This window comes from Neptunicella marina, from assembly GCF_014270035.1.
In the GTDB taxonomy this organism is placed as follows: Bacteria; Pseudomonadota; Gammaproteobacteria; order Enterobacterales; family Alteromonadaceae; genus Neptunicella; species Neptunicella marina.
This window is the reverse complement of record NZ_JACNEP010000021.1, coordinates 1-57,542: the sequence shown is the minus strand read 5'-3', so window position 1 is coordinate 57,542 and position 57,542 is coordinate 1. Positions and strand designations below refer to the sequence as shown.

At 43.9% G+C, this 57,542-nt stretch carries 59 protein-coding genes; 46 read left to right on the top strand and 13 right to left on the bottom strand.

Going from position 1 to position 57,542, the window contains the following annotated elements; genetic code table 11:
• Positions 1–101: 101 nt before the first annotated feature.
• On the bottom strand, positions 102–1,481 hold the full coding sequence (locus H8B19_RS17265; protein WP_186508267.1) for an ATP-binding protein: 1,380 nt from the start codon (positions 1,479–1,481) through the stop codon (positions 102–104).
• Positions 1,478–2,173, bottom strand: a complete 696-nt coding sequence (locus H8B19_RS17260) for a response regulator transcription factor (RefSeq protein WP_186508266.1) — start codon at positions 2,171–2,173, stop codon at positions 1,478–1,480. Before H8B19_RS17260 ends, H8B19_RS17265 begins: the two co-directional genes overlap by 4 nt.
• 158 nt (positions 2,174–2,331) lie before the next feature.
• Here H8B19_RS17260 and H8B19_RS17255 point away from each other — a divergent pair, with 158 nt between their 5' ends.
• The gene (locus H8B19_RS17255; protein WP_186508265.1) at positions 2,332–3,129 is read left to right on the top strand and encodes a Spy/CpxP family protein refolding chaperone; all 798 of its coding nucleotides are present in this window, start codon (positions 2,332–2,334) and stop codon (positions 3,127–3,129) included.
• Positions 3,130–3,186: 57 nt separating this feature from the next.
• Here H8B19_RS17255 and trmL read toward each other — a convergent pair whose 3' ends face one another.
• Both trmL and H8B19_RS17245 read right to left on the bottom strand, forming a co-directional pair.
• Entirely contained in the window at positions 3,187–3,651 is a 465-nt protein-coding gene (gene trmL / locus H8B19_RS17250; protein WP_186508264.1) for a tRNA (uridine(34)/cytosine(34)/5-carboxymethylaminomethyluridine(34)-2'-O)-methyltransferase TrmL, read from the bottom strand.
• A gap of 93 nt (positions 3,652–3,744) precedes the next feature.
• Positions 3,745–3,999: a DUF3081 family protein gene (locus tag H8B19_RS17245; protein ID WP_186508263.1), complete on the bottom strand. Its 255-nt coding sequence runs from the start codon at positions 3,997–3,999 to the stop codon at positions 3,745–3,747.
• Between the two features lie 101 nt (positions 4,000–4,100).
• Between H8B19_RS17245 and H8B19_RS17240 the strand changes: the two genes are divergently transcribed.
• A complete protein-coding gene (locus H8B19_RS17240) occupies positions 4,101–4,994 on the top strand; it encodes a cation diffusion facilitator family transporter (protein ID WP_186508271.1) in 894 nt (297 codons plus the stop codon).
• A 296-nt stretch (positions 4,995–5,290) separates the two neighbouring features.
• Here H8B19_RS17240 and H8B19_RS17235 read toward each other — a convergent pair whose 3' ends face one another.
• On the bottom strand, positions 5,291–6,340 hold the full coding sequence (locus H8B19_RS17235; RefSeq protein ID WP_241737657.1) for an alpha/beta fold hydrolase: 1,050 nt from the start codon (positions 6,338–6,340) through the stop codon (positions 5,291–5,293).
• 135 nt (positions 6,341–6,475) lie between these two features.
• Positions 6,476–7,609, bottom strand: coding sequence for an acetylornithine deacetylase (gene argE, locus H8B19_RS17230; RefSeq protein ID WP_186508262.1), 1,134 nt, complete (start codon positions 7,607–7,609; stop codon positions 6,476–6,478).
• A 237-nt stretch (positions 7,610–7,846) separates the two neighbouring features.
• On the opposite strand from argE, the gene argC reads away from it, so the two are divergent.
• From argC to argA, 6 genes are read left to right on the top strand one after another with little or no spacing between them, the layout of a single operon-like run.
• A complete protein-coding gene (argC, locus tag H8B19_RS17225; RefSeq protein WP_186508261.1) occupies positions 7,847–8,860 on the top strand; it encodes an N-acetyl-gamma-glutamyl-phosphate reductase in 1,014 nt (337 codons plus the stop codon).
• Entirely contained in the window at positions 8,857–9,639 is a 783-nt protein-coding gene (argB, locus tag H8B19_RS17220) for an acetylglutamate kinase (RefSeq protein WP_186508260.1), read from the top strand. The genes argC and argB overlap by 4 nt, the downstream gene beginning before the upstream one ends.
• Before the next feature lie 35 nt (positions 9,640–9,674).
• Positions 9,675–10,583 carry an ornithine carbamoyltransferase gene (locus tag H8B19_RS17215; RefSeq protein WP_186508259.1) on the top strand — a complete coding sequence of 303 codons (909 nt, stop codon included), beginning with the start codon at positions 9,675–9,677 and terminating at the stop codon, positions 10,581–10,583.
• 12 nt (positions 10,584–10,595) lie between these two features.
• Positions 10,596–11,816, top strand: a complete 1,221-nt coding sequence (locus H8B19_RS17210) for an argininosuccinate synthase (RefSeq protein WP_186508258.1) — start codon at positions 10,596–10,598, stop codon at positions 11,814–11,816.
• Positions 11,816–13,207 carry an argininosuccinate lyase gene (argH, locus tag H8B19_RS17205; RefSeq protein WP_186508257.1) on the top strand — a complete coding sequence of 464 codons (1,392 nt, stop codon included), beginning with the start codon at positions 11,816–11,818 and terminating at the stop codon, positions 13,205–13,207. The genes H8B19_RS17210 and argH overlap by 1 nt, the downstream gene beginning before the upstream one ends.
• 2 nt (positions 13,208–13,209) lie before the next feature.
• Positions 13,210–14,523 carry an amino-acid N-acetyltransferase gene (argA, locus tag H8B19_RS17200; protein WP_186508256.1) on the top strand — a complete coding sequence of 438 codons (1,314 nt, stop codon included), beginning with the start codon at positions 13,210–13,212 and terminating at the stop codon, positions 14,521–14,523.
• Positions 14,524–14,561: 38 nt separating this feature from the next.
• On the opposite strand, the gene H8B19_RS17195 is transcribed toward argA, so the two are convergent.
• Positions 14,562–17,201: a PBP1A family penicillin-binding protein gene (locus tag H8B19_RS17195; protein ID WP_186508255.1), complete on the bottom strand. Its 2,640-nt coding sequence runs from the start codon at positions 17,199–17,201 to the stop codon at positions 14,562–14,564.
• Between the two features lie 135 nt (positions 17,202–17,336).
• Here H8B19_RS17195 and pilM point away from each other — a divergent pair, with 135 nt between their 5' ends.
• From pilM to H8B19_RS17150, 9 genes are all read left to right on the top strand, one after another.
• On the top strand, positions 17,337–18,419 hold the full coding sequence (pilM, locus tag H8B19_RS17190; RefSeq protein ID WP_338401543.1) for a type IV pilus assembly protein PilM: 1,083 nt from the start codon (positions 17,337–17,339) through the stop codon (positions 18,417–18,419).
• Positions 18,407–18,988 carry a PilN domain-containing protein gene (locus H8B19_RS17185; protein ID WP_186508254.1) on the top strand — a complete coding sequence of 194 codons (582 nt, stop codon included), beginning with the start codon at positions 18,407–18,409 and terminating at the stop codon, positions 18,986–18,988. The genes pilM and H8B19_RS17185 overlap by 13 nt, the downstream gene beginning before the upstream one ends.
• Complete coding sequence (locus H8B19_RS17180; protein WP_186508253.1) at positions 18,985–19,599, top strand: type IV pilus inner membrane component PilO; 615 nt, start codon at positions 18,985–18,987, stop codon at positions 19,597–19,599. The genes H8B19_RS17185 and H8B19_RS17180 overlap by 4 nt, the downstream gene beginning before the upstream one ends.
• Positions 19,596–20,132: a pilus assembly protein PilP gene (locus tag H8B19_RS17175; protein ID WP_186508252.1), complete on the top strand. Its 537-nt coding sequence runs from the start codon at positions 19,596–19,598 to the stop codon at positions 20,130–20,132. The genes H8B19_RS17180 and H8B19_RS17175 overlap by 4 nt, the downstream gene beginning before the upstream one ends.
• On the top strand, positions 20,125–21,885 hold the full coding sequence (locus tag H8B19_RS17170) for a type IV pilus secretin PilQ (protein ID WP_186508251.1): 1,761 nt from the start codon (positions 20,125–20,127) through the stop codon (positions 21,883–21,885). Before H8B19_RS17175 ends, H8B19_RS17170 begins: the two co-directional genes overlap by 8 nt.
• Positions 21,886–22,068: 183 nt before the next feature.
• Complete coding sequence (gene aroK, locus H8B19_RS17165) at positions 22,069–22,584, top strand: shikimate kinase AroK (protein ID WP_186508249.1); 516 nt, start codon at positions 22,069–22,071, stop codon at positions 22,582–22,584.
• A gap of 28 nt (positions 22,585–22,612) precedes the next feature.
• Positions 22,613–23,677, top strand: coding sequence for a 3-dehydroquinate synthase (aroB, locus tag H8B19_RS17160; protein ID WP_186508247.1), 1,065 nt, complete (start codon positions 22,613–22,615; stop codon positions 23,675–23,677).
• Positions 23,678–23,707: 30 nt separating this feature from the next.
• Positions 23,708–25,264: an SPOR domain-containing protein gene (locus tag H8B19_RS17155; protein WP_186508245.1), complete on the top strand. Its 1,557-nt coding sequence runs from the start codon at positions 23,708–23,710 to the stop codon at positions 25,262–25,264.
• Between the two features lie 64 nt (positions 25,265–25,328).
• Positions 25,329–26,159, top strand: a complete 831-nt coding sequence (locus tag H8B19_RS17150) for a Dam family site-specific DNA-(adenine-N6)-methyltransferase (RefSeq protein WP_186508243.1) — start codon at positions 25,329–25,331, stop codon at positions 26,157–26,159.
• Here H8B19_RS17150 and H8B19_RS17145 read toward each other — a convergent pair.
• From H8B19_RS17145 to H8B19_RS17135, 3 genes are all read right to left on the bottom strand, one after another.
• Positions 26,156–26,338, bottom strand: a complete 183-nt coding sequence (locus H8B19_RS17145; RefSeq protein ID WP_186508241.1) for a DUF2970 domain-containing protein — start codon at positions 26,336–26,338, stop codon at positions 26,156–26,158. The two genes, H8B19_RS17150 and H8B19_RS17145, sit on opposite strands and share 4 nt — an antisense overlap.
• Positions 26,335–26,643 carry a hypothetical protein gene (locus H8B19_RS17140; protein ID WP_186508239.1) on the bottom strand — a complete coding sequence of 103 codons (309 nt, stop codon included), beginning with the start codon at positions 26,641–26,643 and terminating at the stop codon, positions 26,335–26,337. The genes H8B19_RS17145 and H8B19_RS17140 overlap by 4 nt, the downstream gene beginning before the upstream one ends.
• A gap of 263 nt (positions 26,644–26,906) precedes the next feature.
• Positions 26,907–27,572: a TorF family putative porin gene (locus H8B19_RS17135; protein WP_186508237.1), complete on the bottom strand. Its 666-nt coding sequence runs from the start codon at positions 27,570–27,572 to the stop codon at positions 26,907–26,909.
• A 285-nt stretch (positions 27,573–27,857) separates the two neighbouring features.
• On the opposite strand from H8B19_RS17135, the gene rpe reads away from it, so the two are divergent.
• The 8 genes from rpe to H8B19_RS17095 all read left to right on the top strand — a co-directional run bounded on the left by rpe (position 27,858) and on the right by H8B19_RS17095 (position 36,268).
• Positions 27,858–28,544 (top strand): ribulose-phosphate 3-epimerase, encoded by a 687-nt coding sequence (gene rpe, locus H8B19_RS17130; protein WP_186508235.1) that lies wholly within the window; start codon positions 27,858–27,860, stop codon positions 28,542–28,544.
• 29 nt (positions 28,545–28,573) lie between these two features.
• Positions 28,574–29,578: a tryptophan--tRNA ligase gene (gene trpS, locus H8B19_RS17125; protein WP_186508233.1), complete on the top strand. Its 1,005-nt coding sequence runs from the start codon at positions 28,574–28,576 to the stop codon at positions 29,576–29,578.
• Position 29,579: 1 nt separating this feature from the next.
• Positions 29,580–30,182 carry an anthranilate synthase component II gene (locus H8B19_RS17120; RefSeq protein WP_186508231.1) on the top strand — a complete coding sequence of 201 codons (603 nt, stop codon included), beginning with the start codon at positions 29,580–29,582 and terminating at the stop codon, positions 30,180–30,182.
• Between the two features lie 85 nt (positions 30,183–30,267).
• Entirely contained in the window at positions 30,268–31,425 is a 1,158-nt protein-coding gene (locus H8B19_RS17115) for an HDOD domain-containing protein (protein ID WP_186508229.1), read from the top strand.
• Between the two features lie 228 nt (positions 31,426–31,653).
• A complete protein-coding gene (locus H8B19_RS17110; protein WP_186508227.1) occupies positions 31,654–32,862 on the top strand; it encodes an aspartate aminotransferase family protein in 1,209 nt (402 codons plus the stop codon).
• A gap of 25 nt (positions 32,863–32,887) precedes the next feature.
• The gene (gene astA / locus H8B19_RS17105; protein ID WP_186508225.1) at positions 32,888–33,904 is read left to right on the top strand and encodes an arginine N-succinyltransferase; all 1,017 of its coding nucleotides are present in this window, start codon (positions 32,888–32,890) and stop codon (positions 33,902–33,904) included.
• Positions 33,905–33,913: 9 nt separating this feature from the next.
• Positions 33,914–35,380 (top strand): succinylglutamate-semialdehyde dehydrogenase, encoded by a 1,467-nt coding sequence (astD, locus tag H8B19_RS17100; protein ID WP_194362758.1) that lies wholly within the window; start codon positions 33,914–33,916, stop codon positions 35,378–35,380.
• A gap of 90 nt (positions 35,381–35,470) precedes the next feature.
• A complete protein-coding gene (locus H8B19_RS17095; protein ID WP_186508223.1) occupies positions 35,471–36,268 on the top strand; it encodes a DUF1338 domain-containing protein in 798 nt (265 codons plus the stop codon).
• A 63-nt stretch (positions 36,269–36,331) separates the two neighbouring features.
• Here H8B19_RS17095 and H8B19_RS17090 read toward each other — a convergent pair whose 3' ends face one another.
• Entirely contained in the window at positions 36,332–37,939 is a 1,608-nt protein-coding gene (locus H8B19_RS17090) for a glycoside hydrolase family 28 protein (protein WP_186508221.1), read from the bottom strand.
• A 183-nt stretch (positions 37,940–38,122) separates the two neighbouring features.
• Between H8B19_RS17090 and H8B19_RS17085 the strand changes: the two genes are divergently transcribed.
• The 3 genes from H8B19_RS17085 (at position 38,123) to rlmB (ending at position 42,060) form a co-directional block, all read left to right on the top strand.
• Positions 38,123–38,752, top strand: coding sequence for a tetratricopeptide repeat protein (locus H8B19_RS17085; RefSeq protein WP_186508219.1), 630 nt, complete (start codon positions 38,123–38,125; stop codon positions 38,750–38,752).
• Positions 38,753–38,964: 212 nt separating this feature from the next.
• The gene (rnr, locus tag H8B19_RS17080; protein WP_186508217.1) at positions 38,965–41,319 is read left to right on the top strand and encodes a ribonuclease R; all 2,355 of its coding nucleotides are present in this window, start codon (positions 38,965–38,967) and stop codon (positions 41,317–41,319) included.
• Positions 41,320–42,060, top strand: a complete 741-nt coding sequence (gene rlmB, locus H8B19_RS17075; RefSeq protein ID WP_186508215.1) for a 23S rRNA (guanosine(2251)-2'-O)-methyltransferase RlmB — start codon at positions 41,320–41,322, stop codon at positions 42,058–42,060. It begins immediately after the preceding gene.
• A gap of 1 nt (position 42,061) precedes the next feature.
• Here the strand turns inward: rlmB and H8B19_RS17070 are convergent, their stop codons facing one another.
• A complete protein-coding gene (locus tag H8B19_RS17070; RefSeq protein ID WP_186508213.1) occupies positions 42,062–46,192 on the bottom strand; it encodes a hypothetical protein in 4,131 nt (1,376 codons plus the stop codon).
• A 202-nt stretch (positions 46,193–46,394) separates the two neighbouring features.
• Between H8B19_RS17070 and H8B19_RS17065 the strand changes: the two genes are divergently transcribed.
• From H8B19_RS17065 to rplQ, 18 genes are all read left to right on the top strand, one after another.
• Positions 46,395–47,750 (top strand): DUF4397 domain-containing protein, encoded by a 1,356-nt coding sequence (locus tag H8B19_RS17065; protein ID WP_186508212.1) that lies wholly within the window; start codon positions 46,395–46,397, stop codon positions 47,748–47,750.
• A 266-nt stretch (positions 47,751–48,016) separates the two neighbouring features.
• On the top strand, positions 48,017–48,385 hold the full coding sequence (gene rplN, locus H8B19_RS17060) for a 50S ribosomal protein L14 (RefSeq protein ID WP_186508210.1): 369 nt from the start codon (positions 48,017–48,019) through the stop codon (positions 48,383–48,385).
• Between the two features lie 12 nt (positions 48,386–48,397).
• A complete protein-coding gene (gene rplX / locus H8B19_RS17055) occupies positions 48,398–48,709 on the top strand; it encodes a 50S ribosomal protein L24 (protein ID WP_186508208.1) in 312 nt (103 codons plus the stop codon).
• Positions 48,710–48,726: 17 nt separating this feature from the next.
• Positions 48,727–49,266 (top strand): 50S ribosomal protein L5, encoded by a 540-nt coding sequence (gene rplE, locus H8B19_RS17050; RefSeq protein WP_186508206.1) that lies wholly within the window; start codon positions 48,727–48,729, stop codon positions 49,264–49,266.
• Positions 49,267–49,277: 11 nt separating this feature from the next.
• Complete coding sequence (gene rpsN, locus H8B19_RS17045) at positions 49,278–49,583, top strand: 30S ribosomal protein S14 (RefSeq protein WP_186508204.1); 306 nt, start codon at positions 49,278–49,280, stop codon at positions 49,581–49,583.
• Between the two features lie 13 nt (positions 49,584–49,596).
• Positions 49,597–49,989, top strand: coding sequence for a 30S ribosomal protein S8 (gene rpsH, locus H8B19_RS17040; protein ID WP_186508202.1), 393 nt, complete (start codon positions 49,597–49,599; stop codon positions 49,987–49,989).
• A gap of 14 nt (positions 49,990–50,003) precedes the next feature.
• Entirely contained in the window at positions 50,004–50,537 is a 534-nt protein-coding gene (gene rplF, locus H8B19_RS17035; RefSeq protein ID WP_186508200.1) for a 50S ribosomal protein L6, read from the top strand.
• A 9-nt stretch (positions 50,538–50,546) separates the two neighbouring features.
• A complete protein-coding gene (gene rplR / locus H8B19_RS17030) occupies positions 50,547–50,900 on the top strand; it encodes a 50S ribosomal protein L18 (RefSeq protein WP_186508198.1) in 354 nt (117 codons plus the stop codon).
• A gap of 8 nt (positions 50,901–50,908) precedes the next feature.
• Positions 50,909–51,412: a 30S ribosomal protein S5 gene (gene rpsE / locus H8B19_RS17025; protein WP_186508196.1), complete on the top strand. Its 504-nt coding sequence runs from the start codon at positions 50,909–50,911 to the stop codon at positions 51,410–51,412.
• A 6-nt stretch (positions 51,413–51,418) separates the two neighbouring features.
• Positions 51,419–51,601 (top strand): 50S ribosomal protein L30, encoded by a 183-nt coding sequence (gene rpmD, locus H8B19_RS17020; RefSeq protein WP_186508195.1) that lies wholly within the window; start codon positions 51,419–51,421, stop codon positions 51,599–51,601.
• A gap of 3 nt (positions 51,602–51,604) precedes the next feature.
• Positions 51,605–52,039 carry a 50S ribosomal protein L15 gene (rplO, locus tag H8B19_RS17015; RefSeq protein ID WP_186508193.1) on the top strand — a complete coding sequence of 145 codons (435 nt, stop codon included), beginning with the start codon at positions 51,605–51,607 and terminating at the stop codon, positions 52,037–52,039.
• A gap of 5 nt (positions 52,040–52,044) precedes the next feature.
• Positions 52,045–53,367, top strand: a complete 1,323-nt coding sequence (secY, locus tag H8B19_RS17010) for a preprotein translocase subunit SecY (RefSeq protein WP_186508191.1) — start codon at positions 52,045–52,047, stop codon at positions 53,365–53,367.
• Positions 53,368–53,392: 25 nt separating this feature from the next.
• Complete coding sequence (gene rpmJ / locus H8B19_RS17005; protein WP_075607266.1) at positions 53,393–53,506, top strand: 50S ribosomal protein L36; 114 nt, start codon at positions 53,393–53,395, stop codon at positions 53,504–53,506.
• A gap of 102 nt (positions 53,507–53,608) precedes the next feature.
• Entirely contained in the window at positions 53,609–53,965 is a 357-nt protein-coding gene (rpsM, locus tag H8B19_RS17000; RefSeq protein ID WP_186508189.1) for a 30S ribosomal protein S13, read from the top strand.
• A gap of 12 nt (positions 53,966–53,977) precedes the next feature.
• On the top strand, positions 53,978–54,364 hold the full coding sequence (gene rpsK / locus H8B19_RS16995) for a 30S ribosomal protein S11 (protein WP_186508187.1): 387 nt from the start codon (positions 53,978–53,980) through the stop codon (positions 54,362–54,364).
• A gap of 24 nt (positions 54,365–54,388) precedes the next feature.
• Positions 54,389–55,009, top strand: coding sequence for a 30S ribosomal protein S4 (rpsD, locus tag H8B19_RS16990; protein WP_186508185.1), 621 nt, complete (start codon positions 54,389–54,391; stop codon positions 55,007–55,009).
• Between the two features lie 26 nt (positions 55,010–55,035).
• On the top strand, positions 55,036–56,025 hold the full coding sequence (locus tag H8B19_RS16985; protein ID WP_186508183.1) for a DNA-directed RNA polymerase subunit alpha: 990 nt from the start codon (positions 55,036–55,038) through the stop codon (positions 56,023–56,025).
• Between the two features lie 39 nt (positions 56,026–56,064).
• Positions 56,065–56,466 (top strand): 50S ribosomal protein L17, encoded by a 402-nt coding sequence (rplQ, locus tag H8B19_RS16980; protein ID WP_186508181.1) that lies wholly within the window; start codon positions 56,065–56,067, stop codon positions 56,464–56,466.
• Between the two features lie 60 nt (positions 56,467–56,526).
• On the opposite strand, the gene H8B19_RS16975 is transcribed toward rplQ, so the two are convergent.
• Entirely contained in the window at positions 56,527–57,282 is a 756-nt protein-coding gene (locus H8B19_RS16975; protein WP_186508179.1) for a hypothetical protein, read from the bottom strand.
• Between the last annotated feature and the right edge of the window lie 260 nt (positions 57,283–57,542).

Sequence of the window (57,542 nt, the reverse complement as noted above, 5' to 3'; positions counted from 1 at the left end):
CTTATCCAAGATGGGTAAAACCGAAAACAAATCGATATCCCCATAAAAAGAAAAATGCCAGTCAGCTTAACTGACTGGCATTAGCCTTTTCAGGCTCTTTTTTATTTTTGCAAACAAACTGTTATGCAAAGCCCTCCGCCTGATTTTAAGTCGGCGGAGATTGAGCCATTCATCGATTCAATCGCTCGTTGACTTATCGCCAAGCCCAGGCCTACCCCACCTGAATCACGACTGCGGGAAGAGGCCGTTCGGTAAAACGGCCTAAATATATTGTCCAGTTCATGTTCAGACACGCCCGGACCATCGTCACAAATTTGAATCTGCAGATTGTGGTTATTTACTTTGATATCAACATTAACCTTATGCCTGGCATATTTAATGGCATTGCGTAAAAGATTCTCTATTGCGCTACAAAATAAGTTACTGTCTACCTTAATTTCTATATCTGCAATCGGCGACACCTCTAACTCTTTATTGTGCGCAGAGGCTTCAAAATCAGCGTCTTCAATCAGATTATCCAAAAGGTCAGCTAAGTTGACTGTTTGCAGCTTTAACTCTGCCTGAGCACTGTCGAGTCGCGATAAAGTAAGTATTTGCGCCAGCATCGATTCTATCCTTTGAGCTTCAGTTTCGATGCGAGTGAGAACGGTACTTTCCTGTTGTTGTTGCGCAATGCCAATGGCCACTTGCAAACGGGCGAGGGGTGAGCGCAATTCGTGAGAAATATCGGCCAACATGCGTTTTTGGCCTGCAATCAGGTTTTCTAAATGGCCTGCCATGGCATCAAATTCATGGGCAAGCTGGCCTATCTCATCCTGACGGTTTGCCGATTCGCCACTGCGGCTGCTTAAATCCCCTTTGCTCATCTTATTAGCGGCGCTCTTTAATCGGCGCAAAGGGGTAACCAGAGACCAACTCAATAACAAACACAGCAGTCCACTAAGAATGACAGCTATGCTAATTAAAAAATAAGGCGGCTGATGACGTATATCGCGCAGTAAATTAGGTGGTTCACGTTTGCCTACGAACAATACATAGTCAGTGCCAATGAGTGTGATATGTTCCGGGCCGGCAAAACGCCAGCCAGGCAGCCGAATACTAAAGGAAGAAGGCTGGTCCACCAAATCGAGGAAAATCTGTTGCATGGGTAACTCGCGCGGCATAAAACCAGACACAATGTCTTTATTTTCCACATTGATGAGTAACAGATCTGAGTGAGAACGCTGTCCCATTCGCATTAAAATTTTGCGGAGATCATCGGGAGTCAGGTTATTTGAATTATTCAGTTGGCTGAGTCTCTTACTATGCATTATGAGAGAGCGTTGATCTTTGTCATTTAATGGCTGAAGTGAACGTTCCAAAAAAGCTTGTCGCGCAACCCAGGCGGTGGTGATGATGATTAACAGCATCGCCAGCCAGAACCACAGGAAAATTCGGCCAAACAGACTATTCAGTGGGTTGAGTTTTTTAATCATTTTCATTGCATTGCTTCAGTAAAAATGTAGCCGGAACCACGTATGGTTTTAATTTTATCCTGTTGACTTGCCTGGCCCAGTTTCTTGCGAATATTGCTTACATGCATATCAATACTGCGATCAAATGCGACCAGTTTTCTGCCCAACACTTGTTCACTTAATTGTTGTTTAGTGACTAAGTTGCCTGATTGTTGCATCAGTAATTGCAAAATGCCGAACTCGGTACCAGTCAACTCTACAGGGTGGGCATTACAGATAACTGTCTGATTCGCTGGATTAAGTGTCACTTCGGCTGAGCTCAGGGACATGTGTTGATGGGCATTGCCGATATGTTCAATCCGTCTGACAATTGCTTTTATACGAGCAGATAGTTCACGAGGATTAAAGGGTTTGGGCAGGTAATCATCTGCGCCTAATTCCAAACCGAAAATGCGGTCGAAATCGTCGCCTTTTGCAGTGAGCATTAAAACAGGAGTTAGTGAGCTTTGACGCAGCTTTTTAAGTACTTCAAAGCCATCCATTACCGGCAACATAACGTCTAACAGAATGAGGTCATAGTTGCCTTTTGTGGCCATATTAAGGCCGGTTAAACCGTCATGTGCAGTATCAATACTGTATTCCTGCGGCGATAAATATTCTCTGATCAGGTCAGTTAGCTCTAAGTCATCATCTATTAGTAACAGGGATTTTGCTTGCATACCGCAGCCCTCGTAACAATCATGGGTTAATGCTACCCCGCCTTAATTTGATGCAAAAGTAAAACTGACAGTCTTTACATAAGATTTACAGAGCCTTTGCGTTACTTTGCATTGCAAGCGCTAAGCTTTTCCACAAGCTGTTAAATGAGGACAAGCGAATGAAAAAGTTAATGTTAAACAAAATCACCAGGTCATTAGGTTTAGTGTTGTTAACCATTGTGTTAGTGGCGCCAGTCAGTGCAAATTGGCGTGGCGAGCATCCACAGGTTGCAGCCATGTTCCATCAGTTAGATTTAAGTCGTGAACAGAAAATGCAAATTCGCAGTTTGCTTAAAGAGCAACGCCAGCAACATAAAAGAGAAGGTCGTGAGCAAGCGCACCGTCAATTAAAAGCTTTAATTGACGGTGATAATTACGATAGTGCTACGGCGCTGCAACTTGCTACGCAACAAGTGCAAAAAAAATCTGAAAAAGGGTTAGAGCAGGCTCAGCTGAAACATCAGTTATGGCAAGTGCTTACTGCTGAGCAACAAACCCAGTGGCAGGAGTTACAAACTGAACGCGCACAGCGAGAGCGTCCTGAACCTAAGGATCGCCCGATGCCATTTGATTTACTAAGCCTCAGCGATGAACAACAACAGCAGTTAGATGTACTTAAACAAAACGCCGAGCAAAATCATCAAGCTCATAAAACACTGATGAAACAAATTCGTAGTGAAATCAAAGCGGTTGTACAAAGCGCTGATTATTCTGATGAGCAAGTGACACAGATTTATGCGTCATATCAACCTCAACTCATCGAGTTAGCTAAAGCCGAGGTGAAGTTCCGTTACGATAGCTGGCACTTGTTGACGCAAGAGCAACAAGAGGAATTAAAAAGTTTATGTCGTGAGTTTAAGCAAGATAAACGAGATGGATTTAAACACCAGTCTAAGTTTCAGCGTGGAGGTATCTGACGAATCGTCAGGCCATAAAAAAGGCGCCTAGTGCGCCTTTTTCTTTGTCGCTCTAGCTTAAACCGCACCTTTAAACCCCAGTTGTCGCCAGGATTCATAGACAAAAACCGCCACCGCGTTGGATAAATTCATGCTGCGGCTTTCCGGCACCATAGGAATACGAAGACGCTGCTCTGGCGGCAGCGATTCGATTATATCAGCGGGTAAACCTCGGGTCTCAGGACCAAACAATAAGGCATCGCCTTGTTCAAAGTCGGCTTCGGCAAAATTAGCTTTACCTTTTGTAGTACAGGCAAAAACACGTTTAGGCTGACATTGGTTTAAATAAGTTTCTAAATTTGGGTGGCGGGCAACATGGCTGAATTCGTGGTAATCCAATCCCGCACGTCTCACTTTTTTATCATCCCAATCAAAACCGAGAGGTTCGATTAAATGCAATGCATATCCCGTGTTAGCGCATAATCGGATGATGTTACCTGTATTGGGAGGAATTTCAGGTTGGTATAAAACAATATCAAGCATGACGTGTTGTAGCCTTAGTCAAATTTGGCGCCAGCATAGAGAAAAAGTCTGGTAGAGTAAAATTTAATTCTGTTGCTTTTAGCGCTTCAAAACTCAGCCTTTAGCCACATTGGCGATTTTCTTAAACAGGCTTTCCAGCTCACCGTTATCTGCGTAATCCAGATTATATTTTCCGTGAAAATATAAGGTTAGCGTTGCCTGATTAAACTTTAGGTAACAGGTGTAACCATCGAAATCGTGCCAGGCTTCAAGGCCTTGATAAAAATAATGTTCATCGCGTTTTTCACCTTTTTCGCACACCAGATTAAACACTTTAAGTGCCTGTTTTGTATCAAGTTCGTTTTGCAAATTATTCTCCTTGTTTGTCGCTGCTGGGTTTCGCGCACCGTATCTGGTTATACTAGATGTCTTTCCATAAGCGACATTGAAATTGGGTCTGACCATTGAATATGCAATCAAATCAGCATGCTGAACAATACGGTTTTTGGGTAAAACTGGCAACCACACTGGCCTTGGTTGTGGCAGGTAGTATGATTTTTGTGAAAGTATACGCTTGGTACCGCACAGATTCGGCCTCCATGTTAGCCTCGTTGTCCGATTCAATCTTTGATGTTGCGGCATCTATGATTAACTTTTTTGTGATCCGTTACGCCATTATGCCGGCGGATGATGATCATCGTTTTGGTCATGGTAAAGCTGAATCTTTAGCCGGATTAGCCCAGGCTGCATTTATTACCGGTTCTGCCATGTTGCTGATATTCCATAGTGTTGATCGCATCAAAGATCCTCATGCGTTACATCAACCGCAGCTAGCCATTTATGCCACCTTATTTAGTGTAGTGATGACACTGCTGCTCGTGGTAGTGCAGCGCATCGCGATTCAACGTACAAATTCGGTGGCGATTAAAGCTGATTCTATGCATTACCAGTCAGATCTATTAATGAATCTGGCGGTGTTGCTGGCTATTTGGTTAAGTACCAGCGGTTATCCACAGTTAGATGGCTGGTTTGCGATTGGTATTGCAGTGTATTTAATATGGGGGGCGAAGAGCATCGCACTGGAATCATCTCAGGCGTTAATGGACAAACAGTTACCTGATGCATTTACTCAGCAAGTCGAGCGTATTATTCGCAGTCATCCCGCTGTTTTAGGTGTACATGATATTCGTAGTCGTCAATCGGGCATGATGACCTTTGTGCAGTTTCATTTAGAACTGCAAGATGATTTGAGCTTGTTTGATGCGCATGCCATTAGCGAAAATATCGAAGAGAGTATTAGCGCTCAGTTTGAAAACATTGAAGTGTTGATACACAAAGATCCAGTATCCGTAGTGAAACGCTGATGTTTACTAGAGCGTGTTGATCTTTGCTGTATAGTTTTGCAACGAGTTGCGCGGTATTTAAACCATGAAGCACGAATGTGGTGTAGTTGTTCTACATAAATGAGTGATGAAGCAGTAGAAATGCCGCGCAAACGTTGCCCGAAGGGTTCGTCCTAAACACATTTTACTCTTTGTTACTTATTTTTGACTTAATCCATTAGGCCTGCAAATAAGCGTCGCGATTAAAAAGTGTTTAGTTAGAACAAAATTCATACCGCAAAGATCAACACGCTCTAATCAGCGCTATTTAGATGGTATTAATTCGCAGCAAAAAAGGTTAATACATGATTGAGTGCCGGTGTGCGGTACTGGTCCTGCTCCATCAACAACTCGTGTTTAGCGCCATCAATTTTCTGCACACTGCAATTTGGCAGTTTGTTGCACACTTCATCCTGCGCTTTGTTTTCCACCACCATATCGCCGCCTGATTGCATCACTAAAACAGGTAGCTCAATTTTGTCCGCACTATTTGCAATATGTTCCATGGCGATAAAAGCGCTTTTTAGCCAGCGCAAGGTCACACCGCCTAATTTTGCTTGTGGTTTTTGCTCATATTCATCCCGGAAAATCTGATAACGTAATTTGCTGTGGGTAATGGTATTCATGGCAAAAGGCACGGCAATATAATCGGTTTGTCCGATAAAGTACCAGGCCTTATTGGAGAAGGTCGCGTTTAAACCTAAACCCGCGTTTATAATCGGTAAGGCTGCCCAGTCAGGAATAGGTGACTTAATACCAAACATGGGCGACGAAAAGACAACTGAAGAAAAATCGTCCGGATGTTTTAACAGATATAACGCACCAATGGCACCGCCCATAGAATGGCAAAGCAATTTAGGTTTATGGGGGCTATTTGGTTTGACGATGGTTTGATAAAACTGCTGCATATCTGCCACAAAGTTATCAAAATTCTCCACATAGCCCCGTTGTTTTTGCGGTAACATTCTACCTGACAGGCCTTGTCCACGATGATCCCAAATAAACACTGAGTAGCCGTTTTGGTATAAATCAAACAGTAACTCTTTGTATTTGATCAGGGATTCGATGCGTCCGGAGGAAATCACAATACTGCCAATCTCATCTGGATGAATCACGTAGGCATAAGCGATCTCATTATTATTTACCCCACTGAATGTGCCTTGCACCACTCGATCTGCAAAAAACGGCAGGACTTTTTGCTTGTAATCGGTACTTAAGTCGGTTTCAGAAGTCAGTAAAAAAGGTTGGGACATAGATTGGGCAACCGCATGGGTCACTGATAAGCAGCTTACAAGCAGCATCAGTAACAGGTGGAAACGAGTTCGCATAATAATGCCTGAGTCATAAAGTGAAGTTAAGTATGCCACAGGCATTTGGTGGAAAAAGTGACAATAAAAAGAAATCTTTTTAAATCAGTCATTTTTCCACATCGTTCAACACTGCATACGCTTATATAATCCGAATTAAAAACACACCTTTTTAATGGTTTGTTGTAACAGGTTCACGGTTGGATTGACGTAATCCAGCGAGATAAATTCATCTGGTTGATGAGCCTGATTAATACTGCCCGGACCAAGCACTAACGTATCGCAACCTAACTGGCTGATAAACGGTGCTTCGGTGCAATAGTTAGCACTTTCGATTTTATTGCCGGTAAGTTGTTGAGTCAGCTGGATGATGTCTGCTTCTTCCCTACAGGAAAACGAAGGTACGGTGGCGTACATTAATTCACGGCTAATTCTGCCCGGCCACTTTTGCATAAGTGGATGCAAAGCTTTATCAATTTGCTGAATGACATCTTCATCCTGCATCGAGGGGATTAACCTCACATCAAAGTTCATCTGGCAATGACCACAGATACGATTTTCGCCATCGCCGCCATGAATATGACCAAAGTTCATGGTGGCTTGTGGTACGGCAAAGCTGCTGTCAGTTTGTTGGGTAATTTGTTGTTTTAACGTCATTAACTGACCAATAGCGTCGTACATAATTTCAATAGCATTAACGCCTTTGGCTGGATCGCTCGAGTGACCGGCCTTACCCTGAATATTCAGGCTATGTGCCATATGTCCCTTATGTTTGTATATCGGTTTTAATTCGGTAGGTTCACCGATTAGAGCGACATCGGGTTTATATAATTGTTGCTCAGCAAAAAAGCGTGCACCCGCCATCGAGGTTTCTTCGTCTGCACTGGCCAGAATGTACAAAGGTTTTTGTAGTTTATCTAAAGGCACGTCTTTTAGTGCTTCGAGAATAAAAGCAAAGAAGCCCTTCATATCACAGGTGCCAAGACCAAATAACTTGTTGTCTTTATTGAGAATGGAAAATGGATCTGAATTCCAGCGCCCTTCATCAAAAGGGACAGTATCTGAGTGACCGGCGAGTAACAATCCGCCTTCACCACTGCCTATTTTGGCCAGCAAATTGTATTTATTTCGTGTATCAGGCACCGGATGGATACTGATTGAAAAGCCAAGCTCTGAAAAATGCTCTGCCAAATAATTAATCAAAGGCAGATTGGTTTGGTCGAGCTGGGCATCAAACGCACTAATGGTAGGAATAGCAATGATATTCTGATAGTGCTGGAGGAAGTTCATAATGGGTTCCTGTTAAATAAATATGCAAAATAGTTGAATAATTATATAAATAATGGCAAGCTTCAAGCTGATTTAATTTAACCTGATATTTAAAGCAAATGAAATATTTCAATGTCACCCTAAGGAATGGGTCATTCTCCCAATTGCAGCGACGATGCGAGTTAACGGAATAGCTTAATCACGCTGTCTTTTTTGTTTTACCTATACTCATTAACCTGTTAACGAATTATTTTTGCTATGACATTGAAAACCTGTGTATTTGGCGCCAGCGGTTATGCTGGTATCGAACTTATTTCTATGCTGCAACAGCACCCTCAATTTTCATTGTGCGCGGCCTATGTGTCACAACATAGTGCCGACGATGGTGTTTTGTTGCGTGACCTTTACCCACGTTATCCTTACCTTGATGATTTAACGCTTCAAGCCGCTGGCCCTGAGCAGATTGCTGATGCAGCCCAAAACATGGATGTGATTTTTTTAGCGACGCCCCACGAATTCAGCCACGACGTCATACCGCAGTTGTTAGCGGGTAAAGCTAAAGTGATGGATTTATCCGGTGCGTTCCGCATAAAAAATGCGACTGTCTTTGAACAGTTTTATGGTTTCCCACACTTACATGCCGGGTTGCTCGAACAAGCCGTGTATGGTTTGACTGACTGGCACCAGGACGCAATTGCTCAGGCAAATTTAGTAGCTGTGCCGGGCTGTTATCCTACCGCTTCTTTGCTGGCGCTTAAGCCTGTCGTGAATATGTTAGATAGCTCGGTGCGTCCGGTGATTAATGCGACATCGGGTGTTAGTGGCGCTGGTCGCAAAGCCGCGCTTAAAACCAGTTTATGTGAAGTCAGTTTGCAGGCGTATGGCGTGTTGGGGCACAGACATCTGCCAGAAATCGAAAGCTGGTTAGGCGCAGAGGTGATTTTCACCCCTCATCTGGGCAATTTTAAACGTGGCATTCTGGCGACCGTGACAGCTAAGTTGAAATCTGGTGTGAGCGAATCGGATGTACAGCAAGCTTTTGAGCAAGCCTATGCGGCTAATACACAAGTCAGATTAAGCAAAGATTTCCCGAAAGTGGATGATGTTGCACACACCGCACGCTGTGATATTGCATGGAAATATCAGGTTAGTAGCGGTTATATCGTCATTTCTTCAGCCATTGATAACTTATTAAAAGGTGCGGCAGCGCAGGCATTGCAATGTGCCAATTTAGCCTGTGGACTGGATAAAAACTCAGGGTTGCCATTATGAGTTCGTTAAGTCCGATTGTAATTAAAGTGGGCGGTGCGCTGCTTGAAAGCCCGGCACACATGCAAAAATTATTTGAGGTGGCAGCGACCATCGCGGCTGAGCGTTCGCTGGTATTTGTGCATGGCGGTGGCAGTTTAGTGGAAAACTGGTTGCAAGCGCTGGGCAAAACTTCTCAAAAACATAATGGTCTGCGGGTTACACCTGCTGATCAAATTGAGTTTGTAGCTGGTGCATTGGCCGGTGCTGCAAACAAAAAATTAGTCGCACAAGCCAAAATGCAGCAACTAAACGCGGTAGGTTTGAGCTTAGCGGATGGCGATATGGTGTCTTGCACAGTGATGTCTGCAGAATTAGGTTTAGTTGGGCAGGCGAGTCCTGCGCAAGGCAAGGTTTTGTTGGCGCTTATGCAACAAGGTTTTGTGCCTGTGATTAGTTCCATCGGTTGTGATGAAACTGGCGAATTATTGAATGTGAATGCTGATCAAGCTGCTGAAGCGGTCGCGCAATCAATTGGCGCAGAATTGTTGTTATTGTCTGATGTGCCTGGCGTGCTGGATGCAGGTAAAAACCTTATTAGCAGCCTGAATGCAAAACAGATAGACAACTTGATCGAGCAGGGCATTATCCGCGATGGCATGGCGGTTAAGGTCAAATCAGCGCTACAAACCGCCACTCAGATTGGCAAACCTGTGATTATCGCTGGCTGGAAAAATCCCGAATATTTAGCTGACCTGACTCAGGAACAGGCAGTTGGTACCACTATTTACCCGCAGTCTTGATGAACCTGGCTGTATCAATAAAGGAGTTAAAACTCATGCAACAAGGGTTACTGACATTTGCTGAGCATAGTGCTGAACAGGTGAATGCATTATTGGATTTAGCGGCAGATTTTAAAGCCGATCCTTATAAATACCGTCAGGCACTGGCTGGTAAGTCAATTGTGGGGTTATTTGAAAAACCGTCACTTCGAACCCGCGTGAGTTTTGATATTGGTATTAATAAGTTAGGCGGGCACTTTTTATATCTGGATTGTCAGGATGGGCAGCTTTCAGGGCGTGAGACGCTGGAAGATATTGGCGCTAATTTGGGCTGTTGGGCTGATGGTATTGTTGCACGTGTATTTAAACACCAAACCTTAATTGAACTAGGTAAAGGCAATGATGTGCCCGTGGTGAATGCACTTTGTGATTTGTATCATCCTTGTCAGGGATTAGCGGACTATCTCACCCTCAAACAAGCATTTGGGGATCTTAAAGGTTTAAAAGTGGCTTACATTGGCGATGGCAACAATGTCACCCATTCGTTAATGATCCTCGGCGCTATTTTAGGCGTGCATGTTACCGCGGTATGCCCTAAAGGTTATGAGCCCCATGCACCAACCGTAGCAAAAGCGGTTGCTCTGGCTGCTGAATCTGGCGTGACCATTTCAGTCACAGATGATATTAATGCATTACAGGACATGGACGTATTGTATACCGATACCTGGATTTCCATGGGCGATAACACCAAGTTTGAACAGATCGAACAAACGTTTATGCCTTATCAGTTAACAATGGATTTATTTAAACAAACAGGCGCAAAATATGTTTTACATTGTCAGCCAGCACACCGTGAGCAGGAAATTACCAGTGAGCTGATGGACAGTCCTTATTCATTATTATTGCAGCAGGCGGAAAACCGCATGCATGCACAAAATGCGATTTTAATTGACCTATTTAAGTAAGAGAGTACTGACGTGACTAAGCAAAATATTAAAAAAGTAGTGCTGGCCTATTCTGGTGGTTTGGATACGTCGGCCATTATTCCGTGGCTAAAAGAAAACTATGATTGTGAAGTTATTGCCTTTGCTGCAGACGTAGGTCAGGGCGATGAAGAGCTGCAAGGTTTGCATGAAAAAGCCATCGCAACCGGTGCCAGCGAATGTCACATCGTTGATTTGAAAGAAGAATTTGTACGCGATTATATCTATCCCACCATTACCACAGGTGCGGTATACGAAGGTCAGTACTTGTTAGGTACCTCGATGGCGCGTCCTGTTATTGCCAAAGCTCAGGTGGAAATTGCGCGTAAAGTTGGCGCCGATGCACTGTGCCACGGTTGTACGGGTAAAGGTAACGACCAGGTACGTTTTGAAGGTGCGTTTGCCGCTCTTGCTCCGGATTTACAAGTGATCGCACCCTGGCGTGAGTGGGATATGCATTCGCGTGAAGATTTGCTCGATTATTTAGCTAAACGCAATATCAAAACTTCAGCCTCTGCGACCAAAATTTACAGCCGTGATGCTAATGCGTGGCACATCTCTCACGAAGGTGGTGAGCTGGAAGATCCCTGGTGTGAGCCGAGCAAACAAGTGTGGACCATGACGGTTGACCCGGAAGATGCACCTAACACGCCAGAGCGTATTCAGTTGTCCTTCGAACAAGGTAAATTGGTTGCGGTTAATGATGAAAAACTCAGCCCGTATCAGGCGTTGATTAAACTCAATACCTTGGCTGCCGCTCACGGCGTTGGTCGTATTGATATAGTTGAAAACCGTCTGGTGGGTATGAAGTCCCGTGGTTGTTATGAAACCCCGGGAGGCACAGTATTAATGGCTGCCTATAAAGCACTGGAATTGTTAGTGCTGGATAAACGCTCCATGCAATATCGCGAGCAACAAGCGATTGAATTCTCACACTTAGTATATGACGGTCGTTGGTTTACCCCTTTGTGTAATGCGATTCTGGCCAGTGCCGCTGAGTTCTCACAAAAGCTCACCGGTGACATCGTAGTTAAGCTTTATAAAGGTCAGGCTACTGTGGTGCAACGCCGTTCACCGAACAGCTTGTATTCTGAAGATTTTGCAACCTTTAGCAAAGATGAAGTGTATGACCAGAAACACGCCGAAGGTTTCATCCGTTTATTCAGCTTGTCCAGTCGTATTCAGGCGCTGAAAAACCAGAACGGTAAAGTCTGATGGCCTTGTGGGGAGGCCGTTTTCAGGGCGGCAGCAGTGATATGTTCCGGCAGGTGAATGACTCCCTGTCGTTCGACCAAATCATGGCAGCACAGGATATTCGTGGTTCTATTATCTGGTCGCGCGCGATCGCATCGACGGGCGTTTTAAGTACCGATGAACAGCAACAACTGGAAGCAGCGCTTAACGAATTACTGGTGAAAGCCGAAGCAGGCGAGCTCGACTTTGCTGCCAGTGAAGAAGAAGATATCCACGCCTTTGTTGAAGCCGCATTGACTGAAAAGTTGGGTGATATTGGGCGTAAATTGCATACAGGCCGCAGCCGTAACGATCAGGTTGCCACCGATTTCCGACTGTGGGTGCGTGAACATTGTGAGCAGCTGCTGGGTGATTTATGGAATGTACGAGCATCACTGTCTTCAGTTGCTGAACGTTTTAAAACTGTCATTTTACCGGGGTATACTCATTTGCAACGTGCACAGCCGGTGCGTTTCCCGCACTGGTGTCTGGCTTATGTGGAAATGTTTAAGCGTGATATCAGTCGCTTAGAGGATTTGATTGCCAGAATGAATCAATGTCCGCTGGGTAGTGGGGCACTGGCAGGTACGGTTTATCCGGTTGACCGTCAACACATAGCCGAGCAGCTAGGATTTATTAGCCCCTGTTTGAACAGTCTGGATGCGGTATCCGACCGTGATTATGTGCTCGAGTTATTGTTCTGCGCCAGTACCAGCATGATGCATTTGTCACGCATGGCTGAAGATATGATTTTCTTCAATTCAGGTGAGGCTGGCTTTATTCGTTTGGGTGATAACGTCACTTCTGGTTCATCACTGATGCCACAAAAGAAAAACCCGGATGCACTGGAACTGATGCGCGGTAAATGTGGCAGGGTCTTTGGTAGCTTGCAGGCTTTATTAGTCACTATGAAAGGGTTACCTCTGGCCTACAACAAAGATATGCAGGAAGACAAAGAAGGTGCATTTGATGCAGTCAATCAGTGGCATATCTGTTTGAGCATTGCCTGTGAAGTGATCGACAGTGTGCAAATGGATGCTGAACGTTGCGCAAAAGCCGCTAAAGAAGGTTATGCCAATGCTACCGAGCTGGCAGATTATCTGGTCGCAAAAGGTATACCTTTTAGAACCGCCCATGATATTTCCGGTCAGGTGGTACTAGCTGCATTAGAGCAGAAAAAGCCGATTGAGGATTTATCGCTGCAAGAACTTAAGCAATTTAGCAGTGATATTGAAGATGATGTGTATGAAGTATTGCAACTTGAGTATCTGGTTGATAAACGTAACGTGCTGGGTGGAACTGGTATATCGCCGGTAACAGCGGCGTTGCAAAATGAAATATCGGCAGTGGAAGCCTGGAAGCAAGGACAATAATTGTGGCAGTGTCACATCTGGACAGCGTTAAAATTTTTCGCCATTCGGCACCTTATATTAATTCGCATCGTGGCAAAACATTTGTATTGATGTTTGGTGGTGAGGCGGTTGAACATGTTAATTTCGCTAACATCATCCACGACATTGCACTGTTAAACAGTTTAGGGGTGCGTTTGGTGCTGGTGCATGGCGCACGTCCACAAATTGACCAGCGTGTGGCTTTACGTAATATGCCACTGCGTTTTCACGATGATGTGCGTCTGACCGACAAACAAACCATCGAATGTGTCAAAGATGCAGCTGGCTCGGTGCGTTCACAGGTTGAAGCCTTACTAACCATGGGGCTGGCTAATTCACCTATGCATGGCTCACAAATTCGGGTTTGCTCAGGCAATCTGGTGGTCGCCATGCCGATTGGCGTTAAAGACGGTATTGATTTTGAGCATACCGGTTTAGTGCGCCGGATTGATGTGGATGGCATTAACGATCATCTGAATGATGGCTCAATCGTGCTATTAGGCCCAATGGGTTATTCACCTACTGGCGAAGTCTTTAATCTGTCTCATGTGGATGTGGCCACTCAAGCCGCGGTGTCTTTAAATGCGGATAAGCTGATTGTATTTTCTGAACAGGAAGGAGTGATCAGCACCGAAGGCAAGTTGCTGCGCAATATTGAAGGCCGTCAGTTACAGGCGATGATCGACTCGCCGCAATACCAAAGTCAGCGCGCTATCTTACAGGCGTTTTCTGCCAGTTTGCAGGCCGGCGTGCGCCGCTGTCATTGTGTCAGTTATCAGGATGATGGCGCCATGTTGCAGGAATTGTTTACCCGCGATGGTGCCGGCTCATTGATTTCGCAAAATTATTACGAGCAACTCCGAAGCGCTACCATCGAAGATGTGGGCGGTATTCTCAAATTAATTAAGCCTCTGGAAGAAAAAGGTATTCTGGTTAAACGCTCGCGTGAATTGCTGGAAAATGAAATCGAACAATTTAATGTGATTGAACGTGACGGCACTATTATTTCCTGCGCAGCACTATACCCCTATCCGGATGACAAATGTGCCGAGCTGGCATGTGTGGCAACACATGTTGATTACCGGGGTGCAAATCGTGGTGAAAGGCTGATGGATGCTATCTGTGTGCGTGCACGTGAAATGGGACTGGAAAAGATCTTTGTCTTAACTACTGTTACGGGTCACTGGTTTCGTGAATATGGCTTTATGCCTGCCACTGTGGATGAATTGCCGGATAAAAAGAAACAGCTTTATAACTATCAGCGCAATTCTAAAGTGCTGATGTTGACATTGAACTAACAAGAGGTGCATAAGCACCTCTTCTTTATTCTGGCTAATTAAAAAATATCCTCTGGCTCTGACTGCGGCTGACCTTCATCCTCGATATATGGGTCATACACTTCATCAGGGCGCACATACTGAGTAGGTTCCGTTCCTTTCTTAAAGTACTCAAACAGTGATGTATGATCTGTTCGTTGAGTGAGTTTGCCTGTGGTTCTGTCCACCCGCACGGTAATAATATTGTCAGGTATAAAAAAAGGTTTTTCCGGCACGCCATCCAGTGCTTTTTGCATAAAGCGTATCCAGGCTGGTTGTGCTGCGCGGGCGCCGTCTTCTCCGCCAACCATAGCGTTACCTATCCAGTTGTATTTTTGTGGGTTTTTATTCAGTAAATACTGGTTGGCACTGGTGCGACCCAGTGAGCGGCTCATATTATCGAAGCCAACCCAGGAGGTTGCCACTAAATCCGGAGAAAACCCGCTAAACCAGGTATCTTTAGCATCATTAGTTGTACCGGTTTTACCTGCTAAATCTTCACGATGTAACAGGTTTCTTGCTCGCCAGCCCGTGCCTTGCCAATAGGTTTTATATGTCCAGCTTCCATTGGCTCGTAAACCTGTGCGCATCATTTCAGTGACTAAAAATGCGTTTTGTGGATCCAGAACCCGTGGCGCCAATTTTACGTGGCTGTTGTTATCTGTTTCTGAATTGTCAGCCTTTTCATCAGTGCTGTTACTTTCACATTTATGGCAGGCTATTTCAGGTTCCGCCTGCCAGACAATCTGATTATCGATATCTTCGATACGTTCGATTAAATAGGGAGTTACAGCAAATCCACCATTATTGATGATGGCAAAACCGGTTGCGACTTCCATTGGGGTTAACGACGCAGAACCGATCGCCAGCGTTTCATCGTGTGGCAATTCTTTGGGATTAAATCCAAACCGACTTAAATGACTGATAATGTTATCCAGCCCTACACCACGTAACAACCGGATTGATACCATGTTTTTTGATTTACCCAGCCCAACACGCATTCTAATCGGGCCATCATATTTGCCATCAGAATTTTTAGGGCGCCAGGCAATACCTGATTCGCGGTCAGACTGGTTGATTGGTGCGTCGTTAATAATACTGGCTAACGTATAACCCGAGTCAAGTGCCGCTGAATAGATGAACGGTTTTATATTGGAACCAACCTGCCGCTTGGCCTGAGTTGCACGGTTAAACTGGCTTTGATAGAAACTGTAACCACCTACTAATGCCTGAATCGCCCCGTTTTTGGGATTGAGTGATACAAAAGCACTGCTGACATCCGGAAACTGACTTAACTGCCAAAGTGACGGATCATCATCACGTTTACGAATGTATATCAGTGCTCCCTCGGTTACTATATCTGTAGCAATTTCCGGGTCCGGTCCCTGTCTGGCATCGTTTATAAAAGGTCTGGCCCAGGCAAGCCCATCCCAGTCAATTTCGATATGCTGACCCCGTTGACTGAATACTTTTATGCTCTGTTGGGCGGTTTCTGTGACAACCGCAGGAACTAACGGTCCATAAGTCTGGATGTCATCCAGTGCCGCTTGCATTTGCTGTTCATTCCAGCGGTAACTGGTGTCGATAACATCAGGTACAAATGATTGTTCAGTTGAAGTCGTTTCGCTCTCGAATGAGCTATCTTGTGTTTTGCTGGTTTCAATTGCGTTGACTTTTGGGGCTTCCCACAATTGTTTTAAAGGTCCACGGTAGCCGTGGCGCTCATCGTAATCGTGAATATTTCTGACGACGGCCTGTTGAGCATATTGCTGCATGTTGGATGGTGTGGTGAGATAAACGCTATAACCACGGGTTTCCGCTTCTTCTTTGCCATAGCGGTCGATCATTTCATGGTAAGCCATATCCGCAATGTAGGGAGCGGAAAGTTCAATTTCAGCACCATGTAATTTAGCGGTAACAGGCGCACTAACCGCTTGTTCGTATTGCTCGCGAGTGATGTAGTTTTCGTCCAGCATACGTAACAATACAATTCTGCGACGGGCAACTGAACGTTGTGGATGGCTGATGGGATTTAAAATGGATGGTGCCTGATGCAAACCTGCAATTGTCGCCATTTCTGCCAGAGTTAAATCCTGTACATTTTTACCATAATACACCTGTGCCGCGGCACCGACACCAAATGCGCGGTGACCCAGTTCATTTTTATTGAGGTACAGTGCCAGGATTTCATCTTTTGTTAGTACCTGTTCCATATGCCAGGCAATAAAAATTTCTTTAATTTTGCGGATATACGCTTTTTCACGGGTAAGGAAAAAGCCTCTGGCCAGTTGCATGGTCAGGGTACTGGCGCCCTGACCCTTTTCCCCAGTCACAATCAAATTCACGGCTGCACGCATCACGCCGATAATATCTATACCGGGGTGTTCGTAAAAGCGGCTGTCTTCTGTGGCTAATACGGCATCAATTAACTGTTGTGGTATTTGATCCAGTGTCAGCGGGATACGGCGCTTAACGCCAAACTGAGAAATCAGTTTGCCGTCATGTGAATATATTTTCATCGGCGTTTGCAGATGCACGTCCTTAAGCACCTCTACACTGGGTAGTTGTGGTTTAAGGTAAATATAAAAGCCTGCAATAGTGGCAATGCCCAATACTACTGAGACAAGAAACGCGATAAATAGGGGTTTGAAGTACTTCACAAAATCGTTGTTTAAACAGCAAATCCGTTGAAATGATTTATATTTTATACCTATGTACCTTTATTAGAACCCTTTTTAAAGGAAAATTAGTTAATAATGGTAACAAGTTAAGTTATCTGGCGACGAGAAATAGCAGTGTTGAAAAAATTATTGCAAAAAAAAGCCCCGCAAATTTTGGGGCTTGATATTGGCACTCGCTACGTTAAGGCGGTGTTGCTCACTAAGACTGCTCAGTCTTGTGAGGTGGATGCTGTTGCCTGTGAGCCGATAGCAGGGAATGCTTTTGCGGATCGTGATATTAAAGATTTTGATGCAGTCAGCAATGCCATTAAAAAAGTCAAAATGGCACTCAAAATAAAATCAAAAGATGTGGCGGTGGCGGTGTCGGGGTCAACGGTGATTTCAAAGATTGTCTATATGGACCCTAATCTTTCCGATTTAGATCTTGAAAGTCAGATTGAGATTGAAGCTGATAGCCTAATTCCGTATCCCCTTGACGAGGTCTATGTCGATTTTGAACAGTTAGGGCAGAGCCAGGCTCATGAAGAAAAAGTAGATGTACTGTTAAGTGCCGCACACAAGGATATGGTTGATTCCCGTGTTACTTTATTACGTGAAGTGACGTTCGAACCTAAGGTGGTAGATATTGAAGGGTTCGCTCTGGGTAATGCCATTAAAGAGTTTGCCGCTCCTGAACTTGTCATGGCTGAAGATGCAAAACCGATGGTTTGTATCAATATTGGTGCATCGCAACTATTAGTGACCGTTTTTCATCAGCAACGTGTGGCTTACACCAAAGAACATACCTTTGGTATGGAAGCATTGTTGCAGGATTTAGCCATTATCCTTTCCATGGATAAGCAGGAAGCCGAATCGCAGTTGTTAAAAGAAGAACTCCCCACAACATGGCGCGAACAGGTTTTACCGGCATTTGTCAGTAATCTCGCGCAACAAATTGGTCGTGCGTTGCAGGTATATATCTCTACAACACGACATGAACGTCCGCAAACCATCCATATCTGTGGAGGTGGTGCAGTTCTTAGCGGTATTTGCGAAGAACTGGCGAGTGAACTGGCCGTTGATGTGGCTTTATTTAATCCTTTTGGGCAAATGCAACTGAGTGAAGTTGCTGTTAAGCAGGGTGCCGATAAATTAGCGCCACAATTGGCGATTGCAGCAGGGTTAGCCAGTCGGGGGTTTTATTCATGGCATATGTAAATTTATTGCCCTGGCGTGAAGGGCAACGTCAACGTCAGAAAAAAGAATATTTGTCTATTCTTGGATTGGTCGCGCTATTGGTTTTGGCTGTCTTCTGGCTAATTGGTGCCGGGGTGGATCGCCTGATCGAAAATCAACGCTTCCGTAATGCTTATTTGCAAAAAGAAATTGCTGTACTGGATAACCAGATCGACAAAATAAAAGACATCAAAGCGCAAAAAAATGCTATCGAGCAACAAATCGCCCTGATAGAGCAACTGCAATCCAGTCGAAATGTCGCACCTCATGTGCTAAACGAACTGGCAATGTTAGTTCCTGCCGGGGTGTCATTTAAGTCGCTCGAGCGTACGGGGAATCGTTTGGTTCTGGAAGGCCAAAGCGAATCGAATAATCGTCTGGCCGAGTTTATGCGTCAGTTGCAAAACTCTGAGGTTTTTCATCGTGAAGATTTATCATCGATTATTGCTAACTCTAATAATTCTGGTGCCATCAGTGATTTCAAACTGACGTTTTATATTTCCCCCAGTATTTCTCCGGAAATCAATGTGACGGAGGAGTCTAAAAAATGAAATTTGATGTCAGTAAATTAAAGGAAATGAATGAACTGGACTTTGAGCAGGTTGCTAACTGGCCGTTTGAAGTCAAGATTGTGGTCGCTGTCATTGAAGCCATCGCCATTGGTATTCTGGCGTTTTATTTACTGGTGAACGACAAATTACCCCAGTTGCAGCTTGAACAGGAAAACGAAGCTAAGCTGGCTGCCAGTTATCAGGCTAAGTATCGTATCGCAGCTAATTTAGCGGCATATGAGGAGCAACTCACTCGTTTGCAAGCTGATTTCTCAAGTATGTTGCGTTCATTGCCGACGGATGATGAAACGCCCGGATTATTAGATGACATTACTTATGTCGGTACTTCGGCTGGATTGAAATTCCGTATGTTGAGCTGGTTACCCGAAGTACCCAAAGAGTTTTATACCGAGCTGCCCATTCAAATGGAGGTGGAAGGCAATTATCACAATTTTGGGCAGTTTGTGTCTAACGTGGCGGCGCTTCCGAGAATTGTGACGGTGCATAACTTTTCAATTAAACAGGATGGCGATGTACTTAAGTTGGCAATGCATGCAAAAACTTATCGTACCAATGCGTCTGCTAACAGCACTGCGGGAGTGACACCATGAAACGGTTTGTTGCCCTTTGTTGTTGTGTTTTGCTAATGGGCTGTCAGCCTGATATTGCTGATATTCAGCTTCAAATTGACCAAATTAAAGCGACCACCAGCGTATCGATAGAGCCTTACCCAGAATTTAAACGCATGCCTGTATTTGAGTACCAGGCTCAGGATAAGCGCAGCCCTTTTCAGCGATTAAGTGCTGGCATATCTGAAGCGCCAGTTGTTACTCAAAAGAATTGCTTACAGCCAGATTTTAAACGCAAAAAGCAACCATTAGAACGCTATGGCATTGATGCCTTGGAAGTTAAGGGGTCGTTCACAGCTAAAGGTAACAAGTGGGCGCTTATCCAGTCTACGGATGGTGGTTTATACAAAGTTAAACAAGGTGATTACCTTGGGCTATTTTTTGGTCAGGTCACGGCCATCAACAACAATACTGTCGAGATTACCGAGATGCTCCCCGATGGCACTGGTTGCTGGCAGAGAAAACAAGCGAAATTAACCCGGGCCTCAAAGGCGGGAGAGCAGAACAATGTCTGAGCGGTACATTTTTAATAAAAAGCTGAATAAACCCAATCGTGCATGGGGTTGGCTATCGATATTAGTGCTGTCTATGCTCGCTTATAAAGTTGTAGCGCAGGAATCACAGTTGCCCGATTTGGTTGACCCGGATGCGAAAACCACTGAAATCTTAACTACCCGTTTGCAAAACGTTGACTTTCACCGCACCGAAGCCGGGGGAGGGAGTATTGCAATTACGTTTGATAAAGAGGAATTTGCTGCTGAGATCGACAAAGGTAAAAACACCTTAATTGTGACCTTGCCTGGCGTTGAAGTGGATAAAGAACAGTTATATAAGCTCGACTTAGCTGACTTTGCCGCTAATGTCACCATGTTGGAGACCTTTCAGGATCCTGATGGTGCTCGTATCGAAATCAAAGTTGAGGGAAATTACGCCGTACTGCAGCAAAAAACGCAGAAAAATCTGATGCTGGAAATTGAACCCGTCGCAGAAACAGCAAATCAGGACTCAGTTGAATCAGCCTATGAGGGCGCCCCTATTTCTCTGGATTTTCAGGATGTTCCAGTACGTCAGGTCTTACAGATTATCGCGCAGGTAAACGGATTTAATCTGGTAACCACTGATTCGGTTAACGGCAATGTCACTATCAGTTTGGCAGGGGTTCCCTGGGATCAGGCATTAAGTATGATCATGAAGATCAAAGGCTTAGACAAAAGACTGGAAGGTAATATTCTCTTAATTGCTCCTGCCGAGGAACTGGCCTCGCGTGAAGCTCAGCAATTACAGTCCAAACAGCAGGTGGCTGAGTTAGCGCCTTTATCGTCGGCAAACGTACAAATCAATTACGCGAAAGCTGCGGATATGGCTGAAATTCTTAAGTCGAATGAAGGTGGAATCTTAAGTCCCAGAGGTTCAGTCTCGGTAGACAATCGTACTAATATTTTATTGATTAAAGATACAGATGAATCCATTGCACAGGCGCGTGCGATGATCAATGCACTGGATATCCCGGTTAAGCAAGTTCTGATTGAATCACGTATGGTCACGGTACGCGACAATATTACCGATGAATTAGGAGTGCGTTGGGGCTTCAGTGATCAGCAGGATTCAGATGGTATATCCGGATCGCTTGAGGGTGCGAATGCGATTGCCAGCGGGAATATTCCATCACTTTCAGACAGGTTAAATGTTAATTTGCCAGTTAGTGGCGCTGCAGGCCGTTTTGGATTAAATATTGCGCGCTTGGCCGACGGGACCATCCTTGATTTGGAATTATCTGCCATGGAACAGGAGAATAAAGGTGAAATTATTGCCAGCCCGCGTTTAACGGTTGCCAACCAGCATGATGCTTATATTGAACAGGGGACAGAGATCCCATATGTTCAGGCTACATCCAGTGGTGCGACATCAGTAGAGTTTAAAAAAGCGGTTTTGAGTTTGAAAGTGACACCGCATATCACGCCGGATAATCGTATTATTCTGGATTTGGTGATTACACAAGATACCCGTGGTGATACGGTACAAACCTCTACAGGGCCTGCCGTTGCGATTGATACGCAGGAAATCGCAACGCAAGTGTTGGTGGAAAATGGTGAAACAATCGTTTTGGGTGGTATTTTTCAGCAAAACGCAACAAACGCAAATACGCAGGTTCCGGTGTTGGGGGATATTCCACTTTTAGGCCATCTTTTCCGCAATAAAAGAGAATTTAATGAAAAACGCGAGTTGTTAATTTTCGTTACACCAAAAATCATTAATCAATCACTATAATACCCTGCATGAAACAGAATGTTGTTTATTAATTGGACAACATTCTGTTTAATTTATACTTTCCTGTTCAGCGGACTCATCAAAGCTTGCAAAAATCCTGTTTTAGCTGAGATAATCCCGCTCCTGAAATCGACTTGGGTTTGGATTATCACTAATTAATTAGAGTTGTGTACATAAACGAATATGGCCGAAAAACGTAATATCTTTTTAGTCGGGCCGATGGGTGCAGGTAAAAGTACCATTGGCAGACACCTCGCAGACGAACTTCATCTGGAATTTTATGACTCTGATCAGGAAATCGAGCGCCGTACTGGTGCTGATATTGCCTGGGTCTTCGATCTGGAAGGTGAAGAGGGCTTCCGTAAAAGAGAGGAAGACGTCATCACCGATCTGACTGACAAACAGGGTATCGTACTGGCGACGGGCGGCGGCTCTATCATCAGTAAGAATATTCGTAATCGTTTGTCTGCTCGTGGAATAGTGGTGTATTTACAAACTACTATCGAAAAGCAGGTTGCACGTACTCAGCGTGATAAACGCAGACCACTGTTGCAAACTGACGATCCGGAAAAGGTACTGATTGAATTATCAGAACAACGCAATCCACTTTATGAAGAAGTGGCTGATTATGTTGTACAAACTGATGATCAAAGTGCCCGTGCGGTGGCTAATCAAATTATTGATAAAATTAATCAGTAAAACTTCCTAATAAAGAGGTGCTGCGCTCATGACTATTTTAACGGTAGATTTGGGTGAGCGTAGCTACCCTATTCATATTGCTGCCGATTTATTTGAGCAGAAAAATCTAATTCAATCTTCGATCTGTGGACAAACTGTAGTGGTGGTAACCAACCCTACTGTTGAAGCTTTGTATCGCCAAAAAATTGAATCCCTACTCGAAGCGTATCGTGTACATTGGGTATTAGTGCCGGATGGTGAGCAGTACAAAACCTTAAGTAGTTTCGAAAACGTCATGACTGAATTGCTGACGATTGGCGCTGCCCGCGATACCACCATGATCGCCTTAGGTGGAGGTGTGATCGGTGACCTGACTGGATTTGTTGCGGCTTGTTACCAACGCGGTATACCCTTTATTCAAGTACCAACCACCTTATTGTCGCAAGTCGATTCATCGGTTGGTGGTAAAACAGCGGTTAATCACCCTCTGGGTAAAAACATGATAGGCGCGTTTTACCAGCCACAAGCGGTATATATTGATATCAATACGTTAGCAACCTTACCTGCACGAGAGTTCGCGGCCGGCATGGCGGAGGTGATTAAATACGGCATTATTTATGATGCGGATTTTTTTAGCTGGCTCGAACAGAATGTTGAATCATTGAAAAACAAAGAGACGACGGCTTTAGCCTATGCCATTGAACGTAGCTGTGCGATCAAAGCAGAAATCGTAGCGCAAGATGAAAAAGAGCACGGACTCAGAGCCTTGCTAAACTTAGGTCATACTTTTGGTCACGCTATAGAAGCAGAGCAGGGGTATGGCAACTGGTTGCATGGAGAAGCTGTGGCTACTGGTATGAATCTTGCTGCATTGGCTGCAAAATGTTCAGACTGGTTGTCAGAGTCAGAAGTTTGTCGCATTCAGGCGTTAATCAAACAATTTGATCTACCTCTTGATGCGCCACAAGCAATGAATTTTGATAGCTTTATGGCCCATATGCAGCGGGATAAAAAAGTTAAAGCAGGTAAAATCCGCTTTGTTATTCCAAAGCAAATTGGTAAAGCGGTAGTGACTGAGTTATCTGAAGAAACACTGCGGGCTGTGCTGAATTAAACCTAACTTTGCCCAACTAATGTGATGTGAATGCAGGAACATATTGATTTAGCCGGATACACCGACTTACACAATCGTCTTGACCATTTGGTGACTTATTCATCACAGCTGATTTTTGTCAGTGGTGAAGGTCTTAATGTCGAAAGCGAGTTTGTTGAGCGTTATCTGGCGAAAAAAAGTGATGTGGCAAATATCGCTTATCTGGGTGCCGCAAACCGACTTAGTCAGTCACAATATCGTCAGCGTATTGTTGAGCAGCTTGTGGGCAAGGTGCGTCTTGATTATTCCAGACCGCTTACTGAGATTTTGCCACGTATATTAGGCAATGAAGAGCAATTTATCCTGATTGCGGTAACCAGCGCAGATAATCTAAGTCAGTCGATGTTGTCCGAGCTTTGGGATGTGGTTTTACAAAACCGTTTTGCTCGTCAGCGCCATCATCTTAATATTTTACTTTTCGGTCAGCATCAATGGGCAGAGCAGGCTAAATCCTGGTTGCCCACTAATCACAGTGATCAGCCTGTGTTGTTAAGCCATCATTCCCTGCCGGCGACTCAATCTACAGACCTTACGCATAGTGAAACTGAACTGGAGGCACTAATTCGTGAAAAGCGTCAGCAGTTTGATTTAAGGCTTCAGCAACGTAATAAAACCATTTATCGTGAGCCCGTATTGTCAAAATGGTGGGCTAAGTTATTAATAACGTTAGTTTTTGTAATCAGTTTTATTGGCATTATGCAATGGCAGTATTATGAGCAAAGTAAGGCGTTGTTTAACGACGTTTATGCGATGTTTTTAGGACCTGCGCCGCAGCCCGTTGCGATTAAAGCGGTCGATGAAGAAAACGCAGAGTCCAATGTTACAACTAACAGCACAGAATACACTACTGAAGTGGGGCCGGTTCAGCAAAACACTTCTCTCGACTTAACCAATGATGTTGCTCCCCAGCAAGATGCATCTTTAATTAGTGATTGGGAAAATGCGTCTACAAAAGCGGATGAACGGGCACAACACATTCGTGGAACAGAGTCCGCGCTTAAAAAAGTCACGCTTGATGCAGCAGATCCGAATAAGCTGGATGACAACACTGATAATATAAATAACGAAGAATCAAATCAGGATATCCTGTCAGATGACGGTTTTTCTGATGAGAATATTCTGGAGCCAGTAACCAATGGACACGAGAATGATGTCGTTGACTATCAGGTTGAAGACATAACCCGCGTTGAGCAAATTGAAGACCCGCAATTACCCGATGATATTCGTCCGCAACAATATGCTTATGACGGTGCAATACTGCTATCTCATGATATTAGCGGTTTTTACCTGCAGTTATCGGGTATGAGCAGTGAATATGTGTTATCTGAGTTTTTGAAGGATAATAAATTAGAGGATAAAGTCTGGATTTATCGTACGCAGCGCTACGGTGGTAACTGGTATGTGGTGCTGTTAAGGCAGTATTTTGGAACACTGGAGGATGCAAGAAAGGCGGTTTCAACTTTGTCAGCTTCTCTGGTTGCAGAAGAGCCATTTGCTAAACCTGCATCGCAGGTAGATCAGGAAATAACTCAGGGTAAGATTAATTAGTTAATTTCAGTTGGTAGATTAGGGTACAATCTCGACTATTGTGCGCGTGTTTCTGTAGTTTTTAATGAAGAATAATAATAGCCGCTCATTCCTAAAGTGGGCAGGCGGAAAATATGCATTAATGGACTCCATCCGGAGTTTATTACCTGAAGGAAATAGTCTGATAGAACCCTTTGTTGGGGCCGGGTCAGTATTCCTGAATACTGCATATGATAAGTACGTGCTTAACGATATTAATCCTGACTTAATTAATCTGTACCAGCACCTGAAAAAAACGCCTGAAAAACTAATTCACGATGCACAAACATATTTTATTTCTGCCAATAATGATGCGGCGAAATACTATGCCATCCGTGCCGAATTTAACCAAAGCAAAGACAGTTACTATCGCTCTGTCTTGTTTTTATATTTGAATCGTCACTGTTATAACGGGTTGTGTCGCTACAACTTATCGGGTGGATTTAACGTTCCGTTTGGTCGTTATAAAAAACCTTACTTTCCAGAAAAAGAAATGCTGTTCTTTGCAGAGAAAGCGCAAAAAGCGGTATTTAGCTGTCAGTCTTACGACACTGTGATCAACAAAGCAAAAAAAGGATCGGTCATTTATTGTGATCCGCCTTATGCACCGATTAATCAAACTTCAAATTTCACCAGTTATTCGGCATTTGCATTTGGCATTCCCGAACAGCGCAATTTGGCTGAACTTTGTTATCAGGTCGCAAAGCGTAAAGGTATTAGCATTCTACTTAGTAATCATGATACAGAGCTTACTCGCCAGCTTTATCAGCATGCAGCGATAACGCCACTACTGGTGTCACGCAGTATTAGTCAAAAAGGGCATAAAAGGCAGAAAGTGGGAGAACTGCTGGCGATGTATCAGTTAACCCAAGGTTAACTTGCCACCAGTTTAACAATTGTTATCAGGCTAATAATAAAAAGCACTAAGAATAAGACGCCGACCACCAGATAAGGCACGATGGAGTTCTGCTGGAAGTCGTGTTGTCGATTGGCTTCACTCTGCACACCGAGTGCACTGGCTGCTACGCTTTTAACGACTCGCCACCAGTTTTTCACGAGCGGCCTGCGGCTCTCTCGGGAAGTTCAGAAGAGCTACGGGATAACAACTCAAGTAAATCTAAATAATGGAACTGTCGTGAGTGACCACCGCCAAATAACCAGGAACTCCAGCTTACTTCAGGCTGATGTAAACTAGCACAGCGGTTAACTGGATGGCTTTGAGGAAGCGCGTTATTGAACTCAACTTTGTCATTACATATGCAGGAAAGATCAGTTTTATCAGCTGATACACCTGTTACAGTCAGACTAACTGCAAGTATCGAGGCACCGATAAAGCTTGAAATTTTAAGTGAATTTTTCATGATAACCCTTCCCTGCATAAAATGCGTAAAGGGATTATACCTCAGTTCAATTAATCAACAAACTGCATTTGTCGTTAATACAATCCAGTTTGTCTTATTTTTGAGCAGGAAGAGCAAGGAAAAGGTCAACTCAGCTTGTTATTGGTTTTATTGAGCTGACCATCACTGTACAAAAAGGTGTGCTTATTCACTTCAGCCTGAAATGTATTTATTAGCAGGTCATCCTGACCCGGGCACTATTTATTTTCCCTGAAAAATAAAATTTAGAAACTGGTACCCCAGCTAACCAACAGTTTAAGATCATCGTCGCCGGAATCTTCAGTTGCTTTTGATACGCTGAAAGTGAAATCGCCTTTGCCTAAATCCAGTTGAACATGGCTGTAATCAACATCACCCGAGTTTGGCACATCAAATGAGTAATGACCTAGTGTGACACCTAAAGTGTAATCATTGACCAGATCTGCTGTATAGCTAACACTGTAATACAGATCGCCTTTACCGAATACTGCATCATCGTCGGCATCACTATTGACAGTGTATGCAACACCAAAACCAAAAGCACCTACACTACCGTTGAAGTAAAGCTCGCCAAAGTTAGAGTCATCGTATTCAGTTTCAGGATAAGCATAATAAATGTAGCCTACGTCATAACCAAAACCATCGGTTTCACCACTGTAACCAATGTAGTAGTCATTTTCATAACCACCGCCCTGACCCCAATCAATGGTACCAATCCAGGTACCGGCATAAACACCCGATTCGCTACTTACATCAAGCCCACCTGAAACGGATGCTTTATCAGCACTTTGGGTGACACCACGCCAAAGGTAGTTACTGGTTACACCAAAGTTGGTCGAAAATTCCGCCTGTGCCATTCCGGATACAGCCAGAAAAGGGGTTGCTGCGAGTATTAGTTTTAGCTTGTTCATGTTGTTGTCTCCTTTTTGTTATTGCTTGATATATGAGCAATTTCGATACCCACTTAATAATTATCGATTACTGAGGCTCCTTAGAATTTATAACGTATTGAAAATAAAGCAATTTTATAGAATGTTATGGCGAGTTGAATTTTGTTACCTGTTAAAACATATCATCTTGACTTTACCTTGATTGCACCAGTTTGATCCCGCTGCAACCTGTTGGTGCATTTGAACCTAACTTTGTCTCCGCCGGGATTTGAGGTAAAGTAAGCCTTTAATTTTATGGTGAGTTTTATGTCGGATTTTTTAATCGCTCCTTCGATTCTTTCTGCTGACTTCGCTCGTTTGGGGCAGGAAGTTGAGCTGGTATTGGAAGCTGGGGCAGATATAGTGCATTTTGATGTGATGGATAATCATTATGTGCCAAATCTCACCTTCGGTTCTTCTATTTGCAAGGCGCTGCGCAATTATGGTGTTGAAGCGATAATTGATGTGCATCTTATGGTGCAGCCAGTGGATAGTATGATTGAATCGTTTGCCAAAGCTGGCGCGAATTGGATCAGTTTTCATCCGGAAGCTTCATTGCATGTTGACCGCAGTTTACAGCTAATTAAGAGTTTTGGTTGTCAGGCAGGGTTAGCCATCAATCCTGCTACACCACTAAGCTGTTTAGACCACGTTATGCATTTGCTTGACCATATCCTTGTTATGTCAGTTAATCCTGGGTTTGGTGGGCAACAATTTATTCCTCAAACTCTGGATAAGCTGGCGGCGATTAAACAGAAAATTGCCTCCAGTGGCCGCCAAATCAGATTAGAAATTGACGGGGGCGTAAAAGTCGATAATATTCGCGCCATAGCACAGGCGGGAGCGAATACCTTTGTCGCAGGATCGGCTATCTTTGGGCAACCTGATTACAAGCAGGTCATTAAAGATATGCGGACTGAACTGGCTGAAGTTAAAACCGTAACCCCACTCTAGATTTACATTCTCATAAGAAGCATAGAATCATGACAAAACCCATTGTATTAAGCGGCTGTCAGCCATCAGGTCAACTAACTATTGGTAACTACATGGGGGCGCTGAAGCAATGGGTGTCCATGCAATCAGAATATGATTGTCTGTATATGCTGGTTGATTTGCATGCGATTACTGTTCGACAGGATCCCCAGGCATTGCGTAATGCGTGCCTGGACGGACTGGCCCTGTATATCGCATGTGGAATTGACCCAACGCAAAGTACCATTTTTATGCAGTCACATGTGCCGGAACATGCTCAACTGGCATGGGTGTTAAATTGTTACACCCAGATGGGTGAACTCAATCGTATGACACAGTTTAAAGACAAATCAGCACGTAATGTAACTAATATCAATGCCGGTTTGTTTACCTATCCAACGCTAATGGCAGCGGATATTTTACTGTATCAGGCGCAGCAAGTGCCGGTAGGCGATGACCAAAAACAGCATCTCGAACTAAGTCGTGATGTTGCGAACCGGTTTAATAATCAGTACGGCGATACTTTTACCATTCCTGAGCCATATATCCCGGAATTTGGTGCACGTATTATGAGTTTGCAGGATCCTGCAAAGAAAATGTCCAAATCTGACGATAACGTGAATAACTTTATCGGATTGTTGGAAGAACCTAAAAAAATCGCTAAAAAAATTAAACGGGCGGTGACAGATTCAGATGAACAGGCACGCATTTATTTTGACCCTAAAGAAAAAGCGGGTGTATCCAATTTATTAACACTGTTGTCAGGTGCAACCGGTGAGACAATCGAATCATTGGTACCCAAATATGAAGATAAAATGTACGGCCATTTGAAAGCGGATGTGGCTGATGCAGTGGTGGCATTGATTGAACCGATTCAGACTCGATTTGAGGCGTTACGTAATGACCGTGCTGAATTGGACCGTATCATGCGTGAAGGCTCAGAAAAAGCCAGTGCCAGAGCGGCACAAACTCTGGCCAGGGTTTATGAAGCCGTAGGTTTTATTCCACGCCCTTAATATGTTGTTGCTGATTGATAATTACGATTCTTTCAGTCACAACCTCAGCCGTTACTTTCGCGAACTGGGACAGGATGTCAGGGTTATTCGTAACGATGAGTGCGATTTGAATGAGATCGAACGACTTGCACCTGATTTTCTGGTGATATCACCGGGGCCTTGTACGCCTAATGAGGCTGGCATTAGTTTGCAGGCTATCCGGTACTTTGCGGGTAAAATACCTATTTTAGGTGTTTGCCTGGGTCATCAGGCTATTGGGCAGGTATTTGGTGCCAGTGTGGTACGGGCCGATAAAGTCAGACACGGTAAAACCTCTGAGCTTATAGTCAGCGGTGATAAATTATTTAAAGATCTAAGCACGCCTTTTGTTGCAACAAGGTATCATTCTCTGGTGCTAAAGGAACAATCCATTAGTGACGAATTCATTATCAGCGCCAGAAGTACCTATCCTGATGGCAGTATCGAGGCGGTTATGGCAATTGAACATAAGACGTTGCCAATCTGTGGTGTACAGTTTCATCCGGAATCTGTGATGACAGAGCAGGGGCATCAGGTTTTGCGTAATTTTCTTCACTATTACGCACTTAACACAAGTGCTGCATAAAAGTTAGCAGAGCAATTGTGTATTTTTATTGTAAAAACGCGCAGTTAGACCGATACAGAACAAGAATAAGAAACGAATTTATTATATGACAACTGCCATCATCACCGACATTAACACCCGCATCCATACTCTGATGATGGATTTAGGTCAGGCCAAAGATATTGTTGGTACCAGTCCGGATATCTCACCTGCAACCAATGAAGCTGCACGTGAGTTATTGCGCGTAGAAAAGCTTGCCGTGCGCGACCGGCAATTAAACGATAAATCCTGGCAAACAACCAAACAGACAATTTTAACTCAGTTGCATCATGAGATATTAGCCCGCTTTAAGCAGGAACTGGAAGACACAGATACCCTCTATAGCAAAGTTTTGGGGATCAATGAAAGTATGCCTGATGCGCTGGATATTCTAAATGTCAGAGCATCGTCTATTGGCAGAATTGAACCAGTGATTGCAACCATGCCCTGGTTGGTTAAAGACCTGATTAAAATGGTGAATATGCCCAAATACCGCAGGTTTGATAAGCGCGGTAAAGGGATCGCAGTCGATAATTTGCGAATGGCTTTGAGTTTTATTGGGATTGAAAATCTAAAAATGGTGGTGCCTTCAATGGCAATGCGACGATGGTTGCCACAAATCACCGATCCCTATCCCTCAATTAAATCGCGCTTGTGGGCTAATTCCATTGGCACTGCAATCTGTTGCCGTAAGCTGGCTCAGTTAAAGGGGCAGGATGAAGGCATGTTATTTACACTCGGTATGCTGCATAACATTGGTTATATTGCAGTTATACGTTTGTATTTTCGCTTGTTCGATCAGGTATTGCAGGAAGCGCTAAAAGAAGCTCAGGATGGCCAGTTAAAATCTGAATATGACGCGCTACGGGAATTGCAGCCGGATGCCGACTTCCTGCGCGATTTAATGATGCAATATGGTGCAGCTCTTTCAGTAAAAATTATAGAACGCATGGATATGCGACGTGTGTACATAAATCATGCAATGTCAGAATTTGCCAAAGATATGCCGATGACAAAAATGACACCAATGGCAAAAATTTTAACTCAATCTGTTGCCTACACCCGCTTCCGTTTATTACGTGACAGTAAGCTAATTACGACAGACGAGGCAAAGCAATATTTACAGCATTTCCACATGCCTAAGGGCTCGCTTGCGATACTAAAAAGCACCAATTTAGGTAAGCTCGATTTATCTATGACAACCAATACATCTGACGAAAATTAAACAATTCTGTCGCTTTCTTCTTTCGTTTTATTTATTCTCACTGTTTGCTTTATTTTAGAATAAAAAATTATTAAATAGTTATTCAAAAAATCTGCAATTGTAGCTCAATCCCTTTATTCTTAAGCGATTGCTATGCGTAACTTTTGCAGACAAACAGACTTTGTTCTGGAATAATGTCGACAATTTTTTTAATCCACTCTGGATAACCCGACCGATTGAGGTAGTAAAATGAATGTGACTCGTGAATTGTTTAATGACGTAATGGTACCTAACTATAACCCGGCAGCTATGATCCCTGTGCGTGGCAGCGGTTCACGAGTCTGGGATCAGGAAAATAATGAGTATGTCGATTTTGCTGGTGGCATTGCAGTAAATGTATTGGGTCATTGTCATCCCGCATTGGTAAATGCGTTGAAAGAACAAGGTGACAAGTTATGGCATTTAAGTAATGTTTTCACCAATGAACCAGCATTACGTTTAGCTAAGAAGCTAACTGATGCGACTTTTGCTGATCAGGTTTATTTCGCTAACTCAGGCGGTGAAGCTAACGAAGCGGCTTTAAAACTAGCTCGTCGCTGGGCGTTAGATCACCATGGCGAAGAGAAGAACCAGATCATCTCTTTTAAACAAGGCTTCCATGGTCGTACTTTCTTCACTGTGACTGTAGGTGGACAGCCAGCCTATTCTGACGGTTTTGGTCCTAAACCAGGTGCTATCGATCACGCAACTTATAATGATTTGGATAGCGTTAAAGCGCTCATTTCTGACAAAACCTGTGCTGTAATGATGGAACCACTGCAAGGTGAAGGTGGCATTATTAGTCCAACAGATGAATTTGTTAAAGGTGTGCGTGAATTGTGTGATAAGCACAACGCTTTACTCATTTTTGATGAAGTGCAATCAGGCGTGGGTCGTACTGGTGAGTTATATGCATACATGGGTTTAGGTGTAACGCCTGATATTTTAACCACAGCTAAGGCGTTAGGCGGTGGTTTCCCAATTGGTGCCATGATCACCACTAAAGAAATTGGTGCAAGCCTGAAAGTCGGTACTCACGGTAGTACTTATGGCGGTAACCCATTGGCCTGTGCTGTTGCTGAAGCGGCCTTTGATATCGTTAATGACAGAGCATTACTTGATAATGTTAAACGCAAAGAGCAGTTATTCCGTGATGGTCTGGCTGCCATTAATGCTAAATACCATGTTTTCTCTGAGGTTCGCGGTAAAGGCTTATTGTTAGGTGGCGTTTTAACGGAAGAATATCAGGGACGTGCACGTGATTTTCTGGTGGCATCAACAGAACAAAAACTAATGTGTTTGGTGGCCGGTGCTAATGTGGTGCGTTTTGCGCCTTCTTTAATTATTCCTGATGAAGATATTAAAGACGGTTTAGCTCGTTTTGAGCAGGCTGTTGCCAACGTCGTTAACGCGGCATAACTGATTCACATCGGAGCATATTGCTATGATGATAATCAGACCTATACAACAGGATGACTTTGCTGCGCTTAGCCAATGCGCAGTGGAGTCTGGTGTTGGATTCACCTCGCTTCCGGTTAATGATGAATTGCTGAATAAAAAAATATCGCAGTCAATTCATTCGTTTAAACAAGATGTGATTAAGCCCGGGCCGGAAAGTTACCTGTTTGTGATGGAAAACACTGACACCGGTGAAGTAGTGGGGACCAGCGGCATTCAGGCGGCAGTAGGCCTGGATGATGCGTTTTACCACTACCATATGGGTAAAGTGGTTCATGCTTCTCGCGAGCTTAACGTTTATAACCCGATTGATATTTTGACCTGCTGTAATGATTACACAGGTGTGTCGGAAATCTGCACTTTGTTTTTACGTGAGCAAGCGCGTGAAGGTTATAACGGTAGATTCCTGTCTAAATTCCGCTTCCTGTTTATTGCTGAGCATGCTCATCGCTTTTCTGAACGAGTGATTGCTGAAATGCGTGGCGTTTCGGACGAAAATGGTAATTCACCTTTCTGGAAGTGGCTGGAAGAGCACTTTTTCTCAATGGACTTCCCAACTGTGGATTACCTGACCGGTATCGGTCAAAAGGGCTTTATCGCTGAATTGATGCCTAAGTATCCGATTTATGTCAGCTTGCTTAGCAAAGAAGCGCAAGCTGTGATTGGCCAGGTGCATGAAAAAACACGTCCTGCGCTGCGCTTGTTGCATTCAGAAGGCTTTAGCTGCCGCGGATATGTGGATATTTTTGATGCTGGCCCAACAGTGGAAGCTAATGTTCAGCATATTCGAACTGTGCAAGCCAGTGAGCGTGCAGCGGTGAAAATTGCTCAGCCACAAAAAACCGTTACACACATTATTATCAATACCAAAGTAGAAAATTTCCGTGGTGTCGCGGCTGAATCTACCTTTGAAGATGAGCATTTGGTGATGTCTGCACAAACAGCGGCAGCACTGGATGTTCAGGACGGTGAGATGGTTCGGTTCTCACCGATTAAATTGTAAGGAATCCCTATGAGTACAAATTATATCGGTGGCCAGTGGGTTGCCGGACAAGGTCAACAGATGCAGTCTGTTGATCCTGCACGCAACCAGGTTATCTGGACCGCCAATACCGCATCTGCCGAACAGGTTAACCAGGCTATTGATGCCGCTCGTGCTGCGTTTGTAGCCTGGAGTGAATTTAGTTTTGATGAACGTTTAGTGTTCGTCAAAAAATTCGCTGAATTACTGGCTGCAAATAAAGACGATTTAGCGCTGACGATTGCGCAGGAAACCGGCAAGCCTTTGTGGGAAACCCAGACCGAAGTGGCTGCGATGATTGGCAAAGTGGGTATTTCTGAGCGCGCTTATCAGGAGCGCACCGGAACCGTCGAAAACCCGATGCCCCAAGGCAAAGCATTTATTCGCCACAAACCTCATGGTGTGGTTGCGGTTTTTGGCCCTTATAACTTCCCTGGGCATTTACCTAACGGTCACATCGTTCCTGCATTGTTGGCGGGTAATACTGTGGTATTTAAACCAAGTGATTTAACGCCAGTCGTCGCAGAAAAAACTGTTAAATTGTGGCAGCAAGCTGGCTTGCCTGATGGTGTATTGAACTTAGTTCAGGGCGAAGTGGAGACAGGTAAAGCGCTGGCTTCAAACAACGGCATTGACGGATTGTTCTTCACCGGTAGTTCACGCACCGGTAAAATTTTACATGAGCAATTTGCTGGTCATCCGGGAAAAATTTTAGCACTGGAAATGGGTGGTAATAATCCACTTATCGTGAAAGGTGTGGCTGATATCGACGCTGCCGTGCATGATATTGTTCAATCTGCTTTTGTTACTTCAGGTCAGCGTTGTACCTGTTCTCGTCGTTTATTTATCGAGGAAGGTGCAGAAGGTGATGCTATCTTAGCCCGTTTGTTGGAGGTGGCAGCAGCCATTCAGGTTGGCGATTATCAAGCCGAAGAACAGCCATTTATGGGTGCGATGATTTCAGCTCATGCAGCCGCACAAATGGTAGCCGCTCAGCAGCAGTTGCTTGACCTGGGTGGTGTGTCCTTGCTGAAAATGCAGCATCTGGATACCAATACTGGTTTCGTTACCCCAGGTATCGTAGATGTAACCGCTATGTTAGATAAATTGCCGGATGAAGAACACTTTGGTCCATTACTTAAAGTGATCCGTTACAGTGATTTTGATGCGGCGATTAAAGAAGCCAATAATACCAGCTTTGGTTTATCTGCTGGTTTATTGTCTGACAGCGAAGAGGATTATCAATATTTCTTTGCGCGCATTCGTGCCGGTATCGTTAACTGGAATCGTCCAATAACCGGCGCTAGCAGCGCTGCACCTTTCGGTGGTATCGGTGATAGCGGCAACCACAGAGCCAGCGCCTATTATGCGGCTGACTATTGTGCGTACCCGGTTGCCTCGGTAGAGCTGGATAAAGTGGCGATGCCAGCCAGTTTAAATCCAGGTTTGAAATTTTAAGCTTGATTGCGCCAAATCAATATTGGTTTGGTGCATTGCCGTATGATGTAAGTAACTGATAATCGTGTTTGTGACTATTTGAGAGATCCCATGCATAACAACATTGACACCCTATTTACTCACCTGTGGCAGGATTATATTGCCATTACCCCGTCGGCAGAAAAAGTACATCAGCTACTGGGCAAAGGTGACGACATTATTAATGATCACATTGCACTGCGTACCTTTAATCTGGAAAAAGTTGCATTGGATAAACTGGCGGCACACTTCTTAGCATTGGGTTATGAAGAAAAAGGTCAGTACAACTTTGAGCAGAAAAAACTCAAAGCCAAGCATTTTGAGCATCCTGATGACACTAAACCCAAAGTGTTTATCAGTGAGTTGTTAGTTGAGGAATTTTCACCGGAACTACAAGCCATCGTGAAAAACATGGTTGAGCAAGTAGAAGAAGATGCAGTCACTGCAGATAACTTCCTGTACTCAGGTACGCACTGGCAGGTGTCCAGTGAAGATTACCAAACGCTGTTAGCCGAGTCTGAATACGCGGCCTGGATGTCGGCGTGGGGATATCGTGCTAACCACTTCACAGTGAGCGTAAATTACCTGACGGGTTACTCAGAGTTATCTGAGGTTAACGATGCACTTAAAAACGCAGGTTTTGTGTTGAACACCTCTGGTGGTGAAATTAAAGGCGGTGAAGATGTATGTTTAGCACAATCATCAACCATGGCCGATAAAATGGATGTGCAGTTCAGTGATAAAAAGGTTGCCATTCCAAGCTGTTTCTATGAATTCGCGCAACGTTACAAAATGGCAGACGGTAAAATTTATACCGGTTTTGTTGCCGCATCTGCTGACAAAATTTTTGAAAGCACCAATGCGATGTAACTCAAGTTACTAAAGCATAATAAAAAAGCCCCGACAGGGGCTTTTTATTGCGTGCGATGCAGATTAAATTGGTGATGCTGGCGATGGGAATGCCTTAAACTTATCGTCGCACGAATAAGGAGCCTGTCCGGTCAGAGAAGGATCGCGTAAATCGGTCACTGAATTGGTATCGGTACCTAACAGTGGAAAGTTCACAACCTGCCCTTTACCCAGGGTGAAATGGATATTATGGTGATGCTTATCACGTACTCTGGGCTGACGTGGGAATACCACGTTATCCAGCGTTAAACCCAACGGGTTAATCAGTTTATCTGTTTTGTAACCGCTTAAATTAATCACCGTTTTATTGTATTTCGCTTTGGGGTAATCCACATAATTGAAATTGCGCACTGTTATGTTTTGCATACTGGGCGGCAGTTTGGTGGATTTGGTTGAGCTGTAATAAGGACTGAAAACCAAAGGCTCTTTCACACGGCGCATGCATACGCCGTCATAGGTCACATTTGTTACGTTACCGCCACGTTTACCATCAGACTTTATGCGCAAGCCAACCCCATGGCCGCTGTCATTGCCATCTACTACCAAATCCCAAATTTTGATGTCATGCACGCCCGCATCGGTTTCACTGCCAATCGACATACCGTGTCCGTAATAAAAATGATTGTGTGCGTAGAGATGATGGCGGCTTGCGGGGCTTTGTTTGTTCTTTCCGCCAGATTTTATCGCAACGTTATCATCGCCGGTAGTGATAAAGGAATAAGCAAGAGTGACATTCGTGCTGGTGCCGGGATCGATGCCATCGGTATTTTTAACCAGTTCAGGGATAAAACAACGGCTGGGTTGGTCAAGTTTACCGGGGCGCGGTAAATCGTTCTCATCACACTGATAATCCGGGTTTGCGTAGGCGAGCGAAGGTGTGACCAGCTTGATGCCCCAAACGGTTATACCGTCTACATCATTACTGCCAAAATGGAATTTAGGTGAGTTGAACAGACTGATTTTATACAGGGTAAAGTTTTTGCCACCATCCACGTGCAACATACGTGGATTGTTTTGCTCAAGTTTTACTTTGGCTTTGCTTTGCATGGATAGATCCCACCATGTACTTTTAAATGCACGTTTACCTGATGTAAGAACACTTCCACCACGTCCATCTAATGCGCCTTCCCCCACTATGCCGCTGTTAACTGTGTCAGTGGCAGTGATCCAGGTTTGACAACGATTTTTAATTTTAGGCAGTGCATCACCACAAATTCCATCACCCAAATCGTAATCAGCTGGACTACGCGAGGCGAACAGGGTGACATTTTTATCTACCCACAATGTAACGCCTGAAGGAATAGACAAAGGACCACTCAGAAAGGCGTTATTTTTTTCATTAGTAACTAATTTCACCGCGCTGCCTGCAGCGCAGTTATCTAATGCTGTTTGAATGCGCTGCGAATCGGGGCTGGAGTTTTTAGGATCGTTATCAATTTCATCTGCTAACCGCCAGTTATGTGCAACAAGGTTTGCACTTAATTGTTCACATACATTTTTCGGGAGTTTAGGTTCGGTGGGTAACAAACTGTCTAAATGCTCAAAATCAGGGGTTTCTGCAGCGAAAGCTAATGATGAGTTCAGCAGTATAAATAAAGATAACAGTATGCAAAGATTCATTCGTTGTTTCATTTTTATCTCTGAGCCATTGCGTGTAAAAGTGGATAGTAACACTGTCAATCTTTGACCGTTGGGCTTGTTGCAGAAAGTTTACTATGTGAATTTTTTGCGCAGAAATATGGAATTACGAAATAGGAACTCTATGATTTTTATTCGCTGCCGATAACGTTAACGAACATTCAGGATACCCATATTATGCGTAATTTGTTTTGCATCATTTTTGTTTTTATCACAGCAACGGTTAATGTCTTCGCACAACAGAGCGACGACATAAAAGCCGTACAGTTGTATTCACAGGATGAGCTAATTGATCTCATTAACAAAAATGAACATCTGCAACGTGTCAAAGCGGATCGGTGCCAGCTGGTGCAGGATATTCAGGCACGTGCTGAGAAACTTAAAGTACCGGCTTATCAGTTTTTGTGGGGAGACATGTTAGCCTGGGGCGTTTGTGTGGATAAAGATCCTGAATTAGGCATTTATTTTATGCGCCAGGCGTCTGACCAGGGTATGCCTGCGGCACTGGAGCAGCTGGGACGTTATTACGCGACTGGTACACTGGTACAACAGGACAAAGAGCAAGCGGTTGTATTTTTACGCGAATCTGCGTCGTTAGGTAATTTAAAGGCGCAAATTCAGCTCGCGGAACTATTTATTGAAGGCTATGGCAGCCCGTATGATTTTGAGGATGCCTACCACTGGTTATATAACGCCATTACTGACGACAAAGCTACCCACAAAAAAATTGCCAACTGCTTAGCTGAACTTGCTGAACTAATGCATCCCAAAGCTGTTCGTAAAGCGAAAAGGCCGTTGGATGAGTAAGTGAATTTTTAGCTCATAACGGTTATTGAACGCAATGTCGGAGAATATTTAGCCACATTACGGGTAAATGCGTTATACTCGTGTCAAATTTTCGCAGCGGCAACATTCTATTATTCCTGCCTTCTCATCATTAAATCTTGCTCGTCTGCACAATACAAGGTGGCCACTGGTTGCCAGTTTCGAATTATTATCAAGTTGGATTTCTCTAAGTCATGCATGACGACCCTTATTACAAACGTGAACAACAAAAATATGACAATCCGGTAGCGAGCCGCGAGTACCTGTTGCAGCTATTGGTAGAGCATAAAAAGCCTCTGTCCTTAATGGAATTCTGGGACATTCTCAATCTCAAAGATGAAGACAGCCGTATCGGCATTCAGCGTCGATTGCGCGCCATGGAGCGTGAAGGACAGGTTTTATTTAATCGCCAGAAAAAATACTGTCTGGTGGAAAAAATGGATTTAATTAAAGGCAAAGTTATTGGCCATCGTGATGGTTTTGGCTTTTTAAAACGTGAAGATGGTAAGTCTGATCTGTTTATTGCCAATTCAGAAATGGCCAGTCTGATGCACGGTGACGAGATTCTGGTAAAAGAATCCACCTCGAGCTTTAAAGGCAAGCGTGAAGCTCGCGTGGTACGAGTGATAGCCAGCCGCAGTGATCCAATCGTAGGCCGTTATTTCTTTGAAAATGGTTTTGGGGTGGTGATCCCCGATGACAGCCGCATTTGTCAGGAAATTATGATCCCACCCGATTTAACCATGGGCGCACGTCAGGGTCACGTTGTGGTAGTAGAAATTACCCAACGTCCGCGTAAACGCTTAAGTGCTGTCGGTAAAATTGTTGAAGTGCTGGGTGAGCATATGGCGCCGGGCATGGAAATCGAAATGGCGCTGCGTACTCACGATATACCCCATGAATGGCCAGCAGCCGTTATCAGTCAGGTAAGTAAGTTAGCCGAAGAAGTGACCGAGCAGGCTAAAAAAGGCCGTGTTGATTTACGTGCTATGCCACTGGTTACCATTGATGGTGAAGATGCGCGTGACTTCGATGACGCCGTTTATTGTGAACCGAATGAAAACGGCGGCTGGACTTTATGGGTTGCCATTGCTGATGTCAGTTATTATGTGCGTCACGGCACTGCATTGGATGATGAAGCGCAGCAGCGCGGAAACTCGGTGTATTTCCCGGAACAAGTTGTGCCTATGCTGCCAGAGGTTTTATCCAACGGTTTATGTTCACTCAATCCGCAGGTAGATCGCCTGTGTATGGTGTGTGAAATGACGGTCAGTGCCGCCGGCGAACTGCTTGAGTATGATTTCTACGAAGCAGTGATGAAATCCAAAGCACGCCTGACGTACACCAAGGTGTGGGATTTACTGCAAGGCGATAAAGAGCTTTATCAGAAATACGTTGATTTAGTACCTCATATCCGTGACTTACACGATTTATATCGTCAGCTTAAAAAAGCCCGCCAGCAGCGCGGCGCGATTGAGTTTGAAACGCAGGAAAATAAATTCATCTTCAACGCTGAGCGTAAAATAGACCATATCGTCACCGTTACCCGTAACGATGCACATAAGTTAATTGAAGAATGCATGATTTTGGCTAACGTGGCAGCCGCCAAAATGCTGGAAAAATATAAGGCCGAAGCACTGTATCGTAACCACGATGAACCCGATGCTGACAGGTTAAGTGCCTTTACCGCTTATCTGGCCGAAGTAGGCATTGAACATAAACTTGGTGAAAAAGCCTCTCCGCGAGATTTCACCAAAGTCGTAGATAAAATTGCAGGTCGTCCGGATCAGGAACTGATCCAGACCATGTTATTACGTTCGATGAAACAAGCTGTTTATGAACATGACAATATCGGACATTTTGGTTTGGCACTCGATGCCTATGCGCACTTTACCTCGCCTATTCGTCGGTATCCCGATTTGGTGGTGCATCGCGCATTAAAAGCGATAGTCGATAAACGCAAAGGGCGTAAGCATAGAAGTGGCGGATATGCGTATCAGCCCGATGAGGTGATGGCGCTGGGTGAGCAGTGTTCCATGACTGAGCGTCGCGCCGACGATGCCACGCGCAGTGTAGCGGATTGGCTGAAATGTGAATTTATGCAGGACCATGTGGGTGACTGTTTTGACGGTGTGATTGCCTCTGTGACCAGTTTTGGCTTTTTTGTGCGCTTAACCGAGTTTGGCATTGATGGACTGGTACATATCACCGCGCTGGAAAACGACTATTATCACTTTGATGAAGTGAAGTTACATTTAATAGGTGAAAACACCCGTATGACCTATCGCTTGGGTGATGCGATTCGTGTGCGAGTGGCAGCGGTGAATCTGGATGAACGCAATATTGATTTTGTACTGGAAGACTCGCCTCTCATTGCCAGCAAGGCAGGCGTGACAAAAACCAGAAACACTGGTAAAAAAGCGCCCCCTAAATCCAAATCGGGCAAACGGAAAGGGCGTTCTGGTAGCAAAACCGCTCGCAGTACCGAAAATAAAACCCTAAAGAGTAGCAAAAAATCAACGGGCAAAAAGTCCAAAAGGAAAAAGTAAATGGCGCAACAAGAATGGTTGTTTGGTTTACATGCTTTGCAGGCAGTCATTGAGCGTGAGCCCGAGCGATTAATTGAGCTTTATGTTTTAAAAGGGCGTGATGATGAGCGCTTAAATAGCCTGGTTAATCAGGCACGTCGTTTTGGTATCGCGGTGCAATTTTGTCAACGCAAAACGCTGGATGACAAAGTCGCTGGTGAGCAACATCAGGGCATAGTGGCACGCGCTAAACCGGGCCGCCAATATAACGAAGCAGACTTAGCACAGATTATTGAACAACACGATATGCCGTTTTTATTGGTGCTGGATGGGGTTACCGATCCACATAATCTAGGTGCCTGTTTGCGCACAGCCGATGCGGCCGGTGTGCATGCGGTTGTTGTGCCTAAAGACAAATCCGCCAGGATCACAGGCACAGTGAGCAAAGTCGCATGTGGCGCGGCTGAAGTGATCCCGCTGGTACAAGTTACCAATCTGGCGCGTACCTTAAAAGATATGCAACAAGCCGGTGTGTGGATAATCGGCACCGCAGGTGAAGCCGAGCAAAATATTTACCAGACCAAACTGACCGGTCCTATGGCACTCGTGATGGGGGCTGAAGGTAAAGGCATGCGTCGTCTTACCCGCGAGCATTGTGATGAGCTGGTAAAACTACCCATGGCGGGCACAGTGTCCAGCCTCAACGTTTCGGTCGCAACCGGTGTGTGTTTGTACGAAATCGTGCGTCAACGCAGCATTTAAATCACTGCCTGACACTATTGCGTAACATATTGGCACTGTTGGCTAAACTGCCGAGAGTGCCAAGTAATCCCATTACTGACGCCACTATCATATAAATTGAGTTGCCCGATGTTAGCGCAATAGCACCTATCACCAGTACGATTAGCAACGTAATTGGCATTCGGTAACGTTGCCACTGGCCAATATCGCCTTTACCCACCAGATTTTTCAGGGTGTCAGTATCTTCAGCGTGCCGAACAAAATAGGCAAAACTCTGATTGACGATACGAATACGTCCGCGTTTTACCTGGATGAGACCATTTAGCGCCAGGTGTTCATACATTTGTGTATTGGCCGGATTGATGCGTTTGTATTGCACTAAATAATATAACGCCAGTTTTTCTGCAGCGGAGCAGGACTCCCATTTGTATCGATAGATGGCTTCTGCTTTCATCAGGATAAAATTAATGGTTGCCCATTCTTTGTGAGTTTTTTGCCAATCACGCAAATTTAACCAACGTAAAAAAGCGAATGTATTGGTTTTTGACATTCTATCGTTAGCTTTTTTAATAAACGCCAGCATGGGAAACGCTGCAATTTCGTTTTGTAAAAACGCTTGATCAAGATTGGTGCTTAAATGGGAAGGAACGTTTACATCAAAATCCATTAAGCATTCAGCCCAGGCGAAGTATTCCGTTGACTGCATAGGGTTAGTCGATAGTGTTTCCTGTGCAAGCATATTGTCTTTTACACATAAACGCTGCAGTGCATGGAACCCACCATATAATGTCACTTCTACCAGTTGTGCAATATGCACCAGTGATTTGCAATGATTGAGCAGCCTTAGCAATATTTGTCGTTGCAGCTGATGTTGTAAACTTATCTCGATATCCCACATTTTTAAGTGGAGTTGTCCTTCTGTTTTTTCCAGCAGAATTTTCATATTAGGTAAAAATTCTGTTTGAGACTGGTGCTGCGCATTGGCGATTTCTTTAAAAAGAGGGCTGCTGTTAAACCATTGCTGATAATGAGCGGGTAAATTTTCAGTTGGTGTTGCATCGTTTAGATATTGCTGCAGTAGCAACGAGAAGCTATAACCATGGTCGGGCGATTCAGTTAACTCTATTTTTAGGGCATGGTTGGTTTCGAATTGATTTAACGCTTTGTGTGAGCGGCTAATCTGATAAATATGCCGTAAATACTGGGTTGAGCCATACAGCCTTACGGCTAGTATGCGCCGATTAAATCTTACCCAGCAAAAGTTTAATATTATAAGTAATACTAATGATAAAAACGTTCGGCTTGCAGATAGGGATTTTCTCTTGTAGTTGGCGCTCGCTTCACCTAACAAATAGCGTTCAACCCAATCTGTTGCTCCGGTGGTATTAACAAGTTTACTGAAATGCTGAACGTCAGTGGGCGACACATAGCCTTTTCGTTGCTGATCATTGAGCTGTTGTTTCCATCGACTACTAATTGGTAGCAGGGACAAAGCATCAATTTGATGGTGTGTGATGGTATTTGGGAAACGACTTAACGCTATTCGATTAAGTTCAACCAGCTCCTGATTTAACCGGGCAGGGTAGACATTTTTTTGATAGTACCACTGCAATGAACCTGCTGGGATACTGGCAACTTTTGTCAGATAACAGTAAACCAACCCCGAAAAGAAGATATAAAACAGACAAAGTAACTGTGCCCCGGTTTTAAGTTCAACCGGATTTTGCTGGCGTTGACGTGAGTGGTGATAAAATTCTTTGTATTCCGCATACCCCCATATTAAACATGACAAGACTGCAGTGATAACTAACCAAAAACTAAAACTATGCAGCATATAGGTCGGAAATTCGGAACTATTACGATCTATTGCTAAACCTATCCAGTAGCTCATATAAATACTGGCCAGCAATACCGAGCTGAATACCATTATTTTACGTAAGTCGATAACCAAAGGAATCGATAAAGCCTGCTTTAGCGGATAAGACAGTTGAGCCTGCCTTATAACCAGAATGATAAAGAAAAGTACAAATAAGAATCCACTAATGCTTAAAACATTGAGCAGGAATATATTGGTCATATAAATATCCAGACTCTCGTCCGGCATAAAGATCACCAACGCCCATTGGTCAACCACCAGCGGCTGGATTAAAAATTTTCCAGATGTTCCGTGGTAAAAACCCTCAATCCATCCGGCTCCACCATTAAGCCCGGTGCGTAATCGGTGAGCAATGTCTTTTGTTCCCTGACCAAACTGATAAAGATTTTCAATCAGGGAGCGATCTTCATCGATATGGAATAATACATCGCCACTGTCGCGATCAACGACCATGGTGGTGAAGTCTTTAAGAGTAAATGAGTTAAATTCGGTTAAATTAACCGAAGGTAATTCGACATCCGCTGCCAGAATAAAATTGCTGTTCTGGCTAACTTGGTTGAGGGGCAAGGCTATAGTCGTTCCGCGCGTACCATCTCCAATGTTGCGCAAGCGCTGTATATAGTAGTTGTTTATGCTGGTTGTATGTTTTGATTGATTTATCTGAGCAAATTCCGGATAAGAATGATGATAAGACGAGGAAGAGAATGCGGGACTGGCTTTGCTGGTGTCCCATGGCAGATTTATGTCCCAACCTTGTTGATCCCGTACCTTTTTGAAATAGTCGCGATGTTGCAAACTTTGCTGGGTCGGCGATTTGTTACTTTCTATTGTATAAAGCCTTGGAAAGCGCTGATAGCCGTCTGAATCCAGCAGCAACGTACTCAGCACCAGCGATGGTTTGAATCTTGAATCTGGCGAATACCACATATCGTACTGACGAGCATCTTGCTGCTGTTCAAAATGACACGGGAATACCGAGGCAGTATCAATTGTATCTTTGGTTTTAATATCGTCGGTGAGTTGGTTTGCCTGCAAAGTGAAGTAGGTGGAGCAGGGCTTTGCATTCTCATGGCTGCCAGTCTGCATATCAGGCAATTGCATTAATTTTTTATCTAAAGGTCGTTTGTCGTTCTCATTTAACATTGATGTATAAAAGGATTTATACGGCTTTAGTTGTAAATCAAGCGCCAGTAAGTCGAGCTTCAGGTTGTTTGCAATAGAAAAGCCTAGTTGACTTGCAACACGTTGTTTTTCTTCCTGCTGTATTTGCCTTTCGTTGTATGCCATAACAAAAGACATTAACAAGATAAAAAGCAGATAGCTGCATAACATGGTGCTTCGGAAAAACATTTCACCCACGGGTTGATGGTTCGATAACATAAACAGTCGAAGCATCATCCATACAAAAACCAGGCTAACCAGAATGATGGTTAGCGCACTGACATTCCAGCGAGCATTTTCTTGTGATGTCTGCAACTGCTTGGGTAAAACGCCCACTAAAAACATATCTGTGGCTTTTTCTTTTAATTGGTTAAGGCTACTGTCTGACAAGATGGGGTAAAAAAAGAACCGGTATTCCACAGCGCTAATTGTGGTATCGAAGTAGTGACTGTAGCCCGGAAGAGGCAGTGGTTTATCCTGCGCTGTTCTATCATTGCTTGAAAGTACGTTGCTCCAGTTAAGTGATTGCTCTTTGGCGATTAACTGACTGAGTTGTTTGACATTAGCGACAGATAAAACTGATTTATCGCCTACACTGCTGATGACTTTTAGCTCGTTATCCACATAAAAATGCAGCAAATATCCGCCTCTTGGGGCATCGAGTATCTCCGATATTTTAACGGTGGCTTGCCAGTTGTTGTTACTGGTTCTTTGGGGGGAATCTTTTACGTTACTGGAAGATTGAGAATCTTCGGTTTGAATTATCTTTTCTATCGTTACCAATTCACCATGAAGCGAGAAAGCTAACTTGCTTTGTTTATTAAATTTTCCATTGGCTGATTGTTTATAACTGGGGAATATTGAACGAATAGCAGATGCGGAATTGTTGTTTAAAATCAGCTCCTTTAGTTGATTGATATTTTCATGAGAACGGGTAGCTGATTCTGATAAAAGACGAAAATAATTGGCGTTACTAAAACGAGCTTCTCTCTCCCGGTATTGATAATACAAAAATGCAGTGACGCAGATTACAGCGGTAACGATCAAAACCCAAATTCTGGCCAAACGGGGAGGGCGGTAAGTGCTCTGCGAAGTGGTGTTGTCTGATGTGGCCATATCCCTGCCTAACAAGTATTCCAGTATTTTGAAATATTAATTTAGTTCAAAAATAAAACTAATTGTCGTTATTTGATGCTTTTTATTAACAAATGTAATGCGAGTGTCAGCAAAGTGTCAGCAGTGTAAAGGTTGGGTAAAAGCCAAAACATTATGTTGGTTCTGCATTCTAATGAAGCTTTGGACAACCTAAGGTTTTGAAATGAATGCGTTAAAAGTAGTGTTACCACTTTCTATGTTGTTATTAATTGGCTGTGGTGGCTCGGATGATGATGAAAGTGATTACGCTGAATCCTATATGCAGTTTTACAATGGCTCGGCGAACAGCGCCAATACTTATCTGACTGTTGACGATTCTCTATTAAGCAGTGCCAGTTATGGTGATGCCACTACGGTTTATACATTTGAACCAGATGATGTTGATATTGAATTTTCGCGCGTTGATTCAGATGGGCAATCTATCAGTTTGAAAGAACAAACGGTGAGCCTTAAGAAAGGTTATAAAAAATTGCTTGTGTTATCCGGTGACTATCAAAGTGGTGATGTCACTGAATATGATATTGAACGAAAAGACGATTATGATGATGAGTTCGATTTATATGCAACCAACATGGACAGTAATGGCCAGGGGTATGACCTATACATGGCTGAATCGGGTACACCCTTCTCTGATGCGCATTTAGTTGCCAGTACGACATATCAGTCTTTAACGCACGGTACATACTGGGATGCAGATTCTGACAGTTCTTACTGGGTTGAAGATGAATATGTTTTTTATATTACCTCTCCTGGAAGCGATGAAGTCTTGTTTCAAAGTCAGCCGATAAATATGACCTACTCTACTGAATATGTCGCAGTAATACGCCAGGGATCAGGACCAACCGGTAGCAATCTGGTTCTTGATTTAGTCAACAACTCCAGTTCAGTTGCCAGCTATACGGATATTCAGGCATCTTCGCAATTCCGTGTTTATAACAGTTTAAACAATAGTGATGCTTTGAAGGTAACGTTAGCGGGCAATGAAGACCAGTCTGAGTTACAGATTGAAGCAGATACTTTAACCGAGTTTTCTGAGGTGGATTATGGAGATTATCGCCTGACAGTCGATGCTGCTGATGGTACTAATTTACTTAAAAATAAATTAATAACCTTGAATCAGGGCGATAGTAAAACCATTTTGCTATTTAATGATGCTGATGGAAAAGCAAATGCGATTGCATTTTCTGAAAGCACCTTGCCACAAATCTATGATCATGATTTGAATGTGGCGAATTTGGTTGATGAGTACAGCAGTGTTGATTTTTACTTTGTTCGTCAGGATGAGACTATCGATACCGCCGAATATAAAATATCCAGCGTGCAATTTGCTGAAAACGACACGATATCTCTGCCTACGGGTTATTATGAGATCATCGCCGTATACGAAAAAAATTCGGATGATTTAACTCTGTTATACCGTTCAAGCTTACTGGATATTAGTGAGCAAAGTAGCTTTGTTGTTACACTTGAACCCGACCAAAATTCCGCCACAGGGTACAAAATTAATTTGCTGCATTAAAATGGCGTAAAACTAGGGAAAGCAGCGGCTTTCCTTAGTTTTTTATGATATTGTCCTACCACTCTGCGTTGCTGCAGAAATAATCAAATCTTTTTAAAATTTCACCTATCCACGCCTAATGTTTTCTGTTATTATTTCGCGCCCTTTTTATCGGGGTACAAGATAAATAACGTTCAATAAGCAATTTGCGGACGTTTTTAACAGCGAAAACTGATGTTCGTTTTTCTTAAGTAGTTAGCGAACGTCTTAACAAGCGGAGCACTTACATGATCCAAATGCAAACTAACCTGGATGTTGCCGATAACAGCGGCGCTCGCAGGGTTCAGTGTATTAAGGTTCTTGGTGGCTCGCATCGCCGTTATGCAGGTATCGGTGACATCATCAAAGTTACTGTTAAGGAAGCAATTCCTCGCGGTAAAGTTAAAAAAGGTGACGTACTGACTGCAGTGGTGGTGCGTACTAGAAAAGGCGTTCGTCGTCCTGATGGATCTTCGATCCGTTTCGACAACAACGCAGCCGTGTTGCTTAACAACAACAAGCAACCAATTGGTACGCGTATCTTTGGCCCGGTAACCCGTGAACTTCGTGGTGATAAATACATGAAGATTGTTTCACTGGCCCCAGAGGTACTATAAGGAGTCACGATTATGGCTAGAAAAATTCGTCGTGATGATGAAGTTGTCGTATTGGCCGGTAAAGATAAAGGTAAAACAGGTAAAGTCCTGAAAGTACTGGCATCTGACGACCGTCTGATCGTAGAAGGTGTGAATGTGGTGAAGAAGCACCAGAAGCCTAACCCGCAATTAAACATTGCTGGTGGCATCGTGGAGCAAGAAGCCTCTATTCATGTATCAAATGTTGCGATTGCTAACCGTGAAGGTAAAGCAGATCGCGTAGGTTTCCGTGTTGAAGACGGTAAGAAAGTACGTTTCTTCAAGTCTAACGGTGAACTGGTTTAATTTAATTGGAGTGAACGATGGCGAAACTGCATGATTTCTATAAAGAAAACGTTGTAGCTGAACTTGCGAAGCAGTTCGGATACAAAAGCGTCATGCAAGTCCCTCGGATTGAGAAAATCACCTTAAACATGGGTTTGGGTGAAGCTGTAGCGGATAAAAAGATTCTTGAGAATGCAACTGCTGATATGCAAGCAATTGCTGGTCAAAAACCTGTTGTTACCGTTGCACGTAAATCAGTAGCGGGTTTCAAAATCCGTGAAGGTTATCCGATTGGCTGTAAAGTAACCCTACGTGGCGAACGTATGTGGGAATTCTTAGAGCGTTTAATCTCTATTGCAATTCCACGTATCCGTGACTTCCGTGGTCTGAATGCAAAATCATTCGATGGCCGTGGTAACTATAGCATGGGCGTTCGAGAGCAAATTATCTTCCCAGAAATCGACTTTGATAAAGTTGATAAAGTTCGCGGTATGGATATTACTATCACTACCAGCGCTACTACTGATGAAGAAGGTCGTGCTCTTCTTGCTGCATTTAACTTCCCATTCAAGAAATAAGGTGTAGGGTTATGGCAAAAGAATCAATGAAAGCGCGCGAAGCGAAGCGTACTAAGCTGGTTGCTAAGTATGCTGAACAACGTGCTGCACTGAAAGCGACTATCAGCGATGTTAACGCCTCTGAAGAAGAGCGTTGGGCTGCTGTTCTTAAGCTGCAACAATTACCACGTGACTCAAGTCGCATCCGTCAACGTAACCGTTGTAATGTAACTGGTCGTCCACATGGTTATCTACGCAAATTTGGCCTGAGCCGCATTAAGCTGCGTGAAGCTGCTATGCGTGGTGAAGTCCCTGGCTTGAAAAAAGCTAGTTGGTAAGGAGTAGCAGATAATGAGCATGCAAGATCCTATCGCGGATATGTTTACCCGCATTCGTAACGGACAGTTAGCACAAAAAGTTGCTGTTGTTATGCCATCTTCTAAATTACGTGTTGCTTTGGCAAAAGTATTAAAAGAAGAAGGTTATATCACTGACTACGCTGTAAACGGTGACGTTAAGCCAGAATTAGAAGTAACTTTAAAGTACTTCCAGGGCAAAAAAGTTATCGAGAGCATCGAACGTGTCAGCCGTCCTGGCCTGCGCATCTATAAGAAAAAAGATGAGCTGCCAAAAGTAATGGGTGGTTTGGGTATCGCCATTGTGTCTACATCTAAAGGCGTGATGACTGACCGTGCTGCGCGTAAAGCGGGCATGGGTGGTGAAATCATCGGCTATGTAGCGTAACGGAGGGATATTCAATGTCACGTGTAGCAAAAGCACCCGTAGCTATCCCATCTGGCGTAGATGTTTCTATCGCTGGTCAGGAAGTTACAGTAAAAGGTAAAAATGGTTCACTGAACCGTGTATTTAATGACGCTGTTGAAGTAGTAAATGAAGAAGGTTCATTGTTAGCTAAGCCTCGTGAAGGTGCAGCTAATGCTTGGGCTCAGGCAGGTACTGCTCGCGCTTTATTAAACAGCATGGTTGTTGGTGTAACCAACGGTTTTGAGAAAAAATTACAGTTGTTAGGTGTTGGTTATCGTGCACAAGCACAAGGTGCCAAATTGAACCTGACTCTGGGTTTCTCACACCCTGTTGTATATGAAGTGCCGCAAGGTATTTCTATTGAAACTCCTAGCCAAACTGAAATCGTCGTAAAAGGCGCTGATAAGCAGTTGGTAGGTCAGGTTGCAGCTAACATCCGTGGATATCGTCCACCAGAGCCTTATAAAGGTAAAGGTGTTCGTTACGCTGATGAAGTTGTGCGTCGTAAAGAAGCTAAGAAAAAGTAGGTGGGTGAGATGGATAAAAAATCAGCTCGCTTGCGTCGCGCTACCCGCGCACGCAAAAAAATTAGTGAACTGGCAGTGCATCGTTTGACTGTAAATCGCACTCCGCGCCACATCTATGCTCAATTGATAGCACCTTGCGGTTCACAAGTATTGGCAGCAGCGTCTACCTTGGAAGCAGATCTTAACAAAGATCTGAAAAGCACAGGTAACGTTGAAGCTGCAACAGTAATTGGTAAAGCAATTGCAGAACGTGCGATGGAAAAAGGCATCAAAGATGTGGCTTTCGATCGTAGTGGATTCAAGTATCACGGTCGCGTAAAAGCTTTGGCTGACGCAGCTCGTGAAGCTGGCCTCAAGTTCTAGGAGTTCTCATGGCTAAACAAGAAGTTCAACAAAACGGCGAACTGTCAGAGAAGCTTATTGCTGTTAACCGTGTGTCAAAGGTTGTTAAAGGTGGTCGTATCTTTAGCTTCACCGCTTTGACTGTAGTAGGTGACGGTAATGGCCGTGTAGGTTTCGGTTATGGTAAAGCACGTGAAGTTCCTGCTGCTATTCAAAAAGCAATGGAAAAAGCACGTCGTAACTTAGTAACTGTAGACTTAAATGGTCACACTCTGCAGCACCCGATTAAAGGTCGTCACTCTGGCTCTAAAGTTTACATGCAGCCTGCATCTGAAGGTACCGGTATCATTGCTGGTGGTGCGATGCGTGCAGTATTGGAAGTAGCTGGAGTTCAGAACGTTCTTTCAAAATGTTACGGTTCAACCAACCCAATCAACGTTGTTCGTGCAACGATTAACGCACTGGTTGAAATGAAGTCTCCTGATCAAATCGCTGCTAAGCGTGGTTTGTCAGTTGACAATATTCTGGGGTAAGTAGTCATGGCTAAAACGATTAAAGTAAAGCAAACCAAAAGCTCTATTGGTCGTTTACCTAAACACAAAGCCACTTTGGTAGGTTTAGGTTTGCGTCGCATTGGCCATGTTCGTGAGCTGGAAGATACTCCAGCTGTACGAGGCATGGTTAATCGTGTCAACTACATGGTTGAGATTGTGGAGGAGTAACAGATGTATTTAAATACTATTTCTCCTGCACCAGGAGCAAAAAAATCAGCGAAACGTGTGGGTCGCGGTATTGGTTCAGGCCTGGGTAAAACCGGTGGTCGTGGTCACAAAGGTCAGAAGTCTCGTTCTGGCGGTAGTGTGCGTCCTGGTTTCGAAGGTGGACAAATGCCTATCCAGCGTCGTCTTCCTAAATTCGGTTTTACTTCACGTAAATCTCTGGTCAGTGATCAGGTTACGTTGACTGAAATCGCAAAAGTTGAAGGCGAAGTGGTATCTCTGGAAACATTAAAAGCAGCTGGTCTGGTTAAGAAAGACCGTCAGTTTGTTAAAATAATGTTGAGCGGTGAAATCACTCGTGCTGTTACTGTTAGTGGTTTAAAGGTAACTAAAGGCGCTCGCGAAGCTATCGAAGCAGCCGGCGGTAAAGTAGAGGAATAAGCTAAATGGCTAAACCAGGATTGGATTCATCCAGTGCAAAGGGTGGATTGACCGAACTTAAACAACGGTTGTTGTTCGTACTTGGTGCGATTATCGTATTGAGACTCGGCTCATTTGTACCACTTCCTGGAATTGATGCCGCTGTTTTAGCTCAATTATTTGAGCAACAAAAAGGCACCATCGTAGAGATGTTTAATATGTTCTCGGGTGGTGCATTACAGCGTGCTTCGGTTCTTGCTCTGGGGATCATGCCTTACATCTCAGCTTCAATCATTATGCAGTTGCTCACTGTTGTGCATCCTGCTATGGCTGAACTGAAAAAAGAAGGTGAGGCAGGACGTCGCAAGATCAGTCAGTACACCCGCTATTTTACGCTGGTGTTATCTGTATTTCAGGCGATAGCCATTGCTAAAACATTACCTAATATGGTTAATGGATTGGTCATTAATCCTGGCTTTGGTTTCTACTTTACAGCAGTCGTGAGTCTGGTCACCGGTACCATGTTTTTGATGTGGTTAGGTGAACAAATTACAGAAAGAGGTATCGGTAACGGTATCTCTATTCTGATCTTTACCGGTATTGTTGCAGGTTTACCTGCGGCATTAGGTAAAACCATTGAGCAAGCAAGACAGGGTGACCTGAATGTACTGTTATTGTTGCTGGTTGGTGTAATTATTGTCGCCGTAACTTACTTTGTAGTGTTTATGGAACGTGGTCAACGACGTATCGTGGTTAACTACGCAAAACGTCAGCAAGGTCGTAAGGTCTTTGCTGCACAAAGCACCCATTTACCACTTAAAGTAAACATGGCGGGCGTGATTCCACCTATCTTCGCTTCAAGTATCATTTTGTTTCCTGGTACAATTGCGAGTTGGTTTGGTCAGAATGAGTCAATGTCTTGGTTACAAGACGTGTCTTTAATGCTGTCTCCTGGACAGCCTCTGTATGTGATGTTGTATGCAACTGCGATTATCTTTTTCTGCTTTTTCTACACTGCGTTAGTATTTAACCCACGTGAAACAGCAGATAACTTGAAGAAGTCCGGCGCATTTGTTCCTGGTATTCGTCCTGGTGAGCAAACATCCCGATATATCGACAAAGTAATGACCCGTCTGACTTTGGCAGGCGCGCTGTATATTACCTTTATTTGTTTGGTTCCTGAATTCATGATGATTGCATGGAATGTGCAATTTTACTTCGGCGGTACGTCTCTATTGATTATCGTTGTTGTTATCATGGATTTTATGGCTCAGGTGCAGACTCATTTGATGTCAAATCAATATGAATCTGTTCTTAAAAAAGCCAATCTTAAAAGCTACGGCCGTTAAGATTGGTCATTGACGGAGTGATGTAATGAAAGTTCGTGCATCAGTTAAAAAGATTTGCCGCAACTGTAAAATCATTAAGCGCAACGGTGTTGTTCGAGTGATTTGCGTTGAGCCTAAGCACAAGCAAAGGCAAGGTTAATCAGGTAGCTTATTTTATAAGCTAATATTGCAATTAGGTCGCCAGGTAAGTATCCTATCGGGCTTTTTAGGCTGGCGACAAGAACATAGAGGAGTACTGTTAGTGGCCCGTATAGCTGGCATTAACATTCCAGAACACAAGCACACCGTGATAGCAATTACTTCTATCTACGGTATCGGTCCAACTCGTGCAAAATCAATTTGTGCCGAAGCTGGTGTTGCTGAAAACGCTAAAATCAAAGATCTTGATGAGGCACAATTAGATAAGTTACGTGATGCAGTAGCCAAGTTCACCGTTGAAGGTGACCTGCGTCGTGAAATTTCCATGAACATTAAGCGTTTGATGGACCTAGGTTGTTTCCGTGGTATTCGCCACCGCCGCAGCTTACCTCTACGTGGTCAGCGTACTAAAACTAATGCGCGCACCCGTAAAGGTCCTCGCAAGCCAATTAAGAAGTAAGCGGGGGGCATAATGGCTAAAACACCTATTAAGCGTAAACGCGCAAAACGTCAGGTCGCTGATGGAATGGCTCATATCCATGCATCTTTTAACAACACGATTGTGACAATTACTGACCGTCAGGGTAACGCTCTGGCTTGGGCTACTTCTGGTGGTTCTGGTTTCCGTGGTTCACGTAAATCGACTCCATTTGCTGCTCAGGTAGCTGCAGAACGCGCAGGCGTTGCTGCTCAAGAGTACGGTTTGAAAAATCTTGAAGTTTTCGTTAAAGGTCCAGGTCCAGGCCGTGAGTCTGCGATCCGCGCTTTAAACGCGACAGGTTATAAAATCACAAATATTACCGATGTGACACCAATCCCTCACAACGGTTGTCGTCCACCGAAAAAACGTCGCGTTTAATCGACGGACTGTTGGAGAAAGATCATGGCAAGATATTTGGGTCCAAAACTCAAACTTAGCCGCCGCGAAGGAACTGATTTATTCCTTAAAAGTGGCGTTCGAGCACTAGACTCGAAATGTAAAATTGATACAGCACCTGGTCAACATGGCGCCCGTCGCGGTCGTTTGTCTGACTACGGTGTTCAATTACGTGAAAAGCAAAAAGTACGTCGTATGTATGGCGTATTAGAGAAGCAGTTCCGTAACTACTATAAAGAAGCAGCTCGTCTTAAAGGCAACACTGGTGAAAACTTGTTACAGCTTTTAGAACAGCGTCTGGATAACGTAGTTTACCGTATGGGCTTCGCCAGTACACGTGCAGAAGCTCGTCAGTTAGTTAGCCACAAAGCTATCGTGGTTAATGACGGCGTTGTTAATGTACCTTCTTACAGTGTATCTGCAGAAGATGTTGTATCTGTTCGCGAAAAAGCCAAAAAGCAAGCTCGTATCGTGGCAGCTCTGGAACTAGCAGAACAACGTGAGAAACCAACTTGGATTGAAGTTGATAACAGCAAGATGCAAGGCGTTTTCAAACGTCTTCCAGAACGTGCTGATTTGTCAGCGGAAATTAACGAACAGTTGATCGTCGAACTTTACTCTAAGTAAAGTTTAAAGGATAAAGAGAGGAAACAATGTCAGGTTCTGTAACTGAATTCCTAAAACCAAGGTTAGTCGAAATTGAAAACGTATCTACAACGCGCGCAAAGGTTACTTTAGAGCCTCTTGAACGCGGTTTTGGACACACGCTTGGTAATGCATTACGCCGTATTCTTTTGTCATCTATGCCAGGTTGCGCAGTGACTGAAGTTGAAATTGATGGTGTGCTGCATGAATACAGCACAAAAGAAGGTGTCCAGGAAGATGTGATTGAAATTTTGCTGAACCTTAAGGGGTTAGCGGTTCGCTTGGAAGGCAAAAACGAAACGACCCTGACCTTGGTGAAAACAGGTTCAGGACCAGTCGTGGCTGGTGATATCCAGCACGACGGTGATGTAGAAATCGTTAACCCTGACCACGTGATTTGTACTTTAACTGGCGACGCTGAAATTAGCATGCGCATTAAAGTTGAAATGGGGCGTGGTTATGTTCCGGCTTCTGTTCGTCGTTCCTCTGAAGAAGATGATCGTCCAATTGGTCGTTTACTTGTTGACGCTTCTTTCAGCCCGGTAGACCGTATTGCATACAATGTAGAATCAGCGCGCGTTGAACAACGCACTGATTTAGATAAATTAATCATTGATATGGAAACAAACGGTACCATCGACCCTGAAGAAGCAATTCGTCGTGCGGCTACCATTCTGGCAGAGCAATTAGATGCATTCGTAGAGCTTAGAGATATCTCTGAGCCTGTGGAAAAAGAAGAAAAACCGGAGTTCGATCCGATTTTACTTCGTCCAGTGGATGATCTTGAACTGACTGTTCGCTCTGCTAACTGTCTGAAAGCCGAAGCTATCCAGTATATTGGTGACCTGGTACAGCGTACCGAAGTTGAGCTGTTAAAAACGCCTAACTTAGGTAAAAAATCTCTAACTGAGATTAAAGATGTACTGGCTTCTCGTGGATTGTCTTTAGGTATGCGTCTGGAAAACTGGCCACCTGAAAGCATTGCTGAGAAAGACTAATCAGGTCCGCGTAACTGATTTAATAAGAAGGAAAGTACTATGCGCCATCGTCATAGTGGTCGACAGTTAAATCGCAATAGTAGCCATCGTCAAGCGATGTTTCGCAATATGGCTGGCTCTTTGGTAAAGCATGAAATTATCAAAACGACTTTACCAAAAGCGAAAGAACTTCGTCGTGTAATTGAGCCTCTTATCACACTTGCCAAGCAAGATAGTGTTGCTAATCGTCGTTTGGCGTTTGCTCGCACTCGTGATAAAGAAGTTGTAGGTAAACTGTTCAACGATTTAGGTCCTCGCTACGTAGAACGCCCAGGTGGATATATTCGTATCCTGAAATGTGGCTTCCGTACTGGTGATAAAGCACCTATGGCTTATGTTGAGTTGGTTGACCGTCCTGTTACTGAAGCTACTGAAGTAGTTGAAGAAGCTTCTGCTGAGTAACAAAATAGAGTTATAAAAAAGCCGGGCATCAGCCCGGCTTTTTTATATATAAATTTAGTGTTATTGATTGATAACTTGAGCGACTTCTTCTTTAGATGCCCCGCCTTTTAACGCATACGCAGATAAATGTTCATTATCAATACCTGCATTCTTAGCCGTTTCTATTATTTTTATAACCTGCTCTCTTTGTGCTGAAGATTCCCGTACGGCTGTTGATACTACACTTTCTGCTTCATTTGGGAATGCAACTAACAGTGCATCCACTATATATTCCCCTACGAAAGGTACAGCACCAATAGCTGAACTGATAATATCGACTAACTTATTAGGGTGAGCTTTGGCGACTGTACTCACTATAGCATCAGCAGAGTCAGGCTCTGTTACCACAGCAATCCTAACTATTTCATCCAATTCTTCAGGTGTGGATTGAGCCGCTGCGTTAACGACAAAATCTACATAACTCGGCTCTGCTTTGATTGCAGTTAGAACCACATTGCTGCAACTTGTGATTCCTTTATTTATTGCAATCCTTACCACGTCTTCTGTTAAAGCGGGTTGTGCTGCAATCGCAGCATGAATTATTTCTTTATATTTTCCCGGGTAAAGATCTAATGCCGTACTGACAACTGTCTCCACTTCCTGAGGATAATGACCGACAACGCTTTTTATCGCTCTGCCAATAGACATGTTTTGTTGAACCTGTTGCTCCAGAAAGTCAGCCGTCAATTGGCTATTGTTTGATTCTTTTTCTGCACTTTGTGTTGCAACACTATTAAACGAGCAGGTTATTAGAAAGGATAACAGCAGCTTCTTCATTATTTGATAAACCTCATCGTCTTTATAGTAATTATTATTAATCGGTAAGAATGCTATTTAAGATATTGATTTGTCAAAATAGTTCAAATTAGTCGATTAATATACCGTTTTTGTTTGATATTTATCAAATCTGCCTAATATGTAGTCTGTCAGTAAAAAAGTTAAAAAAAAGGGTTGCGCGAATTTGTTAGATGCGTAGAATGCGCGCCACTTCGACGGGGAACGGCAACGGTCAGCGGCGAAGTTGAGATGACAAGAAA

Bases quoted from the DNA above. Each gene is read 5' to 3' on its own strand.
- H8B19_RS17265 (WP_186508267.1), bottom strand. From the start codon at position 1,481: ATGAAAATGATTAAAAAACTCAACCCACTGAATAGTCTGTTTGGCCGA.
- H8B19_RS17260 (WP_186508266.1), bottom strand. From the start codon at position 2,173: ATGCAAGCAAAATCCCTGTTACTAATAGATGATGACTTAGAGCTAACT.
- H8B19_RS17255 (WP_186508265.1), top strand. From the start codon at position 2,332: ATGAAAAAGTTAATGTTAAACAAAATCACCAGGTCATTAGGTTTAGTG.
- trmL (WP_186508264.1), bottom strand. From the start codon at position 3,651: ATGCTTGATATTGTTTTATACCAACCTGAAATTCCTCCCAATACAGGT.
- H8B19_RS17240 (WP_186508271.1), top strand. From the start codon at position 4,101: ATGCAATCAAATCAGCATGCTGAACAATACGGTTTTTGGGTAAAACTG.
- H8B19_RS17235 (WP_241737657.1), bottom strand. From the start codon at position 6,340: ATGCGAACTCGTTTCCACCTGTTACTGATGCTGCTTGTAAGCTGCTTA.
- argE (WP_186508262.1), bottom strand. From the start codon at position 7,609: ATGAACTTCCTCCAGCACTATCAGAATATCATTGCTATTCCTACCATT.
- argC (WP_186508261.1), top strand. From the start codon at position 7,847: ATGACATTGAAAACCTGTGTATTTGGCGCCAGCGGTTATGCTGGTATC.
- argB (WP_186508260.1), top strand. From the start codon at position 8,857: ATGAGTTCGTTAAGTCCGATTGTAATTAAAGTGGGCGGTGCGCTGCTT.
- H8B19_RS17215 (WP_186508259.1), top strand. From the start codon at position 9,675: ATGCAACAAGGGTTACTGACATTTGCTGAGCATAGTGCTGAACAGGTG.
- argH (WP_186508257.1), top strand. From the start codon at position 11,816: ATGGCCTTGTGGGGAGGCCGTTTTCAGGGCGGCAGCAGTGATATGTTC.
- H8B19_RS17185 (WP_186508254.1), top strand. From the start codon at position 18,407: ATGGCATATGTAAATTTATTGCCCTGGCGTGAAGGGCAACGTCAACGT.
- H8B19_RS17180 (WP_186508253.1), top strand. From the start codon at position 18,985: ATGAAATTTGATGTCAGTAAATTAAAGGAAATGAATGAACTGGACTTT.
- H8B19_RS17175 (WP_186508252.1), top strand. From the start codon at position 19,596: ATGAAACGGTTTGTTGCCCTTTGTTGTTGTGTTTTGCTAATGGGCTGT.
- H8B19_RS17170 (WP_186508251.1), top strand. From the start codon at position 20,125: ATGTCTGAGCGGTACATTTTTAATAAAAAGCTGAATAAACCCAATCGT.
- aroK (WP_186508249.1), top strand. From the start codon at position 22,069: ATGGCCGAAAAACGTAATATCTTTTTAGTCGGGCCGATGGGTGCAGGT.
- aroB (WP_186508247.1), top strand. From the start codon at position 22,613: ATGACTATTTTAACGGTAGATTTGGGTGAGCGTAGCTACCCTATTCAT.
- H8B19_RS17155 (WP_186508245.1), top strand. From the start codon at position 23,708: ATGCAGGAACATATTGATTTAGCCGGATACACCGACTTACACAATCGT.
- H8B19_RS17150 (WP_186508243.1), top strand. From the start codon at position 25,329: ATGAAGAATAATAATAGCCGCTCATTCCTAAAGTGGGCAGGCGGAAAA.
- H8B19_RS17140 (WP_186508239.1), bottom strand. From the start codon at position 26,643: ATGAAAAATTCACTTAAAATTTCAAGCTTTATCGGTGCCTCGATACTT.
- H8B19_RS17135 (WP_186508237.1), bottom strand. From the start codon at position 27,572: ATGAACAAGCTAAAACTAATACTCGCAGCAACCCCTTTTCTGGCTGTA.
- rpe (WP_186508235.1), top strand. From the start codon at position 27,858: ATGTCGGATTTTTTAATCGCTCCTTCGATTCTTTCTGCTGACTTCGCT.
- trpS (WP_186508233.1), top strand. From the start codon at position 28,574: ATGACAAAACCCATTGTATTAAGCGGCTGTCAGCCATCAGGTCAACTA.
- H8B19_RS17120 (WP_186508231.1), top strand. From the start codon at position 29,580: ATGTTGTTGCTGATTGATAATTACGATTCTTTCAGTCACAACCTCAGC.
- H8B19_RS17115 (WP_186508229.1), top strand. From the start codon at position 30,268: ATGACAACTGCCATCATCACCGACATTAACACCCGCATCCATACTCTG.
- H8B19_RS17110 (WP_186508227.1), top strand. From the start codon at position 31,654: ATGAATGTGACTCGTGAATTGTTTAATGACGTAATGGTACCTAACTAT.
- astA (WP_186508225.1), top strand. From the start codon at position 32,888: ATGATGATAATCAGACCTATACAACAGGATGACTTTGCTGCGCTTAGC.
- astD (WP_194362758.1), top strand. From the start codon at position 33,914: ATGAGTACAAATTATATCGGTGGCCAGTGGGTTGCCGGACAAGGTCAA.
- H8B19_RS17095 (WP_186508223.1), top strand. From the start codon at position 35,471: ATGCATAACAACATTGACACCCTATTTACTCACCTGTGGCAGGATTAT.
- H8B19_RS17090 (WP_186508221.1), bottom strand. From the start codon at position 37,939: ATGAAACAACGAATGAATCTTTGCATACTGTTATCTTTATTTATACTG.
- H8B19_RS17085 (WP_186508219.1), top strand. From the start codon at position 38,123: ATGCGTAATTTGTTTTGCATCATTTTTGTTTTTATCACAGCAACGGTT.
- rnr (WP_186508217.1), top strand. From the start codon at position 38,965: ATGCATGACGACCCTTATTACAAACGTGAACAACAAAAATATGACAAT.
- rlmB (WP_186508215.1), top strand. From the start codon at position 41,320: ATGGCGCAACAAGAATGGTTGTTTGGTTTACATGCTTTGCAGGCAGTC.
- H8B19_RS17070 (WP_186508213.1), bottom strand. From the start codon at position 46,192: ATGGCCACATCAGACAACACCACTTCGCAGAGCACTTACCGCCCTCCC.
- H8B19_RS17065 (WP_186508212.1), top strand. From the start codon at position 46,395: ATGAATGCGTTAAAAGTAGTGTTACCACTTTCTATGTTGTTATTAATT.
- rplN (WP_186508210.1), top strand. From the start codon at position 48,017: ATGATCCAAATGCAAACTAACCTGGATGTTGCCGATAACAGCGGCGCT.
- rplX (WP_186508208.1), top strand. From the start codon at position 48,398: ATGGCTAGAAAAATTCGTCGTGATGATGAAGTTGTCGTATTGGCCGGT.
- rplE (WP_186508206.1), top strand. From the start codon at position 48,727: ATGGCGAAACTGCATGATTTCTATAAAGAAAACGTTGTAGCTGAACTT.
- rpsN (WP_186508204.1), top strand. From the start codon at position 49,278: ATGGCAAAAGAATCAATGAAAGCGCGCGAAGCGAAGCGTACTAAGCTG.
- rpsH (WP_186508202.1), top strand. From the start codon at position 49,597: ATGAGCATGCAAGATCCTATCGCGGATATGTTTACCCGCATTCGTAAC.
- rplF (WP_186508200.1), top strand. From the start codon at position 50,004: ATGTCACGTGTAGCAAAAGCACCCGTAGCTATCCCATCTGGCGTAGAT.
- rplR (WP_186508198.1), top strand. From the start codon at position 50,547: ATGGATAAAAAATCAGCTCGCTTGCGTCGCGCTACCCGCGCACGCAAA.
- rpsE (WP_186508196.1), top strand. From the start codon at position 50,909: ATGGCTAAACAAGAAGTTCAACAAAACGGCGAACTGTCAGAGAAGCTT.
- rpmD (WP_186508195.1), top strand. From the start codon at position 51,419: ATGGCTAAAACGATTAAAGTAAAGCAAACCAAAAGCTCTATTGGTCGT.
- rplO (WP_186508193.1), top strand. From the start codon at position 51,605: ATGTATTTAAATACTATTTCTCCTGCACCAGGAGCAAAAAAATCAGCG.
- secY (WP_186508191.1), top strand. From the start codon at position 52,045: ATGGCTAAACCAGGATTGGATTCATCCAGTGCAAAGGGTGGATTGACC.
- rpmJ (WP_075607266.1), top strand. From the start codon at position 53,393: ATGAAAGTTCGTGCATCAGTTAAAAAGATTTGCCGCAACTGTAAAATC.
- rpsK (WP_186508187.1), top strand. From the start codon at position 53,978: ATGGCTAAAACACCTATTAAGCGTAAACGCGCAAAACGTCAGGTCGCT.
- rpsD (WP_186508185.1), top strand. From the start codon at position 54,389: ATGGCAAGATATTTGGGTCCAAAACTCAAACTTAGCCGCCGCGAAGGA.
- H8B19_RS16985 (WP_186508183.1), top strand. From the start codon at position 55,036: ATGTCAGGTTCTGTAACTGAATTCCTAAAACCAAGGTTAGTCGAAATT.
- rplQ (WP_186508181.1), top strand. From the start codon at position 56,065: ATGCGCCATCGTCATAGTGGTCGACAGTTAAATCGCAATAGTAGCCAT.
- H8B19_RS16975 (WP_186508179.1), bottom strand. From the start codon at position 57,282: ATGAAGAAGCTGCTGTTATCCTTTCTAATAACCTGCTCGTTTAATAGT.